Here is a 57671-nt window from a genome sequence, read left to right as displayed (position 1 = left end):
CTGTTTATTAAATGAATTTTGAAATACATAATATTGATCCAATCCATTGTTAAGGAAATTGGCTATTGACAGCATTGCCAATACAAAGAAGGTAGGCATCAATGCAGGTAGTGTAATATGTATCATCAATCTAAAACGTCCAGCACCATCAACCCTTGCTGCCTCATACAACTCTTGATCAATACCAGCAATGGCTGCAAGATACATAATGGCTCCCCATCCTAAGCCCTTCCAAGTACTCCAAAGTAGCATAGCGAGCCATGTATGGGAATCACTGTCTAAAAATTTAATTGGCTCTGTGATAATTCCCAAGTCTATTAAAAAGGAATTTACCATGCCAGTCGCAGAAAATAAGCTGAATGCCGCTGAGAACACCATAACCCAACTGATAAAGTTAGGAAGTGTAGTTAAAGTCTGAACTGTTCTTTTAAACCATTTGACTTTAATTTCATTGAGCAAAATGGCAAAAAACACAGGCAAAAAGGAAGTAGCTAATCCTAAGCCACTTATAGCAAAGGTATTAGTCATTACTTTTGCAAGCTGCTTTATCTGTGTCGAATTTGTAAACAACATTTTGAACCATTTCAGCCCTACGAAATCACATTGAGATAAGTTCAGCGGCGGCTTATAATCAAAGAAAGCATAAACCCATCCATACAATGGAAAATATGAAAATGCAAAGGACAAAATTAAGAACGGTAATATGTAAAGGAACATTTTTTTTCCTTCAGCATTTTTCTTTTTCTTTTTTATCGTAACCTTCTCAGTATTTAGTACTATTGATTGCCGCATCTTTTACCCCCTGAAACCAAATCTGCTATAATTGTAAATAACTTAATGTTACAACTAAATGCTACCATTTAACACATTAGATTTATACTATAAATATTTCATATAATTTATAGTATAAATTGCATTTTAGAGTTATGAGAAATGAACCACTATTAACTGAAATAACTCAAAAGTAAATATCATACATATTGACCAAAACGCTTAAGTTTTTTGATACTAGAAAGTTCATCATGTAAGCAGCAAATATACTTTTTAGTAGTTTCATCATCAAACCATATTTAAATTTGAACACCTATTTAATAAGCTAATTTAATAGATCGAATATTAACACCTTTACATTTATCTAACTTTACAAAATTGATTATTATAGTGTAAAATAGTAACAACTCATTAGAAAGCAATATTTAAATTGATACTAAACTGGTTACTCTGTATATTGAGTTTCTACAGTTTGAATAATATTTAAGTATTACTCCACTGCCTATAATGCAGCATTAAAATGTGATAAGACATTTTACCAAGCAAATTAGGCATATATAATTCATAAAAATACTTTACAGAATAGGTGGGATGACTATGTATGAAATGAAACCAGAATATTTTACCGGAATTGATTTTATTGATGAGGAACACACAAAGCTATTTGCTATAGCAAATGAATGTTATGATTTGTTGACAAACCAATTTATAGAAGATATGTATGACTACATATTGAAGGTAATCAATGAATTAAAAGATTACACAAAATATCATTTTAATCACGAAGAAGAATATATGAAAAGCATTGGATACAAAAAATTTTTGTCACACAAGGTAGAACACAATGATTTTATTGAAAAAATAAATAGCATTGATTATGAACATATTGATAATAATCAGAAGGATGCCCTATTAAAGCTGCTGGATTTCTTAACTGCATGGCTTGTAAATCATATTTTAAAGCAGGACACAGTAATTGGCAAATGAGCATATTTTGAGTTATTTCTAAATTTATATAATCAACTTTCTTTATTTAACGAGTGATTGGCTCTTTGCTTTTTAAAGTATGTAGAATTCTTAGTCTGAGCAATTAAAGTTCCGAATAAATACTCATAATAAAGATTTTTTAGGTTGGTTGCCACACCGCTAATTTTAACTATACGATTTTAACTACAGAAGTTGATAAATAATTTAGGAATGCTCTCAACAATAGAATATAAATCCATAATAAAAAGGTTTTCCGAAATAATACATGCAATCTATTCCAGAAAACCTTATTTATTTTATTCTTTCTTCTTAAATACTGATTTAGGTTGTCCGCATATAGGACATTTATAGTCCTCGGGTAATTCCTCAAAGGGAATGTCTCCTGTATATTCATACTTACAAATACTGCAAATGTATTTTTCAGACTCTTGCTTGATGTCTTTGTCTTCTTTTTTGTCATCAGCAATATATGTTGGTGCATTCTTGGGACTCTTACCTTTTAAAACCTTATGGTAATAAGAATAAGTAATAGGTTCTTCATTAGAAAGTACATCGGCATCTAAAACCTTACCTAAAAAAACAGTATGCGTATCTGTTTCCATCTTATTAATTACTTCACAAGTTATATAAGCACATCCATCCTTGACTATCGGCATTTCTCCCAGCTTTTCAAATCTGACCATATCAAATTTATTGACTAATTTTCCAGATTGAAAACCAAAAGTACCAATAATTGACGGATCTGAGTTATATGCTAAAATTGAAATAGCAAATCTTCCTGTCTTATTAATGCATTGATTAGTATAATTGTCATGATTTATACTAACAGCTATAGTTGGCGGTTCAGCTGTAATTTGCATAACACAATTTGCAGTACAACCTGTTGGACGTTCACCATCCCACACAGTAATAATATAAACACCATAAGACAGATTCCAAAATGCATTTTGATTCATATGTTCCTCCCCCGCCTACAATATAAATAAGCAATATTAATAAACACTCTATGGTGATACTTATTTGATAAAATTCTTCACACAGTAGCCTAAAAAACAAAATCTATCAGCTAAATATCCGATAATATCTGCAGATAGTTTTGTTTTAAAGGCTAACTAGAAAAAACTTTATACAATCAAAATTCTTTTTCGATCAACAATAATCCAATAATATTTAACCCAAACTACATTCAAATCAGCTTAAAAGCTTGTTAAGCTTCCTTTTTCCACAAGCCATGAAGGTTGCAATATTCGTAAGCGGCAATAAGCTTCTCTCCATTTAATGTAAATACTGCCTTTGGTTTTTCTGATGGTTCTAAATATTTAATTTGGAATCCTTTATCTGTTTCTAAATAAATCCATTGAATAAAATGCTCAGGAACCATAGGATGTTCTACACTTCCCACCTCAACGGTAACAGTATTTCCATCCACAAGCACTACAGGAACATGCTTTTCAACTGCTGCATCAACTGTGTTTGGCGAAACCTCAGTCATTTTTTCCCCACAACATATAAGGGAAGCACCTGATTCATTTATAAATGTAACTATATTTCCACAATGCTTGCAAATTAAAAACTTCGGTTCATTTTTCATAATATATTTCCTCCTCAATTTATTCAATATTACATTATTACCACAGATTATTATAAATAAACATTAATATCAAAATTTATTTTATTGAGGTTATCAAAAAACGCATCTCTTTATATTTTTATATTATCATTCTAAACAAAATTATTCCCAATTAAATTAATTTTCAATAAAAATTATTTCGAAATAAATTATTTTCTTGGCAAATACTCTCTTTCCGGAATAACAGATGTATAAGCCGGTCTTATAATCTTGTCTACATTTATTAATTCTTCAATACGGTGAGCACTCCATCCAACTATTCTCGCCATTGCAAATATAGGCGTAAACAATTCAAGTGGTATATCCAGCATACTATACACAAATCCGCTGTAAAAATCCACATTGGCACTTACACCCTTATATATCTTTCTGCCTTTAGCAATAACCTGCGGAGCAAGTCTTTCTACCATTGAATATAGCTTGAAGTCTTCGTCTCTACCTTTTTGCTCTGCTAATTCTTCAACAAAGCTTTTAAATATCGTAGCTCTAGGGTCTGATAATGAATAAACAGCATGACCCATACCATATATTAGTCCTTTTTTATCAAAAGCATCTTTTGAAAGAATTCTTTCTAAATAGCTTTTTACTTCCTGCTCATCACTAATATCTGAAACATTTTTTCGTAAATCATTCATCATTTCAACAACTTTGATATTTGCACCACCATGTTTTGGTCCTTTTAATGAAGATAGTGCCGCAGCAATAACTGCATATGTATCTGAACCAGATGAAGTTACAACATGTGTTGTAAAAGTAGAGTTATTACCTCCTCCATGCTCCATATGCAACACTAAAGCAATATCAAGAACTTGAGCCTCTAGTTCAGTATATTTCATATCAGGTCTAAGCATACGTAGAATATTCTCCGCTGTAGACAAACTCTTATCTGGTCTATGAATGTAAAAGCTTCCATGGCGAACATAATGATTATATGCATGATAGCCGTATACAGCCAGCATAGGGAAAGTGCTGATAAGCATCATACACTGCCTCAAAACATTGGAAATAGATAAATCTTCTGATTTGTCATCGTATGATGCAAGTGTAAGTATACTCTTGCTTAACGAATTCATAATATCTTTGCTTGGCGCTTTCATTACAACATCTCTAACAAAATTTGTTGGTAATGTCTGGCATTTTGCCATATAAGCCTTGAATTCTTCAAGTTGATTATCATCTGGAAGATTTCCAAACAAAAGTAAATATGTAGTTTCTTCAAATCCAAAACGCTTATTAGATACAAAATCTTTAACTATGTCAGTAACACTATAGCCTCTGTATGTAAGTTTCCCCTCACAAGGAACCTTCTTTCCGTCAACTTTTTTATATGCCTGTATATCAGAAATTGTTGTCAAACCTGCCAAAACGCCAGTTCCATCTTTATCTCTAAGTCCCTTTTTTACACCATATTCATCATATAATCTGCTATCTATATTACAATTACTTTTACATACCTCTGCCATACTAGCTGAATATGCATCTAAGTTCATTTTCGAATGGGTCAAATTTATCTCCTCCTTTGTTTAAATATTCCAAGAATAGTTTATAAAATTAATATACTTTATTGTTTGATTAATGTCAACTTTTGATTTTTATTAAAATTTGACTTTAATCAAATGTTTATTTATAATAAGTAATGATTAATGATACTATATTTTATAAGAAAATATTGGCTTTATACATAATAATAAACTTTTGCACATTGAATTCTATCGGTAAGGGAGAATTATCAATGGTTAGTTGCCAAAATAACTCGAAAGTATAGTTGGTGCTTACATGGTGCACTTTCGAGTCTCAAAAAACGCAAGCGTTTTTTATAGATAGTGGGTGGTATTTACTTAAATAATGTGTTTTGAGTTCATTAATACTTTAAGCTACATTTCCACACTCACCATCCATGGTTCATAGTGTGCCAAAACATACATGGTGCCAGTCTTTGGACAGAAGCACTTCGAGTTTGCTGAATAATGAAACTTACAAGTAATATTGTAATTTTATGCAAGCTTAATTCACCCAACTAATTCAGGCAATTATTTTCAACTTTCCCATTAATGTAATACGCATAAAATTATAAATAGTTTGTTATATAATAAACTAACTTAATTTTAAGCTATTATATTAATTTACATTTGAATCAAGTCTCCCACACCAACTACGGATGTTATTGGCACTAGCTTAATTTGCCGAAATGGCCCGCATAGCGTTGACAATGACCGATGAATAAATATGTAACCAATAGGTGTTATGTAGTCTATGTGCAAAGATTAGTGAAAGGAATGTACTTTATGAACGGATTAGTACCTGAAAATGCGATCATTTCCTTATTGGAAATATTTCCAAAATGTCAGAAAATTATATTAAATTCAATAGACATAAAACATTCTCATCTTACTAAGACTCAGATATTTGTTTTATTTTCACTAATTGGTAAGCCAAGTTTAAATATGTCACAAATAGCTTCTTATATAGCTTCTTCTCATGAACAAGCTACTAGAGCTGTTGCTCCATTGGTAACATCAGGCTATGTTGAGCGATTTTTTGATGAAAATAACAGAAAATTAGTTCTGATTCGATTAACTGAAATAGGTAATAATTTTATTTCCTTTGAAAAAGAGCAGCTTATTAAAAATTTAGTCAGCAAACTAGATAAGCTTACTAAAGAAGAAAAAGAAGAATTTACAAACGCTATTTATACAACTCTGAATATTTTGAAAAAGCTTGAGTAATCATAACCCCTCTTTGGTCAATTTTAGGATTTGACTGAAGAGGGGTTTATTTGATTCAAAATATTTCTACAATTTTTCCTTTTGATTAACAAACTTCACAAAATTAACTTCGGAGTTATAGCAATAGCAACAGTCTGTTTTTCGATATCAGTAATTAGCATCAATTTCAAATAATTACAATTACCTATGAAGCAGAGTTTTTGTCTATTTCTCGTTAAACGTACCAAATTTTTTATCCAATATTGTAACAATTGATTATGCCTTATTAAGTATTAAGCTGGCTACTTTGTATCAAACCATTTATAAACATAATTATTAGAATTTATTATTAGGATAACCTACATATTATGGCACTATGCCATTTGTAAGCCAATCAACAAATTGCCGTTCAGTAATAATTCTTATTCCTAGTTCCTTTGCCTTTTTGTTCTTAGATGAACCTGACAAATTATCATTATTTATTAAGTAATTAGTTTTTGAAGTGACAGAGCCTGTTACCTTTCCGCCTCGTTCTTCAATTACATCCTTTAATTCATCTCTGTTTTTAAATTGCTCAACTGAGCCTGTTATGACAAAATTAATATTTTCAAATATCAACTCTGCTTCTGATGACTTTACGCTTTCTAGTTCTAATTCATTAAGTAAATCTGATATTATGGCCTGCTTTTTTTCATCTTTGAAAAATTTAACATAGGACTGAGCCATTATATCACCTATACCATTAATCTCAATCAATTGCTCATACTGAGCATTAGTAATTTGCTCCCAGTCATACTTAAATTGCTTACATATAAGCTTTGCATTTGATAACCCAACATTAGAAATTCCCAAGCTGTAAAGCAGTCTGATTGTGCTTGTTTTTCTTGCTTTATTAATGGATAAAATTAATTTGTTGAAAGACTTCTCTCCTAGGCCTTCCATATTTACAATTTCGTCTTTGTATCTTTCTAAACGGAATATGTCTGCAAACTCCTTAACTAAGCCCTTTGAAATAAGCTTCTCTATTGTTGCCTCCGATAATCCTTCAATATTCATTGCATCTCTGCTGACAAAATGAGTAAATGCCTTAATCTGCTTAGCAAGACATTCTTCATTTGGACAATATAAAAATTTAACGCCGCTTTCCTGCTTTATTTCAGTATTTTCTCCACAAACAGGACAGCTTTTTGGTATATCCACCATACCGCTTCTGGTTAAATTCTCAGATATTTGAGGAATAATCATATTTGCTTTGTATACTTGAACCATATCCCCAATTCCAAGTTCTAGCCCCTCCATAATACTAATATTATGCAGACTAGCCCTGCTTACTGTTGTTCCCTCAAGTTCAACAGGCTCAAATATTGCTATTGGATTAATTAAACCTGTTCGTGAAGCACTCCACTCAATTTCAAGCAGCTTTGTTTCCTTTATTTCATCACGCCACTTAAAAGCAATAGAATCTCTAGGGAATTTTGCTGTTGTACCTAAACTCTCTCCGTATTTAATGTCATCAAACATAAGCACTAACCCATCAGAAGGAAAGTCATTATCTTGAATCCTATTTTCAAACCATATAACAGCTTCTTCTATATTATTTGAATTAACCTCTCTAAACTCAACAACATCAAACCCTTGACTTTTCAACCAATTCATCTGTGCCATTCTTGAGTTCTCAAAATCTAAATTATCTGCTTTTACTAAAGAGAATGCAAAAAAGTGTACATTTCTCTCAGAAGTAACCTTGTTATTCAACTGTCTAACAGAGCCACTGCATAGGTTTCTAGGGTTTTTATATTTTGCATTAACATCCTCTATCTGACTATTTATTCTCTCAAAATCAGAATACCGTATTATTGCCTCACCTCGTAATATCAAGTTTCCTTTGTACTCAATATTAAGAGGGATGTTTGTAAACACCTTTACATTGTTTGTTATTACCTCACCGACCTCACCATTTCCTCTGGTAACAGCCTTTACAAGCTTACCTTCCTCATAAGTTAGTACTATGGTTAATCCATCTAACTTCCATGAAAGCACACCCTTTTGCTGACCAAGCCACTCCTTAAGAGTACTCACTTCTTTTGTTTTATCAAGGGAAAGCATAGCTTTTTCATGCCGTTCCTTTGGTAAATTACTCAGCAATTCATATCCTACATGGATTGATGGACTGTTGGAAAGTACAATTCCAGTCTCTTTTTCAAGTTCTAACAATTCATCATAAAGCTTGTCGTATTCTATATTGGGCATAATTTCAGTATTTTCCTGATAATACGCCTTCGCGGCTTTGTTTAATATTTCAATCTTCTCTTTCATCAATTGTATTTTGCTATTTTTGTCATCCATGCTTTTTGCCCTCCGATTTTAATCCCTTCGCCTTGATCTGCTGTTTCTTTTTCTAAGTAAAGTTCTATATATTGCAAATATAGCTGCCGCCAGCCAAACAACACCCCATACTATAGCTGGAATATGTGTTAATTCAGCCAATTGTACAGCATCTGTCTTGGGCATTTCACCCAAATTGAATAATCCAAACTGATAATTAATCTGCATTAAAATAGTATCTACAAAGGTGTCATAAACTGCATATGTAACACTTCCAATACCTATAATCTCAATAACCCAATCGTTAAGCTTCTCATTTTGAATCATATAGATAACTAATGCAAATGCTGCAAATATCACCGAATAAAGCATTGTAAATGAAATAATGCCTGAAAACTTAAAGGTTACTGCAAGAAAAATAATTGCTATAACCCCAATTATGTACTTTTTGAATTTAGTGTTCTTAAGTAATAGTATACAAATTGCAAACAAAACACTTCCTAAATATCCGCCATTAGCTATAAGAAAGGAAGATATTAAATCATTTGGCAGAGAAGTTACATATCCGCTCTCATTGAAATAAATTCTTAAGCCTGTTATATTAGTTCCTGTAACTAAAGCCATAAAGGCATGTCCAAGTTCATGTAAAAAAACTGTAAATAGCTTTATGGGCTTAATAAAAATAGTATTCCATAAAACCATAAGGGCAATAAATATTATAAAAAATCTTCCTGTTTGCCTCATACCTTCCCCCTAAAGCTGCTTATTCTTAAATTTAGCGCGCTATGTACTAAATATTTCATGAATCTTGCAGATAAATTTATAGTACTGTTTACTGGTACTCCAGTAATAATTTATCTAAATGTACTACTACCAAGTACCCTATTTATAGAAGTTATGCTCGTGTACCAGCAAAAAAATCCTGCGAACTCATGTAACATAACTATCACAGCGAGATTAATTAACGCTTTGCTAATTATTTTTGAACCTTGCAGATAATTTAAGTACTGGCTTACTGGTACTTCCCGTACAAGCTTACTATATAAGATTGCTACTAATAGTCAATCAACTATTTATTCTCCGTTAATTAGTAGAATAATGTCAATAATTCCCAAAATAAATTAGACAGATTAAAAAACATTGTGCCTTTACGAGTTACTGTAAAGATATTCGCTAAATTTATATAGAACTAGAACTCAACACTATAAAACAGTAAAATATTTACTAATTTTACATATATTATACATAACTAATTCTTCTTTATAAATTATAACCTGTGCTTAAATAAAAAGAAAGAGTTTACTTAAAGCTAAAATTTCAATTGCTTTTGTAACTCTTGTAATTGCATGAATTCCTATATTTTATATAGTAAATTTAAAGTATTATATATTAATGTATTTCCGAAGACTATTACTATAGATAGAATTCTTTCTATTAAATTGATGCACTCTATAAATACTAGAGCATATCCCATATTATGCATATATAAAAACTTTGCCGTTAAAGCATTACATCTTAACGGCAAAACAAAGAATTAATTAATATAATTATCAACATCCTTTAGGCTTATTCCTTGATGCAGTGCCATATTAAGTCCATTTGCCACTACCTTTGATACTCTGTTTATGATATCATCTATTTCCTTCGGCGTAACAATTAAATGTCCCACAAAAGGATTTAAGGATTCTTTTAAAAGTGAATATTTTTGGTCTCTGTCTAAATTCTTCAGCATATTATAAAAATCAGTTCCTTCAGGAGCTTCCTTTATCATGCTGTCAATAACCAAATCTATAGCATCATTTGTTAACGTAGCAGCGTCAACTACCGTTGGAACTCCAATAGCAATTACAGGCATACCTACAGTGCTCTTACTTATTTCCATCCTTTTGTTGCCCACACCGCCACCTGGTGCTATGCCAGTATCTGCTATTTGAATTGTTGTGCTGACACGTTCCATGCTTCTTGCTGCCAATGCATCAATTGCAATTAAAACATCAGGCTTTACTCTATCTACTATTCCCTTTACTATTTCTCCAGTTTCAATACCAGTTATCCCAAGAACTCCTGGCGATACGGCACATACAGGTCTTACTCCCTTATCTACATGCTCAGGCACATATTCCAAAAGATGCTTTGTTACCATCAGGTTTGAAATTACTTTTGGTCCAAGTGCATCAGGCGTTACATTCCAGTTACCTAATCCAATAACCAAAATTGTTGAATTATCTTTTAGCTGCAATAAAGAAATAAGTTCTTTTGACATATAATCTATTGTCTTTTCATTTATCTGAGTATCATCTTCCCTTAAACGAGGAACTTCTAGTGTAATATAATTGCCCATTGGCTTACCAATTGCAGCTTCACCTGTTGGCGAGGTTATACGGACTCTAGTAATCTTAACATCTTCATCTCCCAAATTTTCAAGAATTACACCTGGCGGAGTCTTATTTTCCTGCGCTTGCTCCTTTGCTTCGCTGCTGTTTATAAAAATTTCGTGTGCTTCAATTACTAAATCTGTAATCCTATTTGAACTGTTTATCATAAGTAATTTGTCCTTTCATATTTACTAAAAAGATTCTATTTTTATTATTTCAAAATAAAAAAATTTTAGTATGAAAGTTTATTTTCAAATTTAAACCTTTAAATCAGCTCCAATTACTCCAACAATTTCCCCTTTCTCAGATTTTATGGGTATTGAAATTGTAATACATGGATTTTTACTAATTGCAGATATATAAACTGGTGAAACAAAATCCTCTCCTTTTAGGCTTTTCTTAAACCAATCCCTTACATTTGCATTAGCAATACCTGCCTCTGGTATTGAGCATATAAATCTGCCTTTTGCATCATTACTCCAAATTGCTTCCATAAATTCAGATTGTCTCAATAAACTGCTCATTTTTTCTCTATGTACATTTTTATTAATTTTCTGTATGTCAGGAATTAGTGCCAATTCCTTGATAACTTTAAACATCTCGGCAATTTTCTTTTCCTTTTCTTCATTATCTAAGTACATATTTGACAACTCAGTAGGATCAAATAGTCCCGTAAGATTTTGATAAGCCTCATTTAAACGAATACTCATTTCTGCAATTTCCTGTATATTATCCTTTTGCTTAAATATAGAAGCTGTAACCTCTTCTACCCTTGTAGTATTGGTAGCTACTAGTTTTTCTACTGCATTCATTTCTCCAACTATTTGATTTGCATATTCTGATTCACTCTCAGATAAGCTAACGATTTTCATAGACATATTGAGCACTTCATTGAAGGAATTATTTATATTTTCTAAATTCTGCCCAATATTCTTAGAAACCATTACTCCTTTTTCTACTTTAATGGCATTTTCCTCTACTACTTTATTTACGCTGCTTACCTCTTCTTGAATACTACTAATTAGTGTATTAATTTCCTTAACTGCATTCTCACTTTCTACTGCCAGTTTCCTGATTTCCTCTGCCACAACAGCAAACCCTCTTCCAGCTTCACCTGCTCTAGAAGATTCAATAGACGCATTTAGTGCCAATAAGTGAGTTTGTTTTGAAATGCTGTTAACTGTCTCTAAAATTTTAATAATTTCTTTTGAGCTATTTGAAAGCAAGTCCATATACTGAATAGTCACATTTGAAGAATCCTGTATTTCTGCTATTGTATTTACAATTTTATATATTTCATCCCTGCTTGTCTTAATAACTGAGCCTGCAAAAGAATTAATCGATTGCAGCTCAGCAGAGATACCTTTTGTATCCTCTACAAGAACAATAACATTTTTTATTTCCTTCAAAATGTTGCTGATATTGTCATTGACCTTCTCGTTCAAATCTGCCATTTCAAGTGTTTCAGCATACACCTGCTGAGAAAAGCTATTATTCTCATCAATATTTACACATAATTGCTCTGAAACCGAAGCCACCTGACTAGAAGATACATATAACTCAATATTTAGCTTTTTCAAATCCATTCTTAATTTTTGAATAAAAGCATCCTTTTCTGCAATTAACCTTCTATTACGATAGGTTAAAATTCCAAATACAATTATGGCTGCTAGAAAAGCTGCAACTAAAGCTACTAACATTACTTGCAATAAACTATACATTATTATTTAGCCTCCCCGAATGATAACAAAAAAGCGCGTTAGATCTACACTAACCACGCCATTGTACTTAGTTAAATTAGTCGATATTTATTTTTATAGTTCTTCAGTTATATTTTCGTAGGGAAATTGTACCATATTAAGATTTTCTTTTCAAGATTTTACAAGTTTTATTTCACTTTTATTTCACAAAAAATAGAAAATTCTAGGTTAATGCTTGCTTTTTAAATTTTTTCGTGGTAAAATATCATCTGTTACGGGCAAGAAGCGGTTTTTTAACCGATTAAATATTATTAGTAATTTTTGCTCATGAAATAAGCGAATTTAGGCTCGCAGGAGGTGAATACTTTGCCAAACATTAAATCAGCAATAAAAAGAGTTAAAGTAACTCAGACTAAGACTTTGCAGAACTCAATCAAAAAGTCTGCTCTTAAGACTTCTATTAAGAAATGTAAAGAAGCTATTGCAGCTAAATCAGATGCAGCTTCAGATTTATACAAATTAACTACAAAGGATATAGATAAAGCCGTAGCTAAGAATTTACTTCACAAAAACACTGCTGCGAGAAAGAAATCTAGATTAGCAAAAGCTTTAAATGCAGCAAAATAATTAAATTATAAAAAGAAAACTCAGGTATTTTTCCTGAGTTTTTATTTTTATAATAAACACTTAAGCAATTAGTATTCATCTGTGTTTCGGCGGTATTTTAGGTACTGTATCTATACAATTACAATTTGTTCGGCTTAACTCAAAGTTTATTTCTGTCACACTAAATGAACCATGGATTGTGAATGAGGAAACTCAATCTTATACAAATTTCATAAACACTTGGTTTGCTAAATCTAAGCCTAATGGAGTCAAACTTACTCTTTCACCACATATCTCAATTAGCTTTTTTTGCTGAAGTTCTTTAAAACTTTCTTCATAAATGCTAAACATATCCTGCCCAAATAGCTTTTTAAATTCTGAGTTATTTACACCTTGATTAAGTCGCAATCCTAAAAACATATATTCAGATACTTTGTCGGAAAACTCCAACTTATATCTCTCTTCTACTGGTTTTAAACCTTTCTCAATAGAATCGATATAGCTTTCTATAGTATATTTATTTGAAAACCTTTCACCTTCCAAAAGCGAATGTGCTCCTGCTCCTAGTCCCAAGTAATCAACGCATTTCCAGTATGTCAAATTATGCTTGCATTGATAGCCTTCCTTTGCAAAATTTGAAAGTTCGTATTGCTCAAACCCATTTTCCCTCAAAAAATCAATGGCGTAGTGATACATATTCCTATCAAGTTCATCTTCTACCTGAATTAACTCTCCTCTTTCAAGCATATCACCAAATCTTGTTCCCTCTTCTATTTTCAAGCTATATGCAGAAATATGGGTAATATCTAACTCCACTAATACTTTTAGTGTTTCTGCCCAATCCTCCATTGTCTGCTCTGGAATTCCAAATATAACATCTGCATTAATGTTATTAAAACCTGCCTTTTTCGCCAGTTCTACACTTGCAATAAAGTCATCTGTTGAATGTCGTCTGCCCAAATACTTCAATAGATTACTTTGATAAGCCTGAAGCCCAATACTTATTCTATTGATTCCACTTCTTCTGTATGAAGTCAGCTTTTCAATATCAAGGGTACCTGGGTTACTTTCTATACTTATTTCACAAGTCTCAGAAATATTAAATTTTATTTTGCATAGATTAAGCACTTCATTAATATACTTTTGGTTGACACAAGAAGGAGTACCTCCCCCAATAAAAATTGTATCAATTAAATTGGTTTCCATTGTATTATAGTAAAGCTCTATTTCCTTTTTCAAAGCTTCAAAATAACTCTCTGCTTCATCGATTCTTCCTGCATATGAATTAAAATCACAATAGTTACATTTAGAACTGCAAAAAGGTACATGTATATATAGACCTGTTTTAGTCATTGGTGACATAGCTTAATCTCCCTATTTTATTTCCGCCAAACTATCAATTATACTTATGCGTAAACCTTATATTAAAATATCGGCTGTTGTAATGTTCCATACAATAAACTTAAACTTGCTCAGCAATTTTCAAGCCAATATATAGAATTAACGAACACCTCAAAAGAAATTCTTAAAAAGAAACACTTAAAAATAAGCATTTCAATAAACGCTTAAATGCCAACATATTAGTTTTAAATTCGATTTTATTTGACATTCTTTATTATTTTCTGTACTTATATTAACATATTATGTTATGATATACTAGGTTGCTGTTATACATATAGTATAATATTAACGCCATAAAAAAGGCAGATACTTATAGATGTACTATATTGTTTTACATTATAGTATAATATTTAGTTGTTCTGCCTTCGCAATTTAAATTGCAGCTGTGAGAGACCCTATTAATTGAAAATTTATATTAGTTGAATCAAAAGCTTGCTGAATAAATACAATTTCAATATTTATGAAATAATGAAAATAGTATTTTACAGCAATCACTAATTTCATTCAATTAATTTAGGTAATAACCACTGGTTCTTTCTCTCTCAGATATATTTTTATGGGAAAGCTTTTAACTTAAAATATTCTTAAAGGTGGTGCTAATTCCATGCCATAAGTTAAGTACAGGCATGGATATTATAATGGAAAACAAGATTTTAGACAATAAATCCTTTTACAAAATGGCTTTTTCACTAATAATGCCAATGGCATTACAGAATTTAATTTCGGTTGGAATAAACTCTATAGATGTGCTTATGCTGGGAAGTGTAAGCGAAACAGTCCTTTCTGCTGCGTCTCTTGCCGGCCAGGTTCAGTTTATAATGATACTAATTTTCTTTGGCTTAACCTCTGGTGCTGCCGTTTTAACTGCTCAATACTGGGGAAAAGGCGATAAAGCAACAATTGAAAAGATCATGGGAATATGTATGAGATTCTCACTTATTATTGCTATTTTATTCACGGTTGCTGTATTGCTGTTTCCAGCACAAATCATGCGTATATTCACCAATGAAGCCCCTGTTATTGCAGAAGGTGTTAAGTATTTGCGAATTATTGCATTTTCCTATATTTTTATGTCTATTACAATGATTTATTTAAATGTAATGAGAAGTGTTGAGCGAGTTGTGGTTTCAACTGTTGTATACCTCATTTCACTTATTGTAAATGTAACATTAGCGTCAATGTTTATTTTAGGTGCATTTGGATTCCCAAAGCTTGGTATAGTAGGAGCAGCAATTGCTACTATTGCAGCTAGAGCAGCTGAACTTATTTGTGTTTTCATATATGCGAAAAAATTCAATAAGGTTATACAATTCAAATTTAAAAACTTATTTGTACGAGATAAAATTCTATTTAAAGACTTTCTTCAGTATTCTATTCCAGTTACAATTAACGAGCTTATGTGGGGTACTGGAGTAGCAATGAATGCAGTTGTCATAGGGCATTTAGGAAGCTCTGTGGTTTCTGCCAACTCAGTTGCTCAGATTACAAGGCAATTGGCAACCGTTATTGCTTTTGGTATTGCTAATGCTACAGCTATAACTATTGGTAAAACTATTGGTGAAAACAATATGGAAGCTGCAATGGTTTATTCCAAACGCTTTATTAAGCTTAGCATAGCAGCTGGTATGTTAGGTGCATTAGTAATTCTGATTGTAAGGCCCTTATTAATGTCTTCTCTCAACCTAAGTGACCTTACTCAAGGCTATCTTTCAGTAATGATGTTTGTAATGTCATATTTTGTTGTTGCTCAAGCATTAAATACAACTCTTATAGTTGGAATTTTCCGTGGAGGCGGAGATACAAAATTTGGCTTGTATCTTGATATTGCTACAATGTGGGGAGGCTCTATTCTTGTAGGTGCCCTAGCAGCTTTCATTTTCCATTGGAGCGTACCTGTGGTATATATGATATTGATGAGTGATGAAATTATTAAAATTCCTCTGAGTATTTGGAGATTCAAAAGCAAAAAGTGGCTGAATAATGTTACAAGGGATATTGTTTAATAAGGCTGTAGCATCCGTATTACCGCCTCGCGTAGTAGTTTTAACTGCTACGCAATTATTTTATCAAAAGTATATGTTTCATTTTTTCTTGAACGTATTAAGCATTCATCATTCATGTATGCATTTACAATTTTTTCTTGACTATATAATCATATTTCATACAAAAACCCCCTTCATTGGATTTTGTTCAGTAAAGGGGGTACATATCATTTTTAGGTCTACCTTTTCGGGTCGGTTCAAACACACTTTTTGATCTAACTATTGCATCATTTCATTTCTTAACTTAATGACATTGAGCAGTACTAGTGGTTTAGGTGAGTTCATATTGGTGGTCAATATGAACTATTGTGTGTCAGGTTGGTGGTCTAGAAAACCTGATAATGCCCTATACTAAGGATTTTGCAGATATACAAAAGATCATATCAACCTAAATGACTTTTTGAAATTTACTTATCTTCAAGTCTATTAAGAAAATCCTCATAAACTTTCTTAGTAGCAATTCCAACATCAGGTAGCGTCTGCTTTATGTTATCAATTAATAATTTGTTTTGTATAATTTTCTCCCTATGATCCTCCATAAAATTCCTTAAAGAATCTACACATACTTCTAATAATTCTTTATCTAGAGTATTTGCTAATTGCAACAATACTTTAAGTTGTTGTGCGCTTTCAATATTATCAAGGCAATATGCTAACTTCTTTTTAAACTCTAAAGGCTGAGAATCCAATTCATTTAGCATTTCTAACCAATCACTTTCTGAAAACCTCAATAATAGCTTTCTAGCATCTTCGGATGCAATATCATACCAAAAATCTTGTGAACTATCCTCATCTAAAAAGTCCTTCATAAATTCAACAAAGTTTTTATACATGTCCAACCTCCATTTTTAATTTTTTAAACCTACTTTACTGGGTTAAATCCAGGAGTTAATTTCCCTCCTGTAGGATAACCAGATATAACATTATTCCCATCTTTTATAACATCGATTTCTACACCATTTACAATACCTCTATGTAAGGTTAAATTATCACGTACACCAATTGGAGGAGTATCACCAACAGTTTTTATGGAATCAATTATATTTTTGTTACTCCAATTTTCAGGAAAAAGTGTACTTGTCTTTATTTTTGCTAAGTTACCATTTGAGTACTGAGTTGTAAATTTTACTACCTTTGTTCCATCCGCATTTTCTGATATTACTTCTACTGCATAATTGGGATTAGCATTGTTAATCTGTGGAGAATGTCCACCTATTAGTTTGTTTCCATTAGAACGTTCTCCATATAAAATTTTATTTTCCATTTCTGGACTAATGATAGTCTTACTCGTTATATTAGTAGTTTTTTGGGCATTAACACTACTTGAACTTTTACTTGAAACATTTTTGGTATTTACACTACCTGAACTTTTACTTGAAAAATTTTTGGTATTTGCACTACTTAGATTTCTACTTGAAACATATCCTAAACCAAGCACCATTAAGCCACCAATAACATCTCCCCATCCCCCTTCCAACTTATTTCCTAATTCTTTAAATTTTATTTTTTCATATCTTTCAATAATAAAATCTAATTTCTTCTCATCCAGGGTATGGTCTGAAAAATCCATGCCATACAACATCATATGTATTTCTAATGCCGACAAAGTCCCCTCATCATAATAACCAGTTCTTAGTGCATTAGATAATGCCTGAATAGCAAACATTCTTTTATTGATTTCATTTGGATCGTCTGTCATTTTATACCCCAAATTGGTGTTAAGCTTGTATGGACCCGTTTTTCTAATTTCAAGTCTCATAACTTCTGCAGCTTCTCTTAATTTGCTCTCATCCTGCCACCAAAATCCATCAAAATATCCATCAGTTCGATTCCAATAATCAGAATTCAATTCCTTATAGTTAACACCATTAACCATTCCCTCTTTAGCTTTCTTTGGAGGAGTATCCGAATATCCTTGTTTTTTTAAGTATTCTATGGTTTTAGTATCACTAGCTTTTACCTCTGTTTTTGTACCAGTATTCGGTGCATATAAAATCTTCTTTTTCTGTGGAGGTATTTCTGTATATCCTTGTTTTTTTAAGTATTCTATGGTTTTAGTATCACTAGCCTTTACCTCTGATTTACTACCAGTATTTGGTGCATATAAAATAATTTTATCCGTATTATTTTCTACTTTCTTTCCTTTATTAGGAGGATTTTGCGAATATCCCTGACTTTTTAAGTAATTTATAGCATTAGTATCAGTAGCTTTTATTTCTATTTTTGCACCAGTATTTGGTGCGTATAGAGTGATTTTATCTTCTTGAACTCTCTGTATGACCTTATTGAATAGTGATCCTAAGTAAGAAGGTTTATTCAATTTTATTATACTACTTTTTGAACCTTCATTAACAGCTTTATCCCCCATAACATCTGCTTCTTTTTCAAGTTCTGCATTATCATTCACAAGAGTGCCTGATTTCATCTGCATTGTAGGGGGTACTCTTCCCTGCTTCTGCTGTACAGCATGCCATCCTTCATGAGGAAGGTATTTTTCCTGACCAGGAGCAATATGTATATTGTTTCCCTGCGTATACGCCAATGCACCTACTTGCTGTGGTTTATCAGAATTTTTATGTACACTTACATCTGATAAATCAATACCAGATAGATTTTCAAGACCTGACCTCAAGTTGCTTGGCAAACCCGTAGAGGAAGATGCATTTTTTGCTGATTTCCTCTGAATAGGCTCATTTTCACCTATTTGTCTAACCTGTGATAATTTCTGTTTTTGAATAACGCTTTTTTGGTTAGCATTAGTCTCATCGTGCTCTTTATTTTGTTGAATATTTCTAACTTTCTTTCCCGTACCATTTAATTTCATTAACTGTTTACGTCGTTTACCCTCATTCAATAGTTGAAGTGCACGGCGATATCCAACAGCTCTTTGAAAAAGTAAAAATTCTTCACGTGTTACAGAATCGGGATCTGTGAGAAATATCTCTTCCATTTTTTTATAATCTGTTGTTCTCACATTATATTTTTTTTCGTCTTCTTTGCCATCTTGTTGCTCTTGCAGATTTTTGTTTACCGTGCTTACAGGCTTTTTAGGCTTATTTCGCAGTTCTGCCTTTTCTTTCATCTATGTCACCCCTTGAAGGTTAGTCATATATAAAGTAAATTTCAAGATATTAATAACAACATAGATATAAAATGACTTAAGACACAACCATATGTTTGGCAAAAGTGCTTGTTCTTCACCGCAATTATTTCAGTGTCAATTTCGTGAGCAAGCAATAGATATATTTCTCGGGAGTACTATTTAAGCATTTTACTGTTCTATATATTGTATTGTCATAGGCGGAATAGTAATTATTTATACAACTCTTTTTTTAACTTCTAATATTCCCCTTGTAATCCGCTTCACATTGCATTAAAATAAAACATATACTAGTTTTAAGTATAGCAACAAGCTGCGAGGTTTTCTTTCAGCGAGGTGCAGCTAAAATTTAATATTGCATATTTACAAATTAAATGTACTGATTCAAGAGGGTTCGTCCCAATTGTTAAGGCATGAATATTTATAAGTATACTAAATTATGCTCTATTAGATAAAGGGTTATTATTCGATTTGGATTTCTTTGTTATTTATTAAGCTTTCCCTTTATTTGATTAAGGAGTTATTCTTTATTGAGAGTTTAATTTTCTAGACTATATTATCCTTGTGCCTTACGGTATAAGGATTTTTTATTTGTTAAAAGCTTCATCTAGTCAATAACACTGTAAGGGGTTAAAGAACTAATCCAATGAAAAGTAAGTTTTTTATACATATTTGATTTAGTAGATTTAATTTGATTAATTGGCAACAAGCCATTGCTAAATTTTACACAACCAAAAACTATATTGTTGGAGAGTTGATTAATTTTATTAAAGGAGGGTTAATTCCATACCTATGCTTAGTAATTATTACACAGCTTTTCCATATAAAAATGCAGGTATTAACTTATCAATGGGAAGTTGAGTTATTAAGCTTAAAAAGGTGTTGGACTGTAATTATGCAAACAAGAATTGCTGCTGTTAGTATTATTATTGAGAATCCAGATTCTGTTGAGAAATTAAACACTGTACTACATGACTATAGTCAATATATTATCGGCAGGATGGGTATTCCCTATCAAAAACGAAATATATCCATTATCTGCATTGTGATGGATGCGCCTAATGACGTGATTAGTGCATTATCTGGAAAATTAGGCATGATACCTTATATAACCGCAAAAACAGCTTATTCAAAGCTTTTTGATGCAGAATAGGTGCAATTAGATTATTACTAACTAATATGAGTGCATCACAAAATAGCGAACATTAATGCACAAGCATAAATATTTGATGTTTACAATTGTTAATAAGCCATAACTGCTTTTGCCTCAAACGACACAAAGTACTTATGCAATAAATAACCACATTAATTTATTTAGTATCAATTTATTTTGTAATAATTCATTCAGTATTAAATATTTAATTGTGTAACAAAAACTATTGATAACCTAGCATCTATTACCTTTTAATAAGGTAATATTAGTTAAATATGTTAATAATTTCACAACGTATGCAACATATTCTTAAAAAAATGAAAGGAATAAATTTATGAGCTTAAATGAAACTCCACGAGCAAACCGCTTGCACATAGGTATATTTGGAAAAAGAAACAATGGAAAATCTTCTCTGATAAATGCTATTACAGGTCACAACACTGCCTTGGTATCAGATTTGGCCGGCACAACCACTGACCCTGTATACAAAAGCATGGAAATATATCCAATTGGTCCATGCGTTTTAATTGATACAGCAGGCTTTGACGATGAAGGCTCTATTGGACAACTACGAGTTGAAAAAACAAAAGAAGCTGTTCAAAAAACAGACATTGCCTTAATTGTATTTAGTGAAGATGAAGAAATTGATATTGAGAAGGAATGGATTGCAACCTTCAAAAATAAAAATATACCCTTTATACCCGTTCTGAACAAATCAGATTTGATTATAGATATAGATGCTGCTAGTAAATATATTGAAGACAATATCGGAGTAAAACCTATTGTAGTGAGCAGTACTCAAAAAAATGGAATTGATCAAATAATAACGGCTATAATGCGCAGCCTACCAGAAGATTATGACCTTCAAAGTATTACTGGTGATATTGTTAAGGATGGAGATGTTGTTTTGCTTGTAATGCCCCAGGATATTCAAGCACCAAAAGGACGTTTAATTCTTCCTCAGGTACAAACACTAAGGGAGTTGCTTGACAGAAAGTGCATAGTTCTAAGTGCTACAACTGACAAGCTAGATGAAGCACTTAATGCCCTTAGCTCCCCCCCTGCAGTAATAATTACTGATTCACAAGTTTTTAAGACTGTGTATGATAAAAAGCCCAAGGAAAGCAAGCTAACTTCTTTCTCTGTGCTTTTTGCAGGCTACAAAGGCGATTTGGACTATTATACAAAGAGTGTTGTAGCTATTGATAATTTAACTGAAAGTTCAAAAGTCCTTATTGCTGAAGCCTGTACCCATGCACCCCTTAGCGAAGATATAGGAAGAGAAAAAATTCCTGCACTTTTACGTAAAAAGGTTGGGCAAAACCTGACTATTGATATTGTAAGCGGTACAGATTTTCCAAAGGATCTGACTAAATACGATTTAGTTATTCAATGCGGTGCTTGTATGTTCAATAGAAAATATGTTCTTTCAAGAATTAAATTAGCTGCTGAGCAAAAAGTTCCTATGACTAATTACGGAATTGTAATTGCTTATTTATCAGACATACTTGACAAGATTAGCTTAAAATAAAAATATTTTTAACAAAGGAGTTAAAAACATGTATAACGTAAAATCTATGGACTCAAACGAATTTATTGATGATGGTGAAATTTTAGAATCTATTAGTGAAGCAAAGAAGCTTGTAAAAGACCAAGCAGAAATAGATAGAATATTAGCCAAAGCAAGGCAATACAAGGGGCTTACACATAGAGAAGCTGCTGTCTTGCTTGAAATAGATGATGATGAAACTCTTGAAAAAATGTATAAAACTGCACGAGAAGTCAAGGAAGAAATTTACGGGAAGAGAATTGTAATATTTGCGCCTCTATATTTATCAAATTATTGTGTTAACAATTGTAAATACTGCGGCTTTAAATGTTCAAATAAAATAGGAAGACATAAGTTAACTCAAGAAGAAATAAGAGAAGAAGTTAGGGCATTAGAAGCCATGGGACACAAAAGACTGCTGCTTGAAGCAGGTGAAGACGATGAAAATTGTCCTATCGAATATATTTTGGAATGCATTAAAACAATCTATGATGAGAAGTTTGAAAATGGTGCAATCCGCAGAGTCAATATTGATATAGCTGCAACCACAGCAGAGAATTATAAAAAGCTGAAGAATGCTAAGATTGGAACTTACTTGCTATTCCAAGAAACATATCATAAGCCAACTTATTTAGAAATGCACAAGGGTCCAAAGCACAATTACGAGTGGCACACTGAGGCAATGGACAGAGCAATGCTAGGTGGCGGAATTGATGATGTTGGTATAGGAGCTTTGTATGGATTGTATGACTATCATTATGAAACAATTGCGCTGCTGATGCACGCTGAGCATTTAGAAGCAGTTGCAGGAGTTGGCCCTCATACAATTTCAATTCCGCGGCTTCTTCCTGCTGAAGGTGTTGACTATGAGTCCTTCCCCTATTTAGTAAATGACAGAGATTTTAAAAAGCTAGTTGCAATTATCCGCCTTGCAGTTCCTTATACAGGAATGATTCTGACAACACGTGAAAGTGTCGATTTTCGTAAAGAACTTCTTGAAGTGGGTATCTCTCAGATGAGTGCAGGCTCAAGTGTTGATGTAGGCGGTTATGCTAATAGAAATACTATTGATGAGGAAGGTTTAGAAGAAAAACCTCAGTTTAACCTTGCTGATCATAGAAAACCTATTGACGTTATAAAAGACCTTGTAAAAGATGGTTATATACCAAGCTATTGTACAGCCTGCTATAGAGAAGGCAGAACTGGCGACCGTTTTATGCCTTTAGCTAAATCAGGTCAAATTAAAAACTGTTGTCACCCTAATGCTTTGCTAACATTCGAGGAATATATAAGTGACTATGCTGATGAAGAACTAAAGCAAATGGGTCAAAAAATGATTGATGCCGAAATTCAAAATGTGCCTAATGAAAAGCAACGAGAAAGAGCTGCTGATTACCTGCGCAAAATTCGTAGTGGTGCAAGAGATTTGAGATTCTAAATCGACATACAATAAAAAAGGGAACAAAATATGTTATTTGCTGGTGAGTGCAAAAACTATTTTGTTCCCTCTTTATTGTTATATCACTATTCAGCTACTGATTATCAGTCTATTGGTGTTCAAATTGCTTCTATACACCCATTTCAAAAGCTACGCAGAAGTTAGGCTGTGAAACTCCTGATCTACCTTTGAATGGATCTGAATCACGCAGCAAGCCCCAACGGTATGTTCCATTTGCTCTTGAACTACCACCTGTAAAGGCGTAACCTACTTTTACACCTGATGCAGGAAGGTTACTTGCACATGTTATCTTTACAGAATTTCCTGATATTTCAACTGAACTAATGGTAACTTTTGAACCATTTGCTGTAACCTCAAAGCCTTTACCATTTTTCCATTCAGTATTGCTGCTCTGATTTGGTGCTCCAAGTGTAGTATCCCAAACTAGAGGACCTACTGGTACATGGAAGTTTACTGTTATCACATTACCGCTCTTTGTAGCTCCAGTAGGTTGTAATGGCTGCCAATTGTTACCTAGAACAACTCTTTCATAATATACCTGACCGAATTTTTCACCCATCTGTTGATATGCATTTGCTGTCAAATGCACATGGTCGCTGCCATAAGTACGTTGATAGTTTGGTCCTATACAAACGATATCATTTGGATAGTCAACTCCAGCCTTCCACTGAGCCAATGTTGAAACTGCAGTTCCAGTACTCATATATGAATGCTGCTGTACTAAAAACAGAGGTATATTCTGTGTTTGTCCAGTTATTGCTTTAATATCCTTATTATAATCAGACCATAATTGACGGATACAGCTTTCATAGGACTGATTGTTGAAATCATTTTCTCCATGTACAAGAGTAATTGCTCCAACACCGTATGTCTTACCAGCTGCTTTTGCAAGACGGTTAATTGCTTGAACCTCGAACAATGCAGCTTGGTAGCTATGACCTAAATCACTTTGAACTGCTGCACCCTTCTTTAATTGCTCGTAACCTTGACCTGTTTCACCAACTACCGTGTGTGCAGTAATGTAGTCTTTACCACCTGCTGCCTTAACCAAAGCAGTTATTTGGTTTGCCATAGCTGTATGTGGAGTCTCTCCCCATATATTTATTGGATAAGCAACATGCCAGCCAGAACCAATATTTCTAATAGGCTCAACTAGTGGAACCATTTTAAGTTGACTATTGTTTGAATCGTATGGTGGAACTGTTAAATTTAAGTTTCCTAATGATAATTTTAGATTGTTATAAGGCTGAGTTGTAGATACCACTGGAGTACCAAAATGTCCAACTGAAAGGCTTTGACCAGTTCCAATTACTCCAGCCCAATCCCAAGGTATATTAAACTGAGGTTCTTCTGGATCCTCTGGATCTTCTGGCTCTACACTTGCTCCTGGGAAAGTAGTTATAATGCCAAGTAAATACTGCTTCATAAGAGCAAAATCAATTGCATCAATTGCTCCGCTGGCATCTAAATCTGCTGATGCAGTATTTTCGATTGCTTCTGCTCCTAAAAGATGCTTCTTTATCAGCATTAGATCAATTGCATCTATTGAACCATCAGCATTTATGTCACCTAAAGTTTTAGAACTGCTAGCTCCATCAAAACTAAACCAATTAATATTAAATAAATATCCGCTTCCCCCAGTAAATTTTAGGTATAAATCATGTATTCCAGTTGCACCAGTAAGATTACAACTTACATCTACCCAATTCTGAAAATCACCCGTTCCGGAAACAGGACATGTACCTATTAATGTGCCATTAATACTGTCAAGCCTAAGTTCAATATTTCCTCCACTTGTAGCACTTGCTACTCTTGCCGTAAAGCTAGTCTTTCCGCTGCCAAAATCAATACCGCTGTAAACTGCATAATCTCCATTTTCTATATACCCAATATTTTCGCCACCCTCTGCACAAGCTTCAGTGCGAATCCCAGATTGGGAAGTGAAATTTTCTGCTTCTATTTTAGAAGCAGCGGCATACGCTGTTTGAGGATCACTGTAGCTAATATTGCATGCAAGCAAAAAAGCTGCAGTAATTGCACCAATAAATCTTATTATTTTCTTATTTAGCATAGATTAAACCTCCTTTTATTTTAGTTAGGGTTAATACTGCTTTTGTATAGTTATATAAAATAAAAAAGTTCAGCCATCATTTCAGATTTTTTGTCAACTTTTACATAGACAGCACTCATCTGAAAGCAGTATTACTATTACAAATATTCGTAACTGCTTGAAATTTTTAGTGGGAAAATTAGGATATATATATTGTCATTTAAGTAAATAAGTCAATATCACCCACAATGACAAAAATGCGTTTCGTGAGACTCGAAATCTCAAAATGCATTCACCAACTATTTTTAAGTTGTTATAGCTACAAACCATTGATAATTTTACAACACAATAGCTGCTATGTACGTAGTTGTTAGTATATAATTTATAGCTTATTAGCAATGGATTCTAATGATGTTCTGCGCTTCAATGCAAAAATCAGTATTGCAGTAATTGCAGCACCTCCAAATGAACTAATACTAAATGGTATTACAAATCCAAAAAGTGCTGCTTCCCTCTCTAAAATAAAGGCTGCAACAGGATATGCTAAAATTGCACCAAATAAGCCTGTACCAATAACTTCACCTATTACAGCACTCATAACTTTGGGAATTTTTCTATACAATAAGCCGCAAAGCAATGCTCCCACCATACTTCCAGGAAATGCAAGCAGCGTTCCCGTACCAGCTATAACACGAATACATGAGGCTGCAAATGCCACTACTACTGCATAGAAAGGTCCTAACATTACACCTGCTATAACATTTACCATATGCTGTACTGGCGCACATTTAGCAATACCCACTGGAAATGAAAATGTTGAACCAACAACAGCTACAGCTATAAGTAATCCTGATAAGGCTATCATTTTAACATTTATCTTCATAAAAACAACTCCAATCTAATCTATATTTTAGTACTCAATTTCCCAAAATTTTTTAAAAACAAAAATCTATCTGTGTTCAAGTTTATCAATGGTCTATTGCTGCATGAATTGGTACTGTTGACGTAATAATTGTAAATTAGTACTGTTGCCAAGAAGCAGCAATTGATTCTAACCAAACTTTACCAACTCAACTTTACATTGATAATTCTAAACACAGTATCCAAATCTTTTTTTACACTTGTATATTCAAACTTAATTTTACATTGATAATATTGAACACCTATAATTCAACGGGAAAAGCTACGTTATGTATTTTAAATCTAAGCTAACTTTTCAGAACAAAATTCAACCTTTTCGCCAGCTAAAATTTTATTTGTTGTTCTGAGTGCACACATTTTTCCACACATGGTACATGAATGCTTTTCAGAAGGCGAAGAACTTTCGAAGTACTCTCTTGCTTTATCTCCATCAATAGCATATGAGAACATTTCCTCCCAATCAATGCGGCGTCTGGCATCACTCATTTTGTTATCAAGTTCCCGAGCGCCTGGAATACCCTTTGCAATATCAGCTGCATGAGCTGCTATTTTTGATGCCACTATTCCCTCTCGAACATCTAATAAATCTGGAAGGCGCAAATGTTCGGCTGGAGTTACATAGCATAGAAAATCAGCACCGCTGCTAGCTGCAATTGCACCGCCTATTGCAGAAGTAATATGGTCATATCCAGGGGCTATATCTGTTACAAGAGGTCCCAACACATAAAAAGGCGCTCCATGACATAACCTTTTCTGTATTGTCATATTTGCAGCAATTTCATTTAATGCCATATGCCCCGGGCCTTCTACTATTACCTGAACGTCCTTGTCCCATGCTCTTTTTGTCAAATTGCCAAGTTCAATTAGTTCACTTAATTGCCCTGCATCTGAGCTGTCATTAATGCTACCAGGACGTAATGCATCTCCAAGGCTTATTGTAACATCATACTCCCTAAGTATTTCTAAAACCTCATCATAGTACTGGAAAAACGGATTTTCATTTCCCGTCATTTCCATCCATGCAAATAATAAAGAACCACCACGAGAAACAATATTGGTAAGCCTTTTAGAGCGCTTAAAGCATTCAATTGCACGTTTGTTTATTCCAGCATGAATGGTCATAAAATCAACGCCTTCTTTTGCGTGAGCTTCTACAATGGTAAGAAAATCCTCTGCCTTGATGTCCAATAAATCTTTTTCCAAATAGCCAATTGCATCGTACATAGGTACTGTACCAATCATAGCAGGAGATCTTTCAATTAGCTGAGTTCTGAAAGTATTTGTCTTTCCGTAATTACTTAAATCCATAATTGCCTCTGCTCCAAATTTCAGAGCCAAATCAACCTTTTCCATCTCTTTTGAATAATCAATGCAATCTCCTGAAATCCCTAAATTAACATTAATCTTAGTTCTGAGTCCTTCTCCTATTCCTTCAGCACTAAGTGATTTGTGATTAATATTTGCAGGAATTACTACCTTTCCGCTGGCAATCAAATCTCGTAATTTTTTTTCATCAATTTTCTCTTTTCTTGACACTAACATCATTTCATTGGTGATAATTCCTTTTTTAGCTGCTTCCATCTGTGTTTTATAATTCATTTTTTACCCCTCTCTTTAGTTCTACCTCAAATATTTTATTCGGCTTTCACAAGCAGAATTAAAAAATACAAAGCTTAAGTTATTATTTAACTTTCCCAGTTAAAAACGTATGTGTTAAGCTTATCAATGGAAAGTTGGATTAGAAATAATTGCATGAATTAGTTGGTGAGTAAAGCTTGCTTTATTAAAGAGCATTTGAAATTAATGAAATATAGAAGGTAGTGTTCATTTATGTTTAATTTCATTTAGCACGCTCTATGTTTTTTTGCCGTCAACTCAATTAACCATGGATGGTGAATGTGTACGACGGCTAAAATACTGAAGATAAACCATTACTAATTCAAGCAATTATTTCGTCAACAAGCCATTGATAAGCTTAAGCACCGATAGATTTTTTCGGTGGGAAAGTTGGATTAATTATTTAAAAGCCGTATATAAAGTGGTGTTGTATTGTATGTTATTTTTCAGCGGGGATTAAGAATAATACCGTAATTTTTATTAAAGTGACTGGCGTAGTCCAGCTTCGCTAAACACACCACAACCTAAAAAGTGCCTACCCAATTGGGTAAGCACTCTAATTCAATAAAAACTAATTCTTTGCTTCCCTACAACGGTGTTAACCGACAGGTTCAAAGGGTCAGGTTTTACCTTCTCAACCGCAAAGCACACGCAAATAAATAGTAATACTGAAATACACTATTTACTGGTGTTCCTTATTGGTCCCCCCACAAATAAATATTAAATTGTATAACATTTATGACATATAAAACAACATCTTGAATTTTAACATATAAAGGAAATTTAGTAAAGCTATAAAATAGACGCAAAGTTAAGAAAAAATAGTTTCCTCTTTTTTATATTATCGTGTTTAATATTAATAACCCCGACTAATTGTAATAAAAGTAATTACAATTCCAGTAATAATAAACAATATAGGAACCTTTATGTATCTATTATAACAAATAACTTTATGCCTGAACATGTACTTCATCTAAAGTTGATACTTTTCATTTTTACAAAAAATCTCCTACTTAGCATATGAATTAAATTCTTTGCCAAGAAGGAGTTATTTCTAATTTCAAACAATAATTTTTATTTTCCTGATTTAACTATGCAATTTAATTTAAAAGAGGTAGGCTTGTTATCAAAACCTTACCTCTTTTCATTGATTTTCACTTAAGAATTAAACAGTATTATCAAATACTTATTATAATTCTATATTAAACTGCATTGTGAACGAAAGATGCTATACTGTTTATTGGAATATCTGTTACAGATCCAACGTTATAAACAGGAGTGCCTTTATTCATTCCGTACTGATCGAACTGACAATTGTATCCATATCCGTGCATATTGTCATTATTGTTGTCATTCATATTCATGTAATTTCCACCACAAGCATTTCCTAATGCACAACCAGGTGCAGGGCCAATACTGGTTATTAATCTGCAATAGCACTCATTAACTCCTAATATTACGCCTGTAAAGCCGCAGCCTGACTGTCCTCCGCTTTTAGTAAATATAGTAACTGTTTGACCAATGTACTTTGCTAATAAATGACAAAGATTGTCATTACAGCCACATGAATTACAACCATCCATATAAAATCCCCTTTCACTAGAATACTATTCATACTAGTAGTTTATGTTAACCCTAATGAAAGTGTTACTAATAGATATTTAATTATTTAGCTTCGAGTTCTGTTTTTTTTCTTCATAGCCTTGACAGGGTTGTCCTGATGATTGATAAACTACTACAGATGGAATCTGCCTAGTTTTGAAGCCAAATGTTTTACATCCATGCGGCATATTCGCATCCCAAGTAATATAGTAGTATTTGCAATTACGGCAGTTAATCCTTTCTGTTGACATTTTGTAAAACTCCTCGTTAAATAATTTGAATACGACATTAAATAATTGGTAAACAACTCTCTTCTTGTAAATAATTTTCTTGATTTAATACTTTTCTCAGTGCAATATTAAGTTCTGTTCATTACTCCCTTTGTTGTTATTATATTTACACCTGTTCCAAATAAGTCCGATATTACTACCTGATGAAACTCAACAGGAGCCTTAAGTTCTATCTTTCTGAGTTCTGCAAGAGCACACTGTATTTTTTCCTTTGGAATTGGTTTATCACTTCTAACACTGACAAGCGGCAGTTCCCCATCGATAACTCTTATTGTTGAGGTTAAACTTCTTTTAGGAAATTGTATTTCATCTATCGCATAGGCTTTTCCCTTTTCACACAAGGCATTTTCAACAAGACTTACTTTATTATTTGCATCAATTTGAACATTCATTCTGCAACCATTTGGACAGACTATACAAACTATCTCTCTATTGTTACTCATCAATAAACACCTCCAAATTTCGTACATCATTTAAATCCTGAGCTTTTAAGTCTATTCTTACCATTTCTGCAGGGTTTAGAGCTTTGAAGGTCTTTTTCTTAATTTGCCTATTGCCGTCTTTAAATATTATTGTCTTATTTTTATACGGGCTTGTTACCCTCATTGAAAAGGTTATATCCTTATTTGGTGAAATGCTCTGAGGCAATACATATCTAATTCCATTGCCTGCAATAACAGTTATATCAGATTTATTTTTAATGCTGCCGTTTATATAATCAACAGCAGTTCTAGCTGCCAATTCACCCTCCGCTGATACATAGTCCACCAAATCATGCACCTGCAAAACATTACCGCAGGCAAATATTCCTGGAACACTGGTCTGCAAATTTTCATCAACTCTTGCACCGCCAGTAATATCATCAATATGTACACCTGCATTTAAAGACAATTCATTCTCAGGTATTAAGCCAACAGATAGTATTAAAGTGTCACATTCAAACTTTTTAGACGTTCCGCGAATTGGGTTGCCTTGTTCATCAACCTTTGCAATAGTAACACTCTTAACCCTTTCATGGCCTTCGATTTTTATAACAGTGTGGCTTAATAAAAGTGGTATTCCAAAATCATCAAGACATTGTGTTATGTTTCTTTGAAGACCGCTCGAATAAGGCAGCTTCTCTACAACAGCCAATACCTTTGCTCCTTCAAAGGTCAAACGTCTTGCCATTATTAGTCCAATATCTCCAGAACCTAAAATAACTACTCTTTTACCAACCATAATATTTTTGAGATTAACAAGGTTTTGCGCAACTCCTGCTGTAAATACACCTGCTGGGCGTGTTCCCGGAATGCATATAGCACCCCTTGTTCTCTCTCTGCATCCCATTGCAAGTATTATTGCAGAGGCTTTATATGTTTTAATTCCGCTAGGGCTAATAGTTGTAACTACCTTGTCAGAACTAATATCCTGAACCATAACATTTGTAATTATCTCTATATTCAGCGACTTTGCCTCATCAATGAATCGTTTTGCATACTCGGGGCCTGTCAAAGCCTCCTTGAACCTTATAAGTCCAAAACCATCATGAATACACTGATTTAGTATTCCTCCAGCATTTAATTCTCTTTCAAGAACCAATACATCATCTATACCCTTTTTCTTAGCCTCTATTGCAGCAGCTAGGCCAGCAGGTCCCGCTCCAACTATAATTAAGTCTTTTTTTATTAACATATATGTGCACATGCCCAATTTTCCACATGAACATCAAGAGAATACATTTGTTGATGGAATTTATATGGGCTTGGTAACTCCTTTTCTATTAGTTTCTATATACTTCCATTATTTTTTTAATTAGTTCTATTAATTTATTTATTTTTATTTATTATATTTAGCCAATTGATTTTTTTATTTTCTATTTAATTACTTGATTTATTTAATTTCTCTATTCAGCCACTTGATTTAATTTAACTTCTCTATTCAGCCACTTGATTTAATTTAACTTCTCTATTAAGCCACTTGATTTAATTTAACTTCTCTATTAAGCCACTTATTTATTCCTAAGTGGTTGGATGTTTCACTTATCAACGGCTCAAAAACTTTTCCCGTTAAAAATATTTTTGCTCCACTTAAATTTACTCTACTTACTTTACTTAACTTTACTTAACTTTACCTGTGAAAAGCTTTGATTCCTTTCCACGCATTGTTATTTGCTCAGGTGGCAAGCCCTTCTCATTATTCAAAATGTCAACAATTCTTGTTAGGCAATATCCTCCTTGGCATCGCCCCATCATAGGTCTTGCACGATACTTAATTCCTGCTAAAGTAGTAACTCCAAGAGGATTATTAATTGCATCAAGTATCTCTTTTTTGGTAATCCCTTCGCATCTGCAAACTATTTCACCATATTCAGGATACTGGCTAATTAGTTCTTCCTTTTGGTCAATTGTTAATTCTCTAAATTGAACTATTCCCTTTCTTGTAGAAATATAATCACTTTTTAGCTTAAGGTCTTCCTTGTTTGCTATAATATCTCGTACCATTCTGCTAATAGGTACAGAGGACGTTAATCCCGGCGATTCTATGCCAATTAGATTAATTAATCCCGGAACCACTTTGGATTCTTCTATAATAAAATCTCCAAATCCACCTGTATTTGGCCCCACAATTTTTGACCTGATACCTGTATAGCTTCTGATAATATGTCGCATGCTTAAAGGTGGAAGCAGCTCCTTTGCTTCTTTGAACAGCTGATCCATAACTTTCTTAGTTGAGCTGTAGTCATTCTTTGTTTTTATGTATTCAGCACTAGGTCCAATGAGTATATTACCTTCCATTGTTGGTGTCAGGTGTACCCCAAGTCCGCCAATACCAGGCCTTGGGACAGGGTATACAGGCATATTAAGATATTGGCTGGTTCTCTTGTCAAGAATGAAATATTCTCCTCTGCAAGGATAAATTTTGTACCCCTTCTCACCTGCCATAGATGAAATTTTATCAGAATAAAGTCCTGCACTGTTAACTAGGTATCTACAGTAAAAATATGTGTCTCCTGCTTTAACCCTAAAAAGCTTGTCCTGCCTAGATATTCCTTTAACCTCTTTATTAAAATAGAACTTAGCACCATTTACGGCCGCATTTTCTGCAAGTGCAACAGTGTATATAAATGGATTTGTTATTGCAGTATTAGGGGATAGCATGGCTCCTATCCCTCCCACATGAGGCTCCATTTTCTTAACAGTCTTAGCATCAATAAACTCCAGTCCTTTAACACCATTTTTTCTGCCATTTTCAATTAATTTGTCTATGCCTGCAAAATCGCTTTTATCAAAAGCCACAATTAGCTTTCCCGTCTTTTTATAAGGCACATCCAATTCTTTGCAAACACCTTCAAAACCTTCATTTCCCTCAACACAAAGCTTCGCCATAAGACTTCCCGGCTTGTTATTAAAGCCAGCGTGGACAACTGCGCTATTTCTTCCGCTAGTTCCACTAGCTACATCACTTTCCTTTTCGAATACAGCAATTTTTAAATTGTATCTTGAAAGTTCCCTTGCTATGGCACATCCAACTGCGCCTGCACCAACTATTATTATGTCAAATGTATTTTCAATATTAGCTGCCATAAATTCCTCCATATAACCAAAATGCTGATTTGATTATATCACAAACAAAATTAGTAATAAACTGAGTACTTTTCCTCATTGCAGTAATTATTCAACTTTGCTACTGCAAAAATCTATCGGTGTTAAGCTTATCAATGGCTTGTTGGCGAAAAACTCGAAAGTATAGTTTGTACTTACATGGTGCACTTTCGAGTCTCAAAAAACGCAAGCATTTATAATCCAACTTTTTATTGATAAGTTTAACACCTACGATTTTTCAACTGGGAAAGTTGAATAATTTATTTTTAAGCCCTATCTACTCAAGAAGTTAAGTTTAATATAACTATCAAACATTCTACTAACTCTTCAGCAATAAAAAATTTTACCACATGAACATTTATAGTCTGATAGTTTTTAGTATCTAAGGCCAGATTTCAATCATTTTATGCGACATTTCAAGTATTCCTTCAGATAAGCAGTATAATGGCGCACAAGAGAATGGATTGTCACTTTTGAGCAAGCAATATATATGATAATGGATAGCCTTTGTTATCATCACCAAAAATAGGTTGCCTGTTTTCAAACGCCTCTTCCCATGCCTCTTTGTTGGTTTTTATATAGTCCATTTCGATTCCTCCAATAAAAAACTTCAAAAATACCAATTAAAATTTTATTTACTAAAAAATATGTATCCACGTTGTACAGTAACAACCTAATGTGGTTAACAATATTTTACTATCACCAGTCATGAAGTCAATAAAAATTTATAAAGCACTTCACCACCTTAATAACAAAAAAAGCCCCATAACCTCGTATATACAACTTCCATTAAGGGCATTTTCTTTCCATTTTGATGTAATATTTTGAATTTAATAAAACTCTTAATAAAACAATATATCTCAACAAAAATTATAATCCTAATTCTCAGCGAAATGTTTATTATCAGCTTCCTATATCAAATCATTTCATATATTGAAACTAGAATTATTTCTTATGAAAAAATCCAATTCATTATCAGATATTTTATCGAAAATCTTCTTCCGTTTTATAGATAATTAATGGGGGTAACCCTTTTTAGGTCAACCCCTAAAAGATTTAAGAAATTTTTGTGTAACACTATGCAATAGGTAATTTTAGAATCTTAAGGTCTAAGCTCATTTATTACTTTGTACCTAAATACTTTACATATGCAAAATATTGCTTTTTTCTGTCGTCATTACGCCCGGGAACCGGATCCATTAAAACCTCCCCGAGTACTTTCACAGAGTTTAAACTATCTATTCCTTCACCTGCAAAATAGTCAATACGATAATTTTTGATAGCGCCTCCTATATCTACCATCTTAACTTTACCCAACGGTTTAATGTATACATTATGCAGCGGTGGAATTATCAGTGGGTCAGCAGCAATAGTTTTGCGTGCTTCAACATTGCCATAACGTCCTCTATACAAATCTTTCAATTCTTTTTTCTTAAATTTACTGTCTATGTAATAATCACTGCCGTCTGCCCCTTCGGCTAAGCCTGTACCGTTTTCACGTGTCTCTGCTAGAAATTCACTGTTATGCATTTCATCGCCTACCTTTGTCATAGTATTTTTGCCCTTGCCAGCTTTTCCACTCTTAAATTCCTTTTCAACAGGAATATAATATTTCGTAATCATAAACATTTCTTCATACCAGGCTTCGTTAAAAGTTACAGTTTCTTTTTTAGCATATACTATTTTATCCTTTTCATCTACAAATATTTCTGCTTTTCCTTTTTTACGGGTTTCAATATTAAAGACTATCTCACCTTTTTCGTCAGATATATCATTGACATAAATAATCTTATCCTCTTTTCTTGAAGATTTAATACACACTTTAATGCCTGAAATAGGTTGATTATCTTTTGTCAATGTCAGTTTTGCTTTTTTACGGTATAAGACTTCACTATTTATAACTTTTTCTTCTTTCGGTATAATTGGTAAATCATCCCCATGTTGGTTCTCAATAAATCTAAAAACTCCAAATACCTTATTAAGCTCTAATGTAATAGGCCAATTGCCACCTGAGCAGAAGGGAAGCGACTTATCAATTCTTACTTTTGGCATTTCTAGCGAAAAGTTATTTGAAAGTTCAGGACACTGAGTGTCAAGAATCAGCTGGGGATTACCGTTTTCATTTGCAATGAGTTTAGTAGTTCCTGTCACCTTCAATCCCATATCTATGTCACAGCTTGCTTTTAAGGTTATAGTTCTCACACATATTGTACCACAGCCTGACAATAAGCCTATTCCCTCTTCAGTTATGGTAAAATCCATATGAACCTTCATATTCCATTGTGTAAATCCATCTGTACCGCTTCCCGTTAATGAAGCTTTCCACTGGCCGAAAAAATTATTAAGATTTTCTCCATTTATGATATAATTCATACCGCCCTCACTAATGGGTTTTGTGAACATATAGGGCTTCGCGATTTTCATTGACTCTCCCGCGCTTTCTTTTTCTGAACTGCCTTTCCCTTTTGTTCCTTTTTCAGTATCAGTACCTTCGGAATCTTTATTTTTTCCTTTTGTCGAAGATGAAACTTTCTTTTTAGTGGAAGTACTTTCCCTATCGGATGGAACATCGGTTTTAGTGCTCATTGAATTATTAGGATTGCTCAGCATATTAAACAGGTCGATATTTAATTCCTTTAGTTGTGAAAGAGCTTCACCCACTTTAGCTAATGGTCCATTTTCGCTAAAAATGTCTTCTAAATCTTTGAAGACCTTTTCCATATCATTCTCATTCTGCGACGCTTTGCTTTTTGACTTTTCATTATTATATTCTTTATTATTAGGCATACTCATACCTCCACAAAAAAATTTACATATTTTTGTATAATTACTCATATTAAATCATTTATTTAAAACTTTTTCAATATATGTTATTTTTTCTAGAAACAACAAATAAACGGAGGTTTTGTAACCTTACGCTCTTCTCATACCAAATTCCCGTTGAAATTATAGGATTAAATACAGCATCATTGAAAAAATACAGATTTTAAGAATTAGATCAATATTGTGTATGATACAAATATAATATAGAGAATATATTAAGAATCTCAAAAGGTATATACATACTAAGTTTCGACTTTGTATAAAATGATTTTACTATAATAGCGTTGGATTATGCTCCTACTATAATAAAACAGAGAATGCAAATGTACTAGATAAAACTGTGATAATAATTATATCTACTGGTTTATCAAAAATATATCTCATTAAAAGTAACTATCTAGTATACTAAAAGCTTGTTCCACTTTCATTCAAATTCAGCTAAAATAATCAATTTTGTCAATATCAACCACAGAATCATTATAAAACTCATTCATAAAAGGAACATAGTCTGTATGTAATAATAACTTTTAAGCCAAGGTAAGCGGAACATTTTAGTCTTTTCGCTTAATATCCATCCACAATCATAGGAATGAGTAACTAGAACTGAAATATTTTTTATTCTTTTTGGATAATCAGTAATTGCTAATATTTATACATATCCTTTTATTATACATTTAGTTATACGAGGCTGTTTTCTACTTCTTTAGCTGATTATATTTATATTTAATTTATCTCTAATATTTTTAAAACCTATCATTAAAAGTTTATATTTTTCATAATGTTTTTTGGGGATTTTATAGTTTCCTATTATATATTTTCCTAGAGTTATTCCTTCTTTCGATATCCACTTTCAATTTTAATCAGCCTATCATCATTCATTATAAAATAATAACCATCCTCTTTAACAGCTTTAGCAGCATTACCAATATATATTTCAATAGTTCCAATATGTTTGACTTTAACCCTATCTTTATCATTTTTATATTATGTATATTTATAGTCCGAACATCAAAAAAATATATATTTAAATATTTCATCCTGATTGACAACATATTTTACAGAAAACAACACCACAATTACTACTAAACTAAACACATAAAAGAAAAAAGCAAGCGGAGATTTCATTAGTTGCCATACTAACATTTACGTTAAAAATTATTAATAATACCAAACTTGCGTATCTTAGATAGTATTTAAAATCCATTAAATTTTACTCCTTTATGGTAAAATACAAAGCTACTCAATCCACTCCATTACTTAAAATAAGTTTCAACTTTTAATTTACTCTTAGCATTCTTTACTTTTTGATTATAGAAATCATTAAATTTAGTATTTAACTCTTCTTCATCTACTATCTTATTTTCTTTCTTAAAATTTTCCTTTAACGCTTTTTTATACTTTCCACATGTAACTGCTTTTTCATAAGCAGGTATAACAATTTCCCAATATTCATCTTCACTCATACTTAATCCAATAAGATATTCCTTAAATGCTTCATATTGCTGACTATCACTCTTAATTACATCTTGAGCTGTTTTAATAACAGAAGATAATTCACTATCTGAGGCAGAATAGCTTTCTTTTATGGCTAAATCGTATAGAATATTACGTTCTATTATTTTATCAAGTATTTGCTGATCAGACATATCATCTTTGCTATTGCTTAAAAATAGCTTATATGTATCAAACCCTTTTTTAGTTATTTTTTCACCATCTACGGTTGCAACTATATCATCACCGGCGTTTTTTAAGACTTCTGCATGTTTTTTCCCAAAAAGATTAGCAATACTATCATTACTAACAGCATATCCTATACAACAAGCTAAAGTAGCTATTGCAAATATCGTAAAGATTACAAGTACTTTTCTTTTAGTCTTCAATTTTCTCATAATATATAATCACTCCCTATTATAAAATAATATTGAAACCTTCAGCGTTCTTATATCAGGCTTAAATATAAAGGTAAATAAATGACAGCATAAGGAACATAAAAAGTTCAATATGAAGAAGCTGTTATAGTTGAAAACGGGGCAATTTATATAATGAACTTGACATACACACCCATATCTAATTGGTCTCAATATAAATATATTATTTACTAACCAAAATATTTAAACAAATATTCAGCACCATTGTTTTTTTACCAGAATAGTCAAACCATTTTTCTGCCTTTTTCAAGATGTATATTCCAACTAAACCATATACAAAATATAATATCATAACACATAATATTCCTAAAACATAAGGAAATATAGCTACAAAAATTGCAAGCACAGCGAAAATTAAACTACCCATAGATAATGTATCACTTGATCTTACATCAGTTCATATTCAACCATCAAATATAGTTGTTCAATACTTTTACATTGTTTTTTCTTAGAATATAATGATTTCAGCCTAATATTTATGAACTCATCATACGTTATTTTTTAGCCTCCGTGTCAAAATTTATATCATTTGAATCTTTCAGCTTATTATTTGCTAACATGTAAACCTCGCATATGGATTAAATTATAATTCATAATTCTGCATAAAAAGGTATATTCCTTTAAATAAAGCAGATATGCAAAAGATATTATTGATATAACTCCTTTGGGTAGAAACTTTATAGATGTTTGTCTCACATCATTTTAGTTACTTCGTTATTCTTAGAGACCATTAAAGACTTCTCTTAGTAGATACTCTTCCCTAGTATACTTTGTAAACATAATCAGGGTGGGAGATAGAAATTTTGATAATTTAAGACGTATAATTCTACATATCTACAAACAGAGAGCCAATCAGCCATAAAGCAAGAGTTCTCAAATAAATTCAAATTTCAATTTACCGTTCTCTATCAACTATTAACATAGAACCAAATTATTTGCTTCCACTAGATATGTCTACTGCTCATAAAAATAGCAAAAAAACCTGCAACTATTTAGTTACAAGGTTCTCATAAAACTTGGTGGGGATGGTGGGAGTCGAACCCACACGATATCACTATCGGCGGATTTTGAGTCCGCTACGTCTGCCAATTCCATCACATCCCCATATTTAATTGTCAGTGCAAATTCCATTTTAGATACAAACCAGTGCGTCTGCCAATTTCACCAGTTCAGCATGTTAATTCCTGCTGCTTGAATATAATAACACACAAACAATCACAAATCAATACTAAATTTCAAAAATTTTTTTCTCAACCTGATAAAAGCTTACGCTTTTTAGTCAATAAAAAGAAATTCAAGTGCAAAAACATTACCCAAGCGGCATTTTAAGCCTACAAAACCTCCAAAAGATGAAAATTAAGCACAGAGTTATAAGTTTATATAATTATACCATTACGAAGTTTTAGACAGCAGCTTACTTTTGTGAAGTACTTTTTAAATTACTTATGCTTGTTCTTCATAACTACTAATGCATTGTATAAAATGAAAGCTAAAATAATTACATAAAATAAGTTGGTTTACTTACAACAAGCCATCAGTAAACTTAGACTCTGTTCAGCTTTTCATCCATAAGTTGCTAAAAAAATCGCCAAGCCTCCAAATAATAAGTTTGTAAAAATTAAGTGGCTTAAAAAACCATCAGTAATCTTAGACTATGCTCGGCTTTCATTTCTAATACTTCAAAACCCCTTCTAGCAACTCAAACTGATTGATAGGCAGATTCAGCGAGGATATGTTTGCTACTCGCAAAGGAGCAACAAACCCGAGCCTAATTGATACAAAGCCCTTTCTTCTCTTAAATATGCTGCCTGTAGAGGTAATACTTTCTATGCTTTTTGTTTTTATAATAGCTACTCGCTTGCTGAATGCTCCTGATGAAAGCACAATATTGCTCTCCCCTACGCTTATTCCAGCATTGATATACTTTTGTATTGTGTGCGCAACCGAAAATGCTAAAAATACTAAAGCTGCTGCTATTACTATATAATTTTCAATAATTATTGCTGCAGCAACTGCGCATATTACACAAATTACAGCAAATATAAACATAGGACTTATGAAAAAGTATCTTATTGCCTTTCTCTCTGGCTTACAGAGTTTATAATCTAATGAATATTCAGGTAAAACAATATTAACAATTTCTTTAATTTTTTCCTTTTTGGCAATAGGGAAAATAATGGCTTTCTCAGTTCCACCCTCTTCTGACTTATCACCATATCCTATTACTATTACTTCTGCTGAGTAAAGTTTAAAAATTCTCATTAGTAAATTTTGTTTCAGAATGATACCATTTATTTTACTTTTCTGAAGCGAAAAGCTTTTTTTATTCAATAGTCCATATTGTACTTTTAGTGTTTCCTCATCTGCCCAAACGCTGAAAGCATAATATTTTATGACTGCTTTTACAATTGACATTATTACCGCTGTCAAATATACAATAATTATTATTGTAATAATCAAAGCTGCCAATAATGCACCCTCAACCTTACCTTCTATAAATGGGATAATTAAGCTTGATAGAGATCCGACAATAGCAAGTATACTCATAATGTAGGCAGCCTTAGACTGTAAAAGCCCTAGCTTTATAAAATCACTAATTTCCCCTTTAATTGCCGCTAACTCATGTTGTTCATTAGCTGTCTCAATAAAATTGCCAGTAATTATCTTTTTAAATTGAATGGCTTCTTCTTTCTTTAAAGTCAAATTAATCTTAGATTGATTTGCAGCCTCATTTGTTTGACTTGCATTATCCACTTTAATTTTATAAACACCAAATATCTGATACAAGATATTTTGAGAAAGGTCTACAGCGGTAATAGTTGAAAATGGAAGCTCAATTCTCTTTTTATTGAACACACCAGATTCTACTATTAGATGCTCTTGTGTTAAAGTGTAATATGTAAAGAAATAATTAACCAGCTTCGAAATAGGGCTAAGTAAAATAGCCACTACAGGTATCAATGCCTGCGTGTCAAATGTATTTAATAGAAAAGCACTAAAAATAATACTTAACAAAAGTATTGGTATTTCTGATATTTTTTCAAATATAATTAAAAAATGTCCTCGTCTATGCTTAAAATCCAATTTGACCTCCTATGATTAAAAAAGTGAACTATTTCTCGTTATTTTCAAGTCTAATATACAACTTTGATTTTAGCATTTCAGCCATAGCGCTTGCTTCCTCACTTGAAATGCCTTCAATAGCAAAAACTCCACTTGCAGTATGTACATTTATTGTTGAAATACCAAGCCTGCGGTTGATCGGCCCCTGGGATATTGTAATGTGCTGAATTCTTACAATTGGTATAACAGTAATTTTAATTAAAAATATACCATGTCTTATCTCCACTCTATCATCAGAAATAATATATCCCCACTGTCTGTATTCAATTGCTGGATACAGAAAAAGACCTAATAACATATAGCTTAATATTATTCCTGCAACAATATATCCATAAATTAAGTATGCTTCAAGAAATGTCACTCTTGACATAATAATCAGTGCAACAGTTAAAATTAATCCAACAATAACAAGACTAATTAATCTAACAATTCTCCAAGAAATTAAAATTCTACTATCTAGTTTTTGATACTCCATTATTGCCTCCAATATTTAATGTAATCTAGTTGCTTCATTAAATCAACAATAACACAACGATTTATGTATTACACATGCAAGCTTTACTCATACAACTAATTCATGCAATTATTTCTGACACAACTTTCGGACTAAAAGCAGAACCATACTTAAGATTACCAATGTTTAGTAATAACAAACCAACCTATCTTATGAAATAATATATGCCTGTGCAAGCCTTTTCATTTAATAATACTGAAATATATCAACTTATCATATGAAATAATTACTTATCTTTTGATAATGCTGCCACTGATTATAGTACCACAGCTGATATATTGAACTTTAAGCGTATATTCCAATGGGAAGTTTGAGCTTGTAATATCAGCATTTATATATTTTCAAATATATCAAAAAAAACCGTTTTGCCGCCACTGTAATCTAAATACTAGGAAGCTGCAAAATAATGGGTACTATTTGTTTTCTACAATATATATACCATATAATTCATAAAAAATATACTATTCACTTATATTTATTTGGGAAAATGGAATTGTTATTACTATTTAGCAGTTTACTGTTGTAAACACTCATAGGAATCTATTCTAATAGACTGAATAATAGTATTGATTAAACATCCTCTCAATATAATTAATATGGTAAATATGCATTAATTAACCATTATTATGTCCAAAAGGCAAGCTATTTAGAAAAATCTATTCAAATAATATAATTTACGAATTTGACATTTATATGCTTTATTTGATAAAATTATTATTTGTGTGTAATAAGTAATAAATAATATTTCAAATTTAGTGTTCAAACATATCTATTGTTAACTACATAATTCTAATAGATAGACTTATTTCTCAACAACAAAGCATTAGATAATTTGAACAACATAATACTTTACAACAGAAAGTTGGATTATAAAAGTTGCATATTTAGTCGGTGTTAAGCTCTATAAATGAATTTAAGCTTAAAAGCCAATGATTAATATAATCACAATGAGCAATAATTGTGAAAATTGATTAACAACTATAAAATACAATTTGTTTTGATATCCACTGGAGGTTTTATGAAAAAAGAAAGTTTAGGCTTTGAAAAAATGGGCGAAATGCCAATCGGTAGATTATTGGCAAGCATGTCAGCACCCGCTATGTTGTCTATGTTTGTCCAATCACTATATAATATTGTTGATAGCTATTTTGTATCAAAACTAAGTCTCGATGCTTTTCAAGCTGTCTCAATAGCTTTTCCTATGCAGCTTTTGGTTTTTGCTTTTGCAATTGGTGTGGGAATAGGAACAAATTCACTGGTTGCCAGAAAGCTAGGAGAAGGAAAAATTGATGAAGCTTCTGCCACAGCATCAACTGGATTATTTTTGGCATTGATAAATGCTGCCATATTTGCTGTAATAGGATTTTTGTTTTCAGGTTCTTTTATTGCACTGTTTTCGGACAATCCAAATGTTATATCCTTGGGTACAACCTTTCTTACAATAGTAACGGCTTGTTCTGCTGGAATGTTCATTGAAGTTGTTTGTACAAAAACGCTGCAGGCAACAGGAAACATGACAGTACCTATGGTTTCACAGTTAATTGGAGCTATTCTTAACATTATATTAAATCCAATGCTTATTTTTGGATATTTCTTTTTTCCAGAGTTAGGTATAGCCGGTTCAGCCATTGCAACAGTAATTAGTCAGTTTACAGCAATGACCTACGTTATTATTATGCTCAATGTTAAAAAACACGCTATTAAACCAAATTTGCGCGGCCTAAAGATTAAGAAGCAAAATATAATTAACATATATAAAGTAGGTATTCCTACTATCATCATGAACTCTGTTGCTTCTTTTACAACTTCAAGCTTAAACTTCATACTCATGTCATTATCAGAAGCTGCTATTTCAGTACTGGGTATATATTTCAAACTGCAATCCTTCGTATTTATGCCTGTATTTGGATTAACACAAGGTGCTATGCCAATAATGGGATATAATTTTGGCGCAAATAAAAAGAAGCGCTTTGACCGCACTTTGTTTTTGTCTTTATCAGTTGCTTCTGTTATTTTAGTTGTAGGACTAGTAATCTTCCAATTGTTCCCTAGCAGGTTGCTTTCTATATTTGGTCAAGATTCTGAAATAGGAGTTTACGCCCTTAGGGTTATTAGCATATGCTTTATTCCAGCAGCATTTGGTATAATTATTTCGTCAATGTTCCAATCAATTGGACATGGCTTTAAATCACTTATAATGTCACTACTAAGACAAATAATAGTATTATTGCCTTCTGCATATTTTTTAGGTAAACTTTTTGGATTAAAGGGAGTTTGGTTTTGCTATCCAGCTGCCGAAATAGTTTGTGCATTGATATTTACTCCAATAGCACTTAAGGTTATTAAAGATGAGTTTAACGCAAAGAAATATTCTTTATAATAATATTTCGTATACATAGAAGTTCAATTTATATCTTTGTTTGTCTATATCATTGATTATACGATGTGCTTTGTAAACAGTGACAAAATTGAAAAACTCGAAAATGTACTAACATAGTATATTTTCGAGTTAAAATAATATTATACCTCTTTAAATTCTTAAAATTATATAAAACCTATTTAAATTTACAAATGGTTTTAACAATATAGTCTAAATCTTCATTCTTTTTGAATAAATAAGTTCCTGTACGAATTTTTTGAGTAGCTTTATAAGATGCTAAAGCAGCATCAAATTCAGCTTCACTTGTAATAACCCCTTTTTCAAGTAATAACTTTGCCACCTGTTTAGAACCAAATCCCCTTTGTACTGCAATACTGATATTTCTCTCAGCTTCGAGGTTTTCAGATTTTTCAGGCTCTTGCTGATTGTTTGTGCCAGTTTTATCAGCTGCATTGTTTGGTGTTGTAGTTTCATCAGCTTTTTCGCTGGTTGTTGAAGTATTTGATGAAGTTTCATTTGCTGTTTCAGTATTGTTGGAAGTGTTTTTATCAAGAGCTGCCTTTGTGTTATCAGATGTATTATTATTTATAAAAGTAGTGGGCTCAATTAAACCATAAGCCTTAGCTTTGCTAATAATTTCTTCTCTAGTTAATTCCTTTTGAGTACCAGCAGAATAAATCATTCCCGCAATAGATGTAATAATCATCCCTATTCCAATTCCTAATACAATACTCTTCTCATGTAGTCTTCTCATCTTTTTCTCCATGCTTTATAATCATCAACAAAATTGTATAAATTTTTTTAATTTTGGTAGCAGTAATTTTCAAAATGCCATTTCTATATTAATAAGTCCTATATAATAAAGACGATGGTTATTCTATTTTTATTATTTGCTTAATCCTCTAATAAGCCTAACCTCACCTTTACCTACTTTTAATTTCTCAGAAATTTCATCATCACTCATGCCAATTTCTATCAACTGCAAAACCTCTCCCCTTTTCCCACTAAGAGTAAGTCTTGACTTTTTCTGATTTTCTATTTCATGATTTTCTGGTTCTTTTCCATTATTCATTGAATCATCAGGCGCTTTTTGAGTTTCTTCAATATTAACCTCAGTTAAATACTTATCGTCTGTTATTCTATTATCCTTAGATATCTCTTCCTCTTGGGCTAATTCTGAATACTTTTTAAATCCATTTTTGTCTTTATTTTTGTCTCTGTTATTATCAAAATTGTCCTTAACAAGCTTATCCGATTTTTGAGGTTCATAAACTACACTACTCATATTCAGCTCAAAATCTTCATTTTGAGAAAATTTGTCCTTATTTTGCAAGCCTGAATTCTTATATTTCAGTACTGCATTTTTTGTGTTAATAGGAACAGTAACCTTTTGTGGTTCTGTTTCTTCTATATGATTTGCGTAATCTACACCATTATCTGAATCTTCATCTTCAACAAGCGTATTTTCAGTTAACACTTCCTGCTTAGCACTTTTCTGATTATCTAGTAAAAGTTGCTCCCCCTTTGTTTGAGGTGGCAACTCTCTTATATCCTCTTTTACATCTTCAATTGCTATCTGTGGTTTCTGAACTTTGAGATTAGCGTTTTTACTAAAGAATTCCTTATTTTTTTCTTCTATAACTGTTACAACATAATCAGACATCTTATTTAGCTCTTGTATCATTTCTTCAGAATCTTGAATCAAGTTAAACATTTCATCCTTTTTTCTGTCAAACTCTTTAAAAAAGTCTTTTCCGTTAACTTTATCCATTATAATGAAAAACAGAGCTGCAATTACCAATATACTTCCTATAAATATAATACTTACATAAAATGCTTCCATACTCACCTCAAGTTATTAATCAATATTAGCATTTTAATATCGAACTAAAATTGCATTAGTAATAATAGCATTAAAGGTTTTTAAATGCTTAACCCCTTCACTATGTATAAAAGGAATTAAAAGCTTCCCAAAAAACTATATCTTTATATCAATGGTTGGCATGTTCTCTGGCTTTTTTTGCTTTTTATTTTTTTCCTTTTGCTGCTTTGACTTATCGTTTTCGTCTTTTCTTTCTATGCGACCCCCATGCACATTTTCACGGGCAACCACTTGTTTTAAGCTATTATCTATTTTATCTCTATTTTGCTCAGCTAATTGCTGATTTATAGCATGATTCTTGTTTGTCTCATCACTATATGTTTTTGCTAATTCAGATGATTTAGGATACATTACTTGAAAATCCACGGGCCTAATTGACATCTGATCGCCTCCTATCCATTAAACAATAGACTATTTGTCAATTGCTCCAACACGTATATCTGCACCATCTCTGTACAAAGTACAATATTGAAGATTTTCCTTTACATACATAACACAAGTTCCAATAGTAACCTTTACACCAGGATATATGAAGCTTGTTCCACGGATTTTTCCATCTCCATCCTGTTTAAGTTTTTCTTCTAGCCATTCAATTTCTTTTTTAAGTTCTTCTATTCTAGATGATAGGTAAATTTTAGTTCTTACACTTTTTGTTAGGATTTCTTTTTTTTCAGGTGTAAGTGCACCAGCAGCTTCAAGCTTTTTCAATAAAGCTATTGCTTGCTCTGCTTTTTTAATATCACTTTCACTTGCTGCCATTTCTTCTTTTGCTCTCTTATAATCCTCTCTTATTGTAGGATCAATACCAACCTCAAGATCTGTTGGTGTTGCCATATGTGAGCCAATTACTTTTGCAATAATCATTTTACCTACTTTACAAGTACCACCAACAAGTAATCCTTTTCTTCCAGTTAACTCCAATTTATTTCCACACTTTACATTACTATGGAGAACTGCTTCAGATTGTATATTATTTTTTGCTTCTACATTGCAATATTCAATATATCTGGCAACAATATCTCCACCAGCAATAAGTTTACCCTTTCCCATTCCTTGCATACCTCTTCTGAGGATTATATTTCCACCAGCTTTGATTGTAGCTCCTTCAACAACACCATAAACCTCAACATTGCCACCAGCTTCAACGGAAAAACCAGATAAAACATTTCCTTTAATTGTTACGCTACCAACAAAATTAATATTTCCAGTGGAATTATCTACATCAGCAGGAACTTCATGATTAGTGTAAACACTAACCTTTGTTGCATCTAAATATTCTACTTCGCCATCAGTTGTAGCGTATAAAGACTTTCCGTCTTCTGAAACAGCTACATTCTTACCTCTTGGCAGTACAGCAGGTTTTCCATTAACACCAATTAAAACCTTTCCTTTAACAGTCATTCCATTAGAACCCATTATTGCAGGCTCTAGTGTACAAAGAATCTGTCCTTTTTTTACCATTTGAATCAGATTTAATTCCCTGTAATTAATCCTTCCATCCTCTAATATAGTTGGTGTATTAGTAACTGTAGTATTAAAATGATACTTTACTTCACCATTTTTCCCATGTTTAGGTGCAACACCTTCGGCTACACAAAATGGTTCATTATATATTGGATTTTCAGCATATTGTTCTAATACTTGTTCATTTATACCATAAGTAACTCTTTGAAGAGCAAGCGCCCTAAGCATATCATCCTTACTAACTTTAGAATTTCCATCACCCTTATATAGTGTTATATATGCTTTTAACTCATCAGGTGAAACACTAACTAATATCTTTAAGTCATCCTGTCCTGCCATATAAACCTCCCACGCCTACTTTCAGCAAAATATATAATGAAACTATCAGTGGATAACCTCTCCCCCGCAGAGATACGCCTCCTCTTAAACAGTTCTATTCCAAAACACAACATCAAAATCCACTGTAGCTGTCTTTGCTACTTCAAAGCACTTTTATTATCACAAATCAAATATGCACCATGTTAGTATAAAAATTACTTATGCTACCCAAAAAAAACTTATAAATTTCTTCTTCTCAAAACTTAACTATATTAATTAGCACAACCATCACCTAAACCGTCAAAAACACTTGTGTTTTTTTGTAAATCGAAAATGCACCATGTAATGACAATATCTCTCATCAATCAAAAAACAAATTATGGGTTTTTGCTGCTCGAAAACATAACCATGTTTTCACAAACTTTTGTTTCGAGCTAGGATTCCAACATAATTCTATGTCTAAACAATTTACCACGCATTCTCAGTAAAGCCTTAGTGTGTAACTGTGATATTCTGGATTCTGTTACATTCATTATTGCACTTATTTCTTTTAAAGTTAATTCTTCAAAATAATAAAATGTAATTACCGCTTTCTCCTTTTCTGGCAACTTGTCAATAGCATCAATAAGAATTTCCTTTATTTCAACACTCTCTAATGCAGCTTCTGGCTTATCGTCAGTACTATCACTTACTATCTCTAAACCTCTTTCATAGTTCTGTTCCATAAATTCTTCTAGAGACATCATTGATGAAACATTGACATCATTCAAAAGCTTGTAAAATTCTTCCATGCTTATACCCAATTTATCAGCAACTTCTTTATCTGTAGCTGAATGACCAACTTCATTTTCTATTTCGGCATAAACTTTTTCAAGTTCCTTGTTCTTTTGTCTTAATGACCGTGGAACCCAATCTAAATCACGAATACTATCTATAATAGAGCCTCTTATTCTAACAGAAGCATAAGTTTCAAACTTAACACCTTTTGAAATGTCGAATTTTTCTATAGCATCAATAAGACCAAATGCTCCATAACCAACCAAATCATCAAATTCAACATTTGATCCAAAGTATATGCTTAGTCTTCCAGCTACATATTTGATTAGATATGCATACTGAACTATAAGCTCATCCTTTAAAGCTGGATCTCTAGTTTTTGTATATTGCTTCCAAAGCTGATTATTATTTACACCTGGCATCTAAATCCCCCAATGCTTATTGTATTATTCTTTCATCTTTGTTTTAACTGCTTGTGATAAGTCAAATGGAGTAAAGCCATCATCAATTTCTTCCTCCGTAGATAAATCAAGCGTATTTCCTAAATGTTCTGGCTTTTTTACTTTTGCAGAAGCTTTTGCCTTTTCAAACATTTCTTCTTCCTCTTTCTTTTTTTCAGCTTCAAGTTTCTGCTTATTCTGCTCTTCAACAATACTGATTATTGTTTTACTAACCAATAATCCTATGATATAAAAAATTATCATAGCAAAAATCATTCTAACACATGTTTTATTAGTTCCAGCATTATTAACTATACTGATAGCACCTGTTATAATTGATGCTAAAATAGCTAGTAGAAAAGGGATTTTCATTATTGTCTCCATTCTTACCTCTTTCATAGATAAATATTAAGTAAAAATAATTAAATATTTTCTATAGTAATTAAAGAAATATTTCAAAGTTAGCTGTATATCATTAACTATAAAATTATATTTGCTTAATACCAAAGCCAATAGTCTTAATCATTAGTCTGCCATCATCGGAATAAAGTTCAATAGTTCTACCATAATTTCCTCCAGTATCTTCAGAAATTATTGGAATATTCAACTCAGCTAATTTTTCTTTAGAGGCAACAACATTTCTATAGCCAATCCTCATTAAGTCAGATCCTCCATTAAATACGAACATCTGCGCCCCACCAGCAAGCTTTGCCACAATTCTTTCCCTTTTTGCTCCCAATTTTACCATATCATCAACAAGTTTTACAATAGCCGTGTCAGCAAATTTTGCAATGTTACTATTATTTTTTGCCTGCTCACTGCTGGGCAACATTACATGAGCTAAACCACTTATTTTTGTTTTGGGATCATACAATGCAACTCCAACACAAGAACCAAGTCCAAGTGTTGTAATCATACATGGATGAAGTGCCGAATTTAAGTCAGCCATACCTACTTTAACTACATCAATATCAATATCCATTATTCTATAACTCCCAATGCTTTTAATAATACCTCATATGAATCAACATCAGGTATTAATAGAAAGTCTCCGAATACTTTTGTAATTCCCTCACTAAATTCTGTTTCTATATATAAAACTGAATCCCCAATTTTACCAAACTCTATAGCAGGTACACTTAAAATTGCTCCTGCCATATCAATAGCTAGTTCTGGTACAGAGGGCAGTATTTTGAGATTTGTCAATCCTGCCAATGCTGATAAATATGACGCTGTCAAAATATTACCAATTTCTTTAAGAGCTGATAATTCAAGTTCATCAAATTCTAAACTTGTTGAAACTTTGTTTCCAAAAAGTATATTTACAAGTTGTCTAGCAGCATGAATATCCATAGTAAACATCATACTACCTGTTATATCACCAGTTACATTTAATAATATACCAACAACCAGCATTTCTTCCCCACCCAAAATCTGGGTAACCTTATCAAAGCCTAATATATTAGCCTTTGGAACTGCCATATCAACTCTTTTATCTAACATTTTTGCTAAAGATGTAACTGCATTACCTGCACCTATATTTCCTATCTCCTTAAGTACATCTAGTTGCAAATGGTTTAATTCATCAAAACTAATCGCCATTACTTATACCTCATATATAAATTTTAATCAAAGTTTCACTAATTTTTCAAAATTTAATAAAGTTACTATTTCTCCATCGACCTTGCCAATGCCAAGAATATAGTCTGAATCAGCACTATTTATCAAAGTTGAAGCGCTCTCTATTGAGTCACTAGTCAATTGAATTGTTTGAAGTACCTGATCAACAACAACACCAATTGATATTTCTTCTAATTTAAGAATAATTATTCTAGTTTCTTCTGTTTCTTCTGTTGGTGGAAGATTGAACTTAGCTCTCAAGTCCATTACTGGAATAATATCTCCTCTTAAATTTATTACCCCCTTGACAAAATTTGGGGTTTTAGGAACCCTTGTTATGGCTTTCATTCTGTCAATTGTTGTTATTTTAAGAGAATCAATTCCAAATCGTTCGTCTCCTAAACTAAATACGATAAATTGCTTTGTTTCAAATTCATGAACCTGTTCATCTGACATAATAACCTCCTACTCCCACTTTGGGCTCAAAAAATTTGTAATAATCTCAGTAGAAAAATACTTCTCAACAGAGGTATCGGCTACTTGCAGAATCATCCAAAGTAAACTAACTAGCCATTCTCCCTCTTTTAATTAAAAACAATAGTTTAATTTCATTTAAGAAAGCATTAATAAATTTATATATTTATCAACTAAGTTATTGAATTTACATCAATTATCAGTGCAACACTTCCGTCACCAAGAATTGTTGCTCCTGCAAAATATTTAATTCCTGATAAAAGCTTTCCAAGTGATTTTATAACAATTTCCTGTTGTCCAATTACACTATCTACAACCAATCCTGTTAACTTTTCACCTTTTCTGACAATTACTATCTTTAGCTGCTTTTTATCTTTACTATCTGATTGAGGAATATCTAAAGTATCTGCAAGCCTTGTTATAGGAACAACCATATTTCTAAGTAGGATTATTTCTTGTCCCTGTACTGTCTTAACCTCATCTGCTGACCAATTATATATTTGGTAAATCGAACCTAAAGGAATAAAGTATTTCTCATTTCCTACATTTACAAGCAATGCCTGATAAATAGCAAGTGTTAGAGGTAGTTTAATTATGAAACGGCTTCCTTTATCTTTTTGACTCTCAACCTCAACTGTTCCTCCAACCTGCTCGATCTTAGTCTTTACAACATCAAGTCCTACTCCTCTTCCTGAAAGGCCTGTAACCTTATCTGCAGTACTGAAGCTTGGTCTGAATAATAATTCTATGGCTTCTTGTTGAGTCATATTCAATGCTTCTTCTTTAGTGATTATTCCTTTTTCAATAGCCTTAGCTTTTGTCTTTTCAGTGTTTATACCAGAACCATCATCAGCTACCTCAATAATTACATTGTTTCCTGATTGATAAGCAGTAAGATTTATTGTACCAACTTCAGGTTTCCCAAGTTCTCTTCTTCTTTCTTTTGATTCAAGTCCATGGTCACAAGAGTTTCTAAGCATGTGAATTAGTGGATCTCCAATCTCATCTATAACTGTTCTATCAAGTTCTGTTTCCTCACCTGACATTATTAGCTGAATGTCTTTTCCCAAATCCTTTGCAATATCTCTAACCATTCTTGGGAATCTATTAAATACTGTTTCTACAGGAACCATTCTAACCTTCATAACAGCGTCATTTAAATTTGTTGTAACCCTCTCAAGATACTCTATTGTCTCTCGATACTCTTGTTGGTTAGAAGTAATATCTGCTTCCTCTAATCTGGTTTTAGTTATTATTAATTCTCCAACTAAATTCATCAGTACATCTAGTCTGTCAATATCAACTCTTACTGTTCTCTGAGTCTTTTTATGAGCAATGTTTTGCTTTGCAGCTTCATGGATATTTTCTTCTTTTGCAACTACTTTTTCAATTTTCTCTATTTTTTCAGGTACTTTAGCTTCTATTTTATTCTCAGTTTCTGCATCCTTAGCATCTACATTAAATTTGCTTAAGTAACTTGCTAAAACTTCTTCAACTTCAGCGATTGAATTTATTTCATTTAAAAATAGCTGCTTATCTTCTTTAGTTAATACAACAACTGTAAATTCAGAATCAAATTTTTCATCTTCTATATCCTGAACAACTGGCTGAGCTTTAACAATCTCACCGTATTTCTCTAAAGTCTGGAATATAACAAAAGCTCTAGCGGCCTTTAATAAACAGCCTTTATTAAGAGCAACTGTTATCTTAACAGCGTGCATGCCCATATCAATTGCTTTATTTACTGCACTTTTTTCAAATTCATCAAATACAAGCTTTTCAGTTATGTATTTGGCACTGACATCTGATGATTTACTGTCATTATTCATTGTATTCACAGGAGTTGCGCTAATGGTACCTTTATTTTCCAAAATAGACTTAAGTGAAGCCATAATATCGGTATATTCTTTGTCACCTTCCCCACTAGTTGCAACAATAGTACTTACATAGTTTTCTAGAGCATCAAGGCATTTAAACAAAATATCAACAAGGTCTGATGTAACAGCAATTTCACTATTTCTGATAGCTTGCAATACATTTTCCATATCATGGGTCAACTTAGTCATTTTTGTAAAACCCATTGTACCTGCCATGCCCTTAATTGTATGTGCAACCCTAAATATCTCATTTAGAACATCTTTATCCTCTGGATCTCTTTCAAGCTGCAAAAGAGATTGGTTTAAACTTTGCACATGTTCATTAGATTCTTCAATAAATATTTGTAAATACTGAGTCATATCCATACTAACGCACCTCCAAGAATTGAATAATTTCGTCTGTAATCTTACTAAGCGATACTACCTTATCTACTGCTCCTGTCTGAAATGCCATCTTTGGCATTCCATAAACCACACATGATTCCTCATCTTGAGCTATAATAAACCCTTTGTTAATTTCTTTTAATTTCTTAACACCAATACTACCATCAGACCCCATTCCTGTTAATATTACACCTATTATATTCTTAAACCCTGTATCAGAAAGTGAGGTCATCATTACATCTACTGATGGTCTATGTCCACCAACAGGCGGAGATTTATCAAGATTAATTAATATATCACCGTTAGCACTAGTTTCTAACAGCATATGATAATCACCTGGCGCTATATAAACATGACCAGCCAATAACTTTTCTTTATTTGTAGCTTCCCTTACCACCACTTTGCTTTTTGCGTCAAGCCTTTCAGCTAAAGTATTTGTAAAACCGGGAGGCATATGCTGTACTACTAAAACAGCTGCTGGTAAATTCTCCGGCAGATACGGTATAATACTCTGTAAAGCTTTCGGTCCTCCAGTTGAGCATCCGATAGCAATAATATATTTTAATGTAGCATTACTCTTAACAGCTTTATCACTAATATAGCTATTGTGAATTTTATAGTTCTTTTTACCATAATTATGTGCTACTGTAATTTTCTCAATTATCTCATTGCGTACCTTTTCATTTTTAATATCAAATATATTCTTGGGCTTAGCAATAAAATCAACTGCTCCCTCATCTAATGCCTTAATAGTCAACTCTGCTCCATAGCTTGTCCCACTGCTTATCATTATCACAGGCTTTGGAGATTTATTCATAATCTCTTTCAGACAATTAATACCATCCATAACTGGCATCTCAACATCTAAAGTAATGACATCTGGATTCAGTAAATCAATCTTGTTAAGCGCATCTTTTCCGTCTGTTGCTGTTCCAATAACAGTAAGAGAAATATCAGATTCTATTATATCTGACAGCACTTTTCTCATAAATGCAGAGTCATCTACAACTAATACCTTTATTGCATTACTTTTCTTTTTATTAAAATCCATATTTACCTCAGCTCTAATAAAAGTAATGTTTTACGATTTTTCGACACATTTTTCTGATATTCGCGTTTTTTATCTAATAATAGTATATCACTATGTCAATTAGTAAACAAGCCAACAAATCTATTAATAAATCCCTTTATACCAGGTTGTACAAAATTTGTATGTTCTGTATTATTTTTTATAAATACATCTGCAATATCATTAATCATTTTACTGGTATTACTTTTGGGATAATTGAGTATATAAGGTTTTTGCATCTTTACAGACTTTGTAAAGGAATGATCGTATGGTAAATAACCTATCGAATTCAGTTTCATTGACAAAAACCTTTCTGATACTGTTGAAAAATTATTATATACATTTTTTGCTTCAATTTCACTGTCTGCTCTATTTATTAGGACATTTATATTGCAGTCTTTCTTTAACCTCGCTACAGTTTTTACAACAGCATATGCATCTGTAATTGATGTTGGCTCGGGTGTAACAACTAGTATTACCTCTTCCGCAGATATTACGAAATCCATAACTGTATCTGAAAGCCCAGCTCCTGTATCAACCAGAATAAAGTCTGCAATATGATCTAACAACGACATATTTGCTATAAAGTTTTCTAATGAATTCTTATCAAGGTGTATTAATTCTTGAACACCTGAACCTCCAGAAATAAACTTAATATTATTAGGTCCTTCACATAATATATCTAATATTCCCTTGTTGCAATTAATTAAATCAAGTAATGAATATTTGGGAACTATTCCAAAAACTACATCTATATTAGATAATCCTAAATCAGCATCTATAATAACAACTCTATAACCTTTCTGACTTAATGCAATAGCAAGGTTTACAGTAACGCTTGTTTTTCCAACCCCACCTTTACCACTTGTAACAGTAATTACCTTTGCATGACCTGCAGCATTTGCCGCAGGAAACAAATGATTGACTTTCTGAGAAGAGCTGCCGTTAGATGATTCTCTCTTTTTATTAACAATGTCTCTTAACTTCTCAGCTTGATCTATCATAATAACCTCCACGCTCCATTTAGGTACAAATTATACTCAATATTAATTATTATTTCCCAATAAATTTTTTGATAGCTTATCAACATTTACAATTTCAATATCGTCTGGAACATTTTGTCCATTTGTTATATATGAAAGGTTTTTATTTGAAAAACACTTTGTATTAAGTATACTTCCGTAAGCCGAAGTCTCATCAACCTTTGTAAAAATAAGCTTATAATTCGGAATAAAACTATAGTTTCTAATAATATCCTTTAAATTTCTTGAACTAGCCGTTGTACTTAATACCAAAAAAATATCATCCGCATCGCATTTCTCAATCAAAGTTTTGAGTTCATCAAATTTTTGTTTATCTTTGTAGCTGCATCCAGCTGTATCAATTAATATAACATCCTTATCACTATATTTGTCTATCTCATTCTGAATCTCAGTTACTGAATATGCTACTGTTATGGGAATTCCTAATATTTCAGCATATGTCTTAAGCTGTTCTACTGCAGATATTCTATAAGTATCTGCTGTAATTAGCCCTATATCCTTATTTTCTTCCAGCATAAATGAAGCAGCCAGCTTTGCCAATGTTGTGGTCTTACCCACCCCTGTTGGTCCAACAAAAAGTATAACCGTTGGTTTTCCATCTGTTCTAAAATTAATTGGTTCTGACTTACCCAATAAGGAAGAAATAACTGAATGCATTACAAGGGTTGCATCATTTATATCTCTAGGATTACTTCGCTTTTCCACCTCAGCAATAATTTCTCTTGCTATCTCTTGTTCAACTTCATTTTTTATAAGATTATTATATAATAGCTGAAAAATCTGTGGTAATTTTTCTTCTTCATTTTTGTAATTTTTACTATTTTTTGTATCCGGATTGACAGCCTCCATTATTTTATCTAATACTTTTTCAATATTACTTACTTTATTCTCTAACTCTGCAAAATTTCCCTCTTTTTGTGACAAATTAGTTTGAGATAAATTTGTAGTATCAGCAACAGGTGTTATTTTTGTTAACTCTCGTTCTTTTATTTTACTAGAATCATCATCAATAGCTGCCATTACTTCAATCATCGGACTAGTAAAATACTTTTTTATACCCTTTTGCCTTACCTTTTTTGTATTTAATATAATTGCATTATTCCCAAGGTCCATTTTTACCTTTAATAATGCTTCTTGAGTATTCTTACCCATATAACGCTTAATTTTCATAGATTAGCCTCCATAAGTAATTCTCAAAAATATGTCCCCAATAGTTGTTATTTTATACACTCACAGTGCCTACAGATTTTATTTCTACTGACGAATCAATTTCATTATAGGATAAAACTACCAATCCAGGTATTACATTTTCTGTAAGCTTCTTAACATATAATCTTACTATTGGCGATGCTAGTACAATTGGCTGGCTACCAAGCTTCAATAGCTTCTGAACATTTTTTGATAAATTATTTATAATTGTATTTGATACAGCAGGATCCAAGGCTAAATATGAACCAAATTCTGTTTTTTGTATTGAATCCAATATCATTTGTTCTACCTTTGGATCTATTGTAATTACATTTGAATCCTCATTAAAGAACTTCTGAGATATAGATCTTCCAAGAGCCTGTCTAACATATTCAGTAAGCATATCAACATCATGAGTCATTGGTGAATAATCGGCCAAAGTTTCCATTATAGTAACCATATCTCTAATAGAAACACCCTCTTTTAATAAGTTTGCCAGT

At 32.4% G+C, this 57671-nt stretch carries 45 protein-coding genes and 1 tRNA gene (2 of these 46 only partly in view); 8 read left to right on the top strand and 38 right to left on the bottom strand.

What is annotated here, in order from left to right:
- Nucleotides 1-792: the 5' portion of an ABC transporter permease gene (locus EHE19_RS08605; protein WP_137696329.1), read on the bottom strand. The gene continues 165 nt to the left of window position 1, outside the view; 792 of the gene's 957 nt are visible here — the first part of the coding sequence; its start codon is at nt 790-792; its stop codon lies beyond the left edge, outside the window.
- 576 nt (nt 793-1368) lie between these two features.
- Between EHE19_RS08605 and EHE19_RS08600 the strand changes: the two genes are divergently transcribed.
- Nucleotides 1369-1758 carry a bacteriohemerythrin gene (locus tag EHE19_RS08600; protein WP_137696330.1) on the top strand — a complete coding sequence of 130 codons (390 nt, stop codon included), beginning with the start codon at nt 1369-1371 and terminating at the stop codon, nt 1756-1758.
- Nucleotides 1759-2054: 296 nt separating this feature from the next.
- Here the strand turns inward: EHE19_RS08600 and EHE19_RS08595 are convergent, their stop codons facing one another.
- The 3 genes from EHE19_RS08595 to EHE19_RS08585 form a co-directional block, all read right to left on the bottom strand.
- Nucleotides 2055-2714: a flavin reductase gene (locus EHE19_RS08595; protein ID WP_137696331.1), complete on the bottom strand. Its 660-nt coding sequence runs from the start codon at nt 2712-2714 to the stop codon at nt 2055-2057.
- A 251-nt stretch (nt 2715-2965) separates the two neighbouring features.
- Entirely contained in the window at nt 2966-3349 is a 384-nt protein-coding gene (locus tag EHE19_RS08590; RefSeq protein ID WP_137696332.1) for a desulfoferrodoxin family protein, read from the bottom strand.
- 188 nt (nt 3350-3537) lie between these two features.
- Nucleotides 3538-4878, bottom strand: a complete 1341-nt coding sequence (locus EHE19_RS08585; protein WP_137696661.1) for a citrate/2-methylcitrate synthase — start codon at nt 4876-4878, stop codon at nt 3538-3540.
- Between the two features lie 795 nt (nt 4879-5673).
- Between EHE19_RS08585 and EHE19_RS08580 the strand changes: the two genes are divergently transcribed.
- Nucleotides 5674-6114: a MarR family transcriptional regulator gene (locus tag EHE19_RS08580; RefSeq protein WP_137696333.1), complete on the top strand. Its 441-nt coding sequence runs from the start codon at nt 5674-5676 to the stop codon at nt 6112-6114.
- A gap of 345 nt (nt 6115-6459) precedes the next feature.
- Here the strand turns inward: EHE19_RS08580 and ligA are convergent, their stop codons facing one another.
- The 4 genes from ligA to EHE19_RS08560 all read right to left on the bottom strand — a co-directional run bounded on the left by ligA (nt 6460) and on the right by EHE19_RS08560 (nt 12514).
- The gene (ligA, locus tag EHE19_RS08575; protein ID WP_137696334.1) at nt 6460-8439 is read right to left on the bottom strand and encodes an NAD-dependent DNA ligase LigA; all 1980 of its coding nucleotides are present in this window, start codon (nt 8437-8439) and stop codon (nt 6460-6462) included.
- Nucleotides 8440-8457: 18 nt separating this feature from the next.
- Nucleotides 8458-9162, bottom strand: a complete 705-nt coding sequence (locus tag EHE19_RS08570; RefSeq protein WP_137696335.1) for a M50 family metallopeptidase — start codon at nt 9160-9162, stop codon at nt 8458-8460.
- Nucleotides 9163-9952: 790 nt separating this feature from the next.
- The gene (gene gpr, locus EHE19_RS08565) at nt 9953-10960 is read right to left on the bottom strand and encodes a GPR endopeptidase (RefSeq protein ID WP_137696336.1); all 1008 of its coding nucleotides are present in this window, start codon (nt 10958-10960) and stop codon (nt 9953-9955) included.
- Between the two features lie 90 nt (nt 10961-11050).
- Nucleotides 11051-12514: a methyl-accepting chemotaxis protein gene (locus EHE19_RS08560; protein WP_137696337.1), complete on the bottom strand. Its 1464-nt coding sequence runs from the start codon at nt 12512-12514 to the stop codon at nt 11051-11053.
- A gap of 345 nt (nt 12515-12859) precedes the next feature.
- Here EHE19_RS08560 and rpsT point away from each other — a divergent pair, with 345 nt between their 5' ends.
- Complete coding sequence (gene rpsT / locus EHE19_RS08555) at nt 12860-13120, top strand: 30S ribosomal protein S20 (RefSeq protein ID WP_137696338.1); 261 nt, start codon at nt 12860-12862, stop codon at nt 13118-13120.
- Between the two features lie 198 nt (nt 13121-13318).
- On the opposite strand, the gene hemW is transcribed toward rpsT, so the two are convergent.
- Entirely contained in the window at nt 13319-14461 is a 1143-nt protein-coding gene (hemW, locus tag EHE19_RS08550; protein ID WP_137696339.1) for a radical SAM family heme chaperone HemW, read from the bottom strand.
- Between the two features lie 677 nt (nt 14462-15138).
- On the opposite strand from hemW, the gene EHE19_RS08545 reads away from it, so the two are divergent.
- Nucleotides 15139-16503, top strand: a complete 1365-nt coding sequence (locus EHE19_RS08545; RefSeq protein WP_137696340.1) for an MATE family efflux transporter — start codon at nt 15139-15141, stop codon at nt 16501-16503.
- Nucleotides 16504-16949: 446 nt separating this feature from the next.
- Here the strand turns inward: EHE19_RS08545 and EHE19_RS08540 are convergent, their stop codons facing one another.
- Together EHE19_RS08540 and EHE19_RS19740 are read right to left on the bottom strand one after the other, a co-directional pair.
- Complete coding sequence (locus EHE19_RS08540; protein ID WP_137696341.1) at nt 16950-17375, bottom strand: hypothetical protein; 426 nt, start codon at nt 17373-17375, stop codon at nt 16950-16952.
- A gap of 29 nt (nt 17376-17404) precedes the next feature.
- On the bottom strand, nt 17405-19624 hold the full coding sequence (locus EHE19_RS19740; protein WP_244648363.1) for an EndoU domain-containing protein: 2220 nt from the start codon (nt 19622-19624) through the stop codon (nt 17405-17407).
- Nucleotides 19625-20537: 913 nt separating this feature from the next.
- Here EHE19_RS19740 and EHE19_RS08525 point away from each other — a divergent pair.
- From EHE19_RS08525 to hydG, 3 genes are all read left to right on the top strand, one after another.
- Entirely contained in the window at nt 20538-20795 is a 258-nt protein-coding gene (locus EHE19_RS08525) for a TM1266 family iron-only hydrogenase system putative regulator (protein WP_137696342.1), read from the top strand.
- A 334-nt stretch (nt 20796-21129) separates the two neighbouring features.
- Nucleotides 21130-22326 (top strand): [FeFe] hydrogenase H-cluster maturation GTPase HydF, encoded by a 1197-nt coding sequence (hydF, locus tag EHE19_RS08520; RefSeq protein WP_137696343.1) that lies wholly within the window; start codon nt 21130-21132, stop codon nt 22324-22326.
- A 28-nt stretch (nt 22327-22354) separates the two neighbouring features.
- Nucleotides 22355-23782: a [FeFe] hydrogenase H-cluster radical SAM maturase HydG gene (gene hydG / locus EHE19_RS08515; RefSeq protein ID WP_137696344.1), complete on the top strand. Its 1428-nt coding sequence runs from the start codon at nt 22355-22357 to the stop codon at nt 23780-23782.
- Nucleotides 23783-23912: 130 nt separating this feature from the next.
- Here the strand turns inward: hydG and EHE19_RS08510 are convergent, their stop codons facing one another.
- The 13 genes from EHE19_RS08510 to EHE19_RS08445 form a co-directional block, all read right to left on the bottom strand.
- Nucleotides 23913-25874 carry a carbohydrate-binding protein gene (locus EHE19_RS08510; RefSeq protein WP_137696345.1) on the bottom strand — a complete coding sequence of 654 codons (1962 nt, stop codon included), beginning with the start codon at nt 25872-25874 and terminating at the stop codon, nt 23913-23915.
- A 361-nt stretch (nt 25875-26235) separates the two neighbouring features.
- Nucleotides 26236-26736 carry an energy coupling factor transporter S component ThiW gene (gene thiW / locus EHE19_RS08505; RefSeq protein WP_137696346.1) on the bottom strand — a complete coding sequence of 167 codons (501 nt, stop codon included), beginning with the start codon at nt 26734-26736 and terminating at the stop codon, nt 26236-26238.
- 320 nt (nt 26737-27056) lie between these two features.
- Complete coding sequence (gene thiC, locus EHE19_RS08500; RefSeq protein WP_137696347.1) at nt 27057-28373, bottom strand: phosphomethylpyrimidine synthase ThiC; 1317 nt, start codon at nt 28371-28373, stop codon at nt 27057-27059.
- A gap of 1220 nt (nt 28374-29593) precedes the next feature.
- Nucleotides 29594-29974 (bottom strand): hypothetical protein, encoded by a 381-nt coding sequence (locus tag EHE19_RS08495; RefSeq protein ID WP_137696348.1) that lies wholly within the window; start codon nt 29972-29974, stop codon nt 29594-29596.
- 78 nt (nt 29975-30052) lie between these two features.
- Entirely contained in the window at nt 30053-30244 is a 192-nt protein-coding gene (locus EHE19_RS08490) for a uracil-DNA glycosylase (protein WP_137696349.1), read from the bottom strand.
- Between the two features lie 107 nt (nt 30245-30351).
- Entirely contained in the window at nt 30352-30726 is a 375-nt protein-coding gene (locus EHE19_RS08485) for a DUF1667 domain-containing protein (RefSeq protein WP_137696350.1), read from the bottom strand.
- Complete coding sequence (locus EHE19_RS08480) at nt 30719-31957, bottom strand: NAD(P)/FAD-dependent oxidoreductase (RefSeq protein ID WP_137696351.1); 1239 nt, start codon at nt 31955-31957, stop codon at nt 30719-30721. The genes EHE19_RS08485 and EHE19_RS08480 overlap by 8 nt, the downstream gene beginning before the upstream one ends.
- Nucleotides 31958-32382: 425 nt before the next feature.
- Nucleotides 32383-33849, bottom strand: a complete 1467-nt coding sequence (locus tag EHE19_RS08475) for an NAD(P)/FAD-dependent oxidoreductase (RefSeq protein ID WP_137696352.1) — start codon at nt 33847-33849, stop codon at nt 32383-32385.
- A gap of 1140 nt (nt 33850-34989) precedes the next feature.
- Nucleotides 34990-36654 carry a 3D domain-containing protein gene (locus tag EHE19_RS08470; RefSeq protein WP_137696353.1) on the bottom strand — a complete coding sequence of 555 codons (1665 nt, stop codon included), beginning with the start codon at nt 36652-36654 and terminating at the stop codon, nt 34990-34992.
- Between the two features lie 1289 nt (nt 36655-37943).
- A complete protein-coding gene (locus EHE19_RS08465; RefSeq protein ID WP_137696354.1) occupies nt 37944-38579 on the bottom strand; it encodes a SurA N-terminal domain-containing protein in 636 nt (211 codons plus the stop codon).
- Between the two features lie 1056 nt (nt 38580-39635).
- Nucleotides 39636-39722 (bottom strand) — tRNA-Leu (locus EHE19_RS08455).
- A gap of 567 nt (nt 39723-40289) precedes the next feature.
- Nucleotides 40290-41702, bottom strand: a complete 1413-nt coding sequence (locus EHE19_RS08450; protein ID WP_137696355.1) for a PH domain-containing protein — start codon at nt 41700-41702, stop codon at nt 40290-40292.
- A 28-nt stretch (nt 41703-41730) separates the two neighbouring features.
- Nucleotides 41731-42216 carry a PH domain-containing protein gene (locus EHE19_RS08445; RefSeq protein ID WP_137696356.1) on the bottom strand — a complete coding sequence of 162 codons (486 nt, stop codon included), beginning with the start codon at nt 42214-42216 and terminating at the stop codon, nt 41731-41733.
- Nucleotides 42217-43273: 1057 nt separating this feature from the next.
- Between EHE19_RS08445 and EHE19_RS08440 the strand changes: the two genes are divergently transcribed.
- Nucleotides 43274-44635 carry an MATE family efflux transporter gene (locus tag EHE19_RS08440; RefSeq protein WP_137696357.1) on the top strand — a complete coding sequence of 454 codons (1362 nt, stop codon included), beginning with the start codon at nt 43274-43276 and terminating at the stop codon, nt 44633-44635.
- 175 nt (nt 44636-44810) lie between these two features.
- Here the strand turns inward: EHE19_RS08440 and EHE19_RS08435 are convergent, their stop codons facing one another.
- The 14 genes from EHE19_RS08435 to flhA form a co-directional block, all read right to left on the bottom strand.
- A complete protein-coding gene (locus EHE19_RS08435) occupies nt 44811-45389 on the bottom strand; it encodes an endolytic transglycosylase MltG (RefSeq protein WP_137696358.1) in 579 nt (192 codons plus the stop codon).
- 132 nt (nt 45390-45521) lie between these two features.
- Complete coding sequence (locus tag EHE19_RS19735) at nt 45522-46478, bottom strand: hypothetical protein (protein ID WP_244648362.1); 957 nt, start codon at nt 46476-46478, stop codon at nt 45522-45524.
- A 135-nt stretch (nt 46479-46613) separates the two neighbouring features.
- Nucleotides 46614-46898 (bottom strand): hypothetical protein, encoded by a 285-nt coding sequence (locus EHE19_RS08425; protein WP_137696359.1) that lies wholly within the window; start codon nt 46896-46898, stop codon nt 46614-46616.
- A gap of 30 nt (nt 46899-46928) precedes the next feature.
- The gene (locus tag EHE19_RS08420; RefSeq protein ID WP_137696360.1) at nt 46929-48320 is read right to left on the bottom strand and encodes a FapA family protein; all 1392 of its coding nucleotides are present in this window, start codon (nt 48318-48320) and stop codon (nt 46929-46931) included.
- 413 nt (nt 48321-48733) lie between these two features.
- Nucleotides 48734-49498 carry a FliA/WhiG family RNA polymerase sigma factor gene (locus EHE19_RS08415; RefSeq protein WP_137696361.1) on the bottom strand — a complete coding sequence of 255 codons (765 nt, stop codon included), beginning with the start codon at nt 49496-49498 and terminating at the stop codon, nt 48734-48736.
- A 24-nt stretch (nt 49499-49522) separates the two neighbouring features.
- Nucleotides 49523-49900, bottom strand: a complete 378-nt coding sequence (locus EHE19_RS08410) for a hypothetical protein (protein ID WP_137696362.1) — start codon at nt 49898-49900, stop codon at nt 49523-49525.
- Between the two features lie 103 nt (nt 49901-50003).
- Nucleotides 50004-50492: a chemotaxis protein CheD gene (locus EHE19_RS08405; protein ID WP_137696663.1), complete on the bottom strand. Its 489-nt coding sequence runs from the start codon at nt 50490-50492 to the stop codon at nt 50004-50006.
- Nucleotides 50493-50497: 5 nt separating this feature from the next.
- Entirely contained in the window at nt 50498-51118 is a 621-nt protein-coding gene (locus EHE19_RS08400) for a chemotaxis protein CheC (protein WP_137696363.1), read from the bottom strand.
- A gap of 27 nt (nt 51119-51145) precedes the next feature.
- On the bottom strand, nt 51146-51592 hold the full coding sequence (locus EHE19_RS08395) for a chemotaxis protein CheW (RefSeq protein WP_137696364.1): 447 nt from the start codon (nt 51590-51592) through the stop codon (nt 51146-51148).
- 191 nt (nt 51593-51783) lie between these two features.
- On the bottom strand, nt 51784-53853 hold the full coding sequence (locus EHE19_RS08390; RefSeq protein WP_137696365.1) for a chemotaxis protein CheA: 2070 nt from the start codon (nt 53851-53853) through the stop codon (nt 51784-51786).
- A 1-nt stretch (nt 53854) separates the two neighbouring features.
- The gene (locus EHE19_RS08385) at nt 53855-54922 is read right to left on the bottom strand and encodes a protein-glutamate methylesterase/protein-glutamine glutaminase (protein ID WP_137696366.1); all 1068 of its coding nucleotides are present in this window, start codon (nt 54920-54922) and stop codon (nt 53855-53857) included.
- Nucleotides 54923-55017: 95 nt separating this feature from the next.
- Entirely contained in the window at nt 55018-55944 is a 927-nt protein-coding gene (locus EHE19_RS08380) for a MinD/ParA family protein (protein WP_137696367.1), read from the bottom strand.
- Between the two features lie 42 nt (nt 55945-55986).
- On the bottom strand, nt 55987-57153 hold the full coding sequence (flhF, locus tag EHE19_RS08375; protein ID WP_137696368.1) for a flagellar biosynthesis GTPase FlhF: 1167 nt from the start codon (nt 57151-57153) through the stop codon (nt 55987-55989).
- Nucleotides 57154-57205: 52 nt separating this feature from the next.
- Nucleotides 57206-57671 carry the 3' end of a flagellar biosynthesis protein FlhA gene (flhA, locus tag EHE19_RS08370; RefSeq protein WP_137696369.1) on the bottom strand. It continues 1559 nt past the right edge of the window, so 466 of the gene's 2025 nt are visible here — the last part of the coding sequence; its start codon lies off the right edge, out of view; its stop codon occupies nt 57206-57208.

The organism is Ruminiclostridium herbifermentans (genome assembly GCF_005473905.2).
GTDB classification, from domain to species: Bacteria; Bacillota; Clostridia; order Acetivibrionales; family DSM-1351; genus Ruminiclostridium; species Ruminiclostridium herbifermentans.
The sequence above is the reverse complement of the archived record's forward strand: the minus strand, read 5'-3'. Positions and strand labels throughout refer to the sequence as shown.

Excerpts from the sequence above, each read along its gene's own strand:
- EHE19_RS08435 (WP_137696358.1), bottom strand. The coding sequence starts at position 45,389 with ATGAGAAGACTACATGAGAAGAGTATTGTATTAGGAATTGGAATAGGG.
- EHE19_RS19740 (WP_244648363.1), bottom strand. The coding sequence starts at position 19,624 with ATGAAAGAAAAGGCAGAACTGCGAAATAAGCCTAAAAAGCCTGTAAGC.
- EHE19_RS08595 (WP_137696331.1), bottom strand. The coding sequence starts at position 2,714 with ATGAATCAAAATGCATTTTGGAATCTGTCTTATGGTGTTTATATTATT.
- ligA (WP_137696334.1), bottom strand. The coding sequence starts at position 8,439 with ATGGATGACAAAAATAGCAAAATACAATTGATGAAAGAGAAGATTGAA.
- EHE19_RS08600 (WP_137696330.1), top strand. The coding sequence starts at position 1,369 with ATGTATGAAATGAAACCAGAATATTTTACCGGAATTGATTTTATTGAT.
- EHE19_RS08495 (WP_137696348.1), bottom strand. The coding sequence starts at position 29,974 with ATGGATGGTTGTAATTCATGTGGCTGTAATGACAATCTTTGTCATTTA.
- EHE19_RS08580 (WP_137696333.1), top strand. The coding sequence starts at position 5,674 with ATGAACGGATTAGTACCTGAAAATGCGATCATTTCCTTATTGGAAATA.
- thiC (WP_137696347.1), bottom strand. The coding sequence starts at position 28,373 with ATGAATTATAAAACACAGATGGAAGCAGCTAAAAAAGGAATTATCACC.
- thiW (WP_137696346.1), bottom strand. The coding sequence starts at position 26,736 with ATGAAGATAAATGTTAAAATGATAGCCTTATCAGGATTACTTATAGCT.
- hydF (WP_137696343.1), top strand. The coding sequence starts at position 21,130 with ATGAGCTTAAATGAAACTCCACGAGCAAACCGCTTGCACATAGGTATA.
- gpr (WP_137696336.1), bottom strand. The coding sequence starts at position 10,960 with ATGATAAACAGTTCAAATAGGATTACAGATTTAGTAATTGAAGCACAC.
- EHE19_RS08525 (WP_137696342.1), top strand. The coding sequence starts at position 20,538 with ATGCAAACAAGAATTGCTGCTGTTAGTATTATTATTGAGAATCCAGAT.
- hydG (WP_137696344.1), top strand. The coding sequence starts at position 22,355 with ATGTATAACGTAAAATCTATGGACTCAAACGAATTTATTGATGATGGT.
- EHE19_RS08475 (WP_137696352.1), bottom strand. The coding sequence starts at position 33,849 with ATGGCAGCTAATATTGAAAATACATTTGACATAATAATAGTTGGTGCA.
- EHE19_RS08380 (WP_137696367.1), bottom strand. The coding sequence starts at position 55,944 with ATGATAGATCAAGCTGAGAAGTTAAGAGACATTGTTAATAAAAAGAGA.
- EHE19_RS08420 (WP_137696360.1), bottom strand. The coding sequence starts at position 48,320 with ATGGCAGGACAGGATGACTTAAAGATATTAGTTAGTGTTTCACCTGAT.
- EHE19_RS08570 (WP_137696335.1), bottom strand. The coding sequence starts at position 9,162 with ATGAGGCAAACAGGAAGATTTTTTATAATATTTATTGCCCTTATGGTT.
- EHE19_RS08390 (WP_137696365.1), bottom strand. The coding sequence starts at position 53,853 with ATGGATATGACTCAGTATTTACAAATATTTATTGAAGAATCTAATGAA.
- EHE19_RS08485 (WP_137696350.1), bottom strand. The coding sequence starts at position 30,726 with ATGAGTAACAATAGAGAGATAGTTTGTATAGTCTGTCCAAATGGTTGC.
- EHE19_RS08415 (WP_137696361.1), bottom strand. The coding sequence starts at position 49,498 with ATGCCAGGTGTAAATAATAATCAGCTTTGGAAGCAATATACAAAAACT.
- EHE19_RS08465 (WP_137696354.1), bottom strand. The coding sequence starts at position 38,579 with ATGAGAAAATTGAAGACTAAAAGAAAAGTACTTGTAATCTTTACGATA.
- EHE19_RS19735 (WP_244648362.1), bottom strand. The coding sequence starts at position 46,478 with ATGGAAGCATTTTATGTAAGTATTATATTTATAGGAAGTATATTGGTA.
- flhF (WP_137696368.1), bottom strand. The coding sequence starts at position 57,153 with ATGAAAATTAAGCGTTATATGGGTAAGAATACTCAAGAAGCATTATTA.
- EHE19_RS08440 (WP_137696357.1), top strand. The coding sequence starts at position 43,274 with ATGAAAAAAGAAAGTTTAGGCTTTGAAAAAATGGGCGAAATGCCAATC.
- EHE19_RS08490 (WP_137696349.1), bottom strand. The coding sequence starts at position 30,244 with ATGTCAACAGAAAGGATTAACTGCCGTAATTGCAAATACTACTATATT.
- EHE19_RS08410 (WP_137696362.1), bottom strand. The coding sequence starts at position 49,900 with ATGGAGACAATAATGAAAATCCCTTTTCTACTAGCTATTTTAGCATCA.
- EHE19_RS08385 (WP_137696366.1), bottom strand. The coding sequence starts at position 54,922 with ATGGATTTTAATAAAAAGAAAAGTAATGCAATAAAGGTATTAGTTGTA.
- hemW (WP_137696339.1), bottom strand. The coding sequence starts at position 14,461 with ATGTCACCAATGACTAAAACAGGTCTATATATACATGTACCTTTTTGC.
- EHE19_RS08470 (WP_137696353.1), bottom strand. The coding sequence starts at position 36,654 with ATGCCTAATAATAAAGAATATAATAATGAAAAGTCAAAAAGCAAAGCG.
- EHE19_RS08590 (WP_137696332.1), bottom strand. The coding sequence starts at position 3,349 with ATGAAAAATGAACCGAAGTTTTTAATTTGCAAGCATTGTGGAAATATA.
- EHE19_RS08480 (WP_137696351.1), bottom strand. The coding sequence starts at position 31,957 with ATGTTAATAAAAAAAGACTTAATTATAGTTGGAGCGGGACCTGCTGGC.
- EHE19_RS08445 (WP_137696356.1), bottom strand. The coding sequence starts at position 42,216 with ATGGAGTATCAAAAACTAGATAGTAGAATTTTAATTTCTTGGAGAATT.
- EHE19_RS08560 (WP_137696337.1), bottom strand. The coding sequence starts at position 12,514 with ATGTATAGTTTATTGCAAGTAATGTTAGTAGCTTTAGTTGCAGCTTTT.
- EHE19_RS08510 (WP_137696345.1), bottom strand. The coding sequence starts at position 25,874 with ATGCTAAATAAGAAAATAATAAGATTTATTGGTGCAATTACTGCAGCT.
- EHE19_RS08585 (WP_137696661.1), bottom strand. The coding sequence starts at position 4,878 with ATGAACTTAGATGCATATTCAGCTAGTATGGCAGAGGTATGTAAAAGT.
- EHE19_RS08540 (WP_137696341.1), bottom strand. The coding sequence starts at position 17,375 with ATGTATAAAAACTTTGTTGAATTTATGAAGGACTTTTTAGATGAGGAT.
- EHE19_RS08545 (WP_137696340.1), top strand. The coding sequence starts at position 15,139 with ATGGAAAACAAGATTTTAGACAATAAATCCTTTTACAAAATGGCTTTT.
- EHE19_RS08425 (WP_137696359.1), bottom strand. The coding sequence starts at position 46,898 with ATGTCAATTAGGCCCGTGGATTTTCAAGTAATGTATCCTAAATCATCT.
- EHE19_RS08395 (WP_137696364.1), bottom strand. The coding sequence starts at position 51,592 with ATGTCAGATGAACAGGTTCATGAATTTGAAACAAAGCAATTTATCGTA.
- EHE19_RS08400 (WP_137696363.1), bottom strand. The coding sequence starts at position 51,118 with ATGGCGATTAGTTTTGATGAATTAAACCATTTGCAACTAGATGTACTT.